At 70.0% G+C, this 55,587-nt stretch carries 52 protein-coding genes, 3 pseudogenes and 3 riboswitches (1 of these 58 only partly in view); of the genes and pseudogenes, 31 read left to right on the forward strand and 24 right to left on the reverse strand.

The features are described from left to right. Window positions 1-286: 286 nt before the first annotated feature. From ACFQVC_RS39725 to ACFQVC_RS39750, 6 genes are all read left to right on the forward strand, one after another. Window positions 287-1,552, forward strand: coding sequence for a L,D-transpeptidase (locus tag ACFQVC_RS39725; RefSeq protein WP_381840646.1), 1,266 nt, complete (start codon window positions 287-289; stop codon window positions 1,550-1,552). Between the two features lie 257 nt (window positions 1,553-1,809). Then, window positions 1,810-3,045: a L,D-transpeptidase gene (locus ACFQVC_RS39730; protein ID WP_381840649.1), complete on the forward strand. Its 1,236-nt coding sequence runs from the start codon at window positions 1,810-1,812 to the stop codon at window positions 3,043-3,045. Between the two features lie 88 nt (window positions 3,046-3,133). Then, a complete protein-coding gene (locus ACFQVC_RS39735) occupies window positions 3,134-3,901 on the forward strand; it encodes an enoyl-CoA hydratase/isomerase family protein (protein ID WP_381840652.1) in 768 nt (255 codons plus the stop codon). 295 nt (window positions 3,902-4,196) lie between these two features. Then, window positions 4,197-4,700, forward strand: a complete 504-nt coding sequence (locus ACFQVC_RS39740) for an ATP-binding protein (RefSeq protein ID WP_381840655.1) — start codon at window positions 4,197-4,199, stop codon at window positions 4,698-4,700. 380 nt (window positions 4,701-5,080) lie between these two features. Further along, window positions 5,081-5,863, forward strand: coding sequence for a polysaccharide deacetylase family protein (locus ACFQVC_RS39745; protein ID WP_381840658.1), 783 nt, complete (start codon window positions 5,081-5,083; stop codon window positions 5,861-5,863). Then, window positions 5,863-7,065: a YncE family protein gene (locus tag ACFQVC_RS39750; protein ID WP_381840661.1), complete on the forward strand. Its 1,203-nt coding sequence runs from the start codon at window positions 5,863-5,865 to the stop codon at window positions 7,063-7,065. The genes ACFQVC_RS39745 and ACFQVC_RS39750 overlap by 1 nt, the downstream gene beginning before the upstream one ends. Window positions 7,066-7,231: 166 nt before the next feature. On the opposite strand, the gene ACFQVC_RS39755 is transcribed toward ACFQVC_RS39750, so the two are convergent. Then, window positions 7,232-8,485, reverse strand: a complete 1,254-nt coding sequence (locus tag ACFQVC_RS39755; protein WP_381840664.1) for a cytochrome P450 — start codon at window positions 8,483-8,485, stop codon at window positions 7,232-7,234. Window positions 8,486-9,048: 563 nt separating this feature from the next. Between ACFQVC_RS39755 and ACFQVC_RS39760 the strand changes: the two genes are divergently transcribed. Beyond that, a complete protein-coding gene (locus tag ACFQVC_RS39760) occupies window positions 9,049-9,264 on the forward strand; it encodes an EF-hand domain-containing protein (RefSeq protein ID WP_381840667.1) in 216 nt (71 codons plus the stop codon). Window positions 9,265-9,353: 89 nt separating this feature from the next. Here the strand turns inward: ACFQVC_RS39760 and ACFQVC_RS39765 are convergent, their stop codons facing one another. Both ACFQVC_RS39765 and leuA read right to left on the reverse strand, forming a co-directional pair. Then, the gene (locus tag ACFQVC_RS39765) at window positions 9,354-10,202 is read right to left on the reverse strand and encodes an ABC transporter ATP-binding protein (RefSeq protein ID WP_381840670.1); all 849 of its coding nucleotides are present in this window, start codon (window positions 10,200-10,202) and stop codon (window positions 9,354-9,356) included. Between the two features lie 11 nt (window positions 10,203-10,213). Then, window positions 10,214-11,908 (reverse strand): 2-isopropylmalate synthase, encoded by a 1,695-nt coding sequence (gene leuA / locus ACFQVC_RS39770; RefSeq protein WP_381840824.1) that lies wholly within the window; start codon window positions 11,906-11,908, stop codon window positions 10,214-10,216. Window positions 11,909-12,175: 267 nt separating this feature from the next. On the opposite strand from leuA, the gene ACFQVC_RS39775 reads away from it, so the two are divergent. Further along, window positions 12,176-12,877 carry a FadR/GntR family transcriptional regulator gene (locus tag ACFQVC_RS39775; RefSeq protein WP_381840673.1) on the forward strand — a complete coding sequence of 234 codons (702 nt, stop codon included), beginning with the start codon at window positions 12,176-12,178 and terminating at the stop codon, window positions 12,875-12,877. A gap of 30 nt (window positions 12,878-12,907) precedes the next feature. Here the strand turns inward: ACFQVC_RS39775 and ACFQVC_RS39780 are convergent, their stop codons facing one another. Further along, window positions 12,908-13,468, reverse strand: a complete 561-nt coding sequence (locus ACFQVC_RS39780; protein ID WP_381840676.1) for a glycoside hydrolase family 25 protein — start codon at window positions 13,466-13,468, stop codon at window positions 12,908-12,910. Between the two features lie 33 nt (window positions 13,469-13,501). After that, window positions 13,502-14,185, reverse strand: a complete 684-nt coding sequence (locus ACFQVC_RS39785) for a TNT domain-containing protein (protein ID WP_381840679.1) — start codon at window positions 14,183-14,185, stop codon at window positions 13,502-13,504. A 245-nt stretch (window positions 14,186-14,430) separates the two neighbouring features. Between ACFQVC_RS39785 and ACFQVC_RS39790 the strand changes: the two genes are divergently transcribed. The 3 genes from ACFQVC_RS39790 (at window position 14,431) to ACFQVC_RS39800 (ending at window position 17,164) form a co-directional block, all read left to right on the forward strand. Continuing rightward, window positions 14,431-14,853 (forward strand): response regulator transcription factor, encoded by a 423-nt coding sequence (locus tag ACFQVC_RS39790; protein WP_381840682.1) that lies wholly within the window; start codon window positions 14,431-14,433, stop codon window positions 14,851-14,853. Window positions 14,854-14,945: 92 nt separating this feature from the next. Next, window positions 14,946-16,151, forward strand: a complete 1,206-nt coding sequence (locus ACFQVC_RS39795) for a hypothetical protein (protein WP_381840685.1) — start codon at window positions 14,946-14,948, stop codon at window positions 16,149-16,151. A 5-nt stretch (window positions 16,152-16,156) separates the two neighbouring features. Further along, the gene (locus tag ACFQVC_RS39800) at window positions 16,157-17,164 is read left to right on the forward strand and encodes a beta-ketoacyl-ACP synthase 3 (protein WP_381840688.1); all 1,008 of its coding nucleotides are present in this window, start codon (window positions 16,157-16,159) and stop codon (window positions 17,162-17,164) included. A gap of 101 nt (window positions 17,165-17,265) precedes the next feature. On the opposite strand, the gene ACFQVC_RS39805 is transcribed toward ACFQVC_RS39800, so the two are convergent. Next, a complete protein-coding gene (locus tag ACFQVC_RS39805; RefSeq protein ID WP_381840691.1) occupies window positions 17,266-18,111 on the reverse strand; it encodes a S1 family serine peptidase in 846 nt (281 codons plus the stop codon). A 395-nt stretch (window positions 18,112-18,506) separates the two neighbouring features. Between ACFQVC_RS39805 and thrS the strand changes: the two genes are divergently transcribed. The 3 genes from thrS to ACFQVC_RS39820 all read left to right on the forward strand — a co-directional run bounded on the left by thrS (window position 18,507) and on the right by ACFQVC_RS39820 (window position 20,706). Beyond that, complete coding sequence (gene thrS, locus ACFQVC_RS39810; protein ID WP_381840694.1) at window positions 18,507-19,826, forward strand: threonine--tRNA ligase; 1,320 nt, start codon at window positions 18,507-18,509, stop codon at window positions 19,824-19,826. A gap of 46 nt (window positions 19,827-19,872) precedes the next feature. Continuing rightward, a riboswitch (guanidine-III (ykkC-III) riboswitch) is annotated at window positions 19,873-19,933 on the forward strand. Between the two features lie 16 nt (window positions 19,934-19,949). Further along, window positions 19,950-20,264 carry a DMT family transporter gene (locus ACFQVC_RS39815; protein WP_381840697.1) on the forward strand — a complete coding sequence of 105 codons (315 nt, stop codon included), beginning with the start codon at window positions 19,950-19,952 and terminating at the stop codon, window positions 20,262-20,264. 109 nt (window positions 20,265-20,373) lie between these two features. Beyond that, window positions 20,374-20,706, forward strand: a complete 333-nt coding sequence (locus ACFQVC_RS39820) for an ArsR/SmtB family transcription factor (protein ID WP_381840700.1) — start codon at window positions 20,374-20,376, stop codon at window positions 20,704-20,706. 96 nt (window positions 20,707-20,802) lie between these two features. Here ACFQVC_RS39820 and ACFQVC_RS39825 read toward each other — a convergent pair whose 3' ends face one another. From ACFQVC_RS39825 to ACFQVC_RS39855, 7 genes and pseudogenes are all read right to left on the reverse strand, one after another. Further along, window positions 20,803-21,255 carry a nucleoside deaminase gene (locus tag ACFQVC_RS39825; protein WP_381840827.1) on the reverse strand — a complete coding sequence of 151 codons (453 nt, stop codon included), beginning with the start codon at window positions 21,253-21,255 and terminating at the stop codon, window positions 20,803-20,805. A gap of 153 nt (window positions 21,256-21,408) precedes the next feature. Further along, window positions 21,409-21,561, reverse strand: a pseudogene (locus ACFQVC_RS39830) (FAD binding domain-containing protein); the annotation flags it as partial. Between the two features lie 307 nt (window positions 21,562-21,868). Beyond that, window positions 21,869-22,531: pseudogene (locus ACFQVC_RS39835) on the reverse strand (histidine phosphatase family protein); the annotation flags it as partial. A gap of 32 nt (window positions 22,532-22,563) precedes the next feature. Beyond that, complete coding sequence (locus ACFQVC_RS39840; RefSeq protein ID WP_381840703.1) at window positions 22,564-24,396, reverse strand: carbamoyltransferase family protein; 1,833 nt, start codon at window positions 24,394-24,396, stop codon at window positions 22,564-22,566. A 9-nt stretch (window positions 24,397-24,405) separates the two neighbouring features. Further along, complete coding sequence (locus ACFQVC_RS39845; RefSeq protein WP_381840706.1) at window positions 24,406-25,521, reverse strand: NAD(P)/FAD-dependent oxidoreductase; 1,116 nt, start codon at window positions 25,519-25,521, stop codon at window positions 24,406-24,408. Further along, window positions 25,518-26,489: a cucumopine synthase-related protein gene (locus ACFQVC_RS39850; RefSeq protein WP_381840709.1), complete on the reverse strand. Its 972-nt coding sequence runs from the start codon at window positions 26,487-26,489 to the stop codon at window positions 25,518-25,520. Before ACFQVC_RS39850 ends, ACFQVC_RS39845 begins: the two co-directional genes overlap by 4 nt. Before the next feature lie 204 nt (window positions 26,490-26,693). Continuing rightward, window positions 26,694-27,164 carry an SRPBCC family protein gene (locus ACFQVC_RS39855; RefSeq protein WP_381840712.1) on the reverse strand — a complete coding sequence of 157 codons (471 nt, stop codon included), beginning with the start codon at window positions 27,162-27,164 and terminating at the stop codon, window positions 26,694-26,696. A gap of 314 nt (window positions 27,165-27,478) precedes the next feature. On the opposite strand from ACFQVC_RS39855, the gene ACFQVC_RS39860 reads away from it, so the two are divergent. Then, window positions 27,479-27,826 (forward strand): hypothetical protein, encoded by a 348-nt coding sequence (locus ACFQVC_RS39860; RefSeq protein ID WP_381840715.1) that lies wholly within the window; start codon window positions 27,479-27,481, stop codon window positions 27,824-27,826. Between the two features lie 46 nt (window positions 27,827-27,872). On the opposite strand, the gene ACFQVC_RS39865 is transcribed toward ACFQVC_RS39860, so the two are convergent. The 5 genes from ACFQVC_RS39865 to gcvT all read right to left on the reverse strand — a co-directional run bounded on the left by ACFQVC_RS39865 (window position 27,873) and on the right by gcvT (window position 34,235). Continuing rightward, entirely contained in the window at window positions 27,873-29,255 is a 1,383-nt protein-coding gene (locus ACFQVC_RS39865; RefSeq protein WP_381840717.1) for an L-serine ammonia-lyase, read from the reverse strand. Window positions 29,256-29,516: 261 nt separating this feature from the next. Beyond that, entirely contained in the window at window positions 29,517-31,166 is a 1,650-nt protein-coding gene (locus ACFQVC_RS39870; protein ID WP_381840720.1) for an APC family permease, read from the reverse strand. A 206-nt stretch (window positions 31,167-31,372) separates the two neighbouring features. Then, window positions 31,373-32,632, reverse strand: coding sequence for a serine hydroxymethyltransferase (gene glyA / locus ACFQVC_RS39875; protein ID WP_381840723.1), 1,260 nt, complete (start codon window positions 32,630-32,632; stop codon window positions 31,373-31,375). Window positions 32,633-32,647: 15 nt separating this feature from the next. Next, window positions 32,648-33,025, reverse strand: coding sequence for a glycine cleavage system protein GcvH (gene gcvH, locus ACFQVC_RS39880; RefSeq protein ID WP_381840726.1), 378 nt, complete (start codon window positions 33,023-33,025; stop codon window positions 32,648-32,650). A gap of 67 nt (window positions 33,026-33,092) precedes the next feature. Continuing rightward, window positions 33,093-34,235, reverse strand: a complete 1,143-nt coding sequence (gene gcvT, locus ACFQVC_RS39885; RefSeq protein WP_381840729.1) for a glycine cleavage system aminomethyltransferase GcvT — start codon at window positions 34,233-34,235, stop codon at window positions 33,093-33,095. 34 nt (window positions 34,236-34,269) lie between these two features. Continuing rightward, window positions 34,270-34,379: riboswitch (glycine riboswitch) on the reverse strand. Continuing rightward, window positions 34,380-34,475, reverse strand: a riboswitch (glycine riboswitch). Window positions 34,476-34,600: 125 nt separating this feature from the next. On the opposite strand from gcvT, the gene ACFQVC_RS39890 reads away from it, so the two are divergent. Next, window positions 34,601-35,278, forward strand: a complete 678-nt coding sequence (locus ACFQVC_RS39890; RefSeq protein WP_381840830.1) for an AAA family ATPase — start codon at window positions 34,601-34,603, stop codon at window positions 35,276-35,278. A 138-nt stretch (window positions 35,279-35,416) separates the two neighbouring features. On the opposite strand, the gene ACFQVC_RS39895 is transcribed toward ACFQVC_RS39890, so the two are convergent. Both ACFQVC_RS39895 and ACFQVC_RS39900 read right to left on the reverse strand, forming a co-directional pair. Then, window positions 35,417-36,073 carry a hypothetical protein gene (locus ACFQVC_RS39895; protein WP_381840732.1) on the reverse strand — a complete coding sequence of 219 codons (657 nt, stop codon included), beginning with the start codon at window positions 36,071-36,073 and terminating at the stop codon, window positions 35,417-35,419. A 170-nt stretch (window positions 36,074-36,243) separates the two neighbouring features. After that, window positions 36,244-36,786: a hypothetical protein gene (locus ACFQVC_RS39900; RefSeq protein ID WP_381840735.1), complete on the reverse strand. Its 543-nt coding sequence runs from the start codon at window positions 36,784-36,786 to the stop codon at window positions 36,244-36,246. Between the two features lie 189 nt (window positions 36,787-36,975). Between ACFQVC_RS39900 and ACFQVC_RS39905 the strand changes: the two genes are divergently transcribed. From ACFQVC_RS39905 to ACFQVC_RS39950, 10 genes and pseudogenes are all read left to right on the forward strand, one after another. Beyond that, on the forward strand, window positions 36,976-37,764 hold the full coding sequence (locus tag ACFQVC_RS39905; protein WP_381840738.1) for an enhanced serine sensitivity protein SseB: 789 nt from the start codon (window positions 36,976-36,978) through the stop codon (window positions 37,762-37,764). 139 nt (window positions 37,765-37,903) lie between these two features. Then, on the forward strand, window positions 37,904-38,680 hold the full coding sequence (locus ACFQVC_RS39910) for an enhanced serine sensitivity protein SseB C-terminal domain-containing protein (RefSeq protein ID WP_381840741.1): 777 nt from the start codon (window positions 37,904-37,906) through the stop codon (window positions 38,678-38,680). Between the two features lie 507 nt (window positions 38,681-39,187). Beyond that, on the forward strand, window positions 39,188-40,192 hold the full coding sequence (locus ACFQVC_RS39915; RefSeq protein WP_381840744.1) for an ABC transporter permease: 1,005 nt from the start codon (window positions 39,188-39,190) through the stop codon (window positions 40,190-40,192). 102 nt (window positions 40,193-40,294) lie between these two features. Beyond that, window positions 40,295-42,058, forward strand: coding sequence for an ABC transporter substrate-binding protein (locus ACFQVC_RS39920; RefSeq protein ID WP_381840747.1), 1,764 nt, complete (start codon window positions 40,295-40,297; stop codon window positions 42,056-42,058). A 113-nt stretch (window positions 42,059-42,171) separates the two neighbouring features. Continuing rightward, a complete protein-coding gene (locus ACFQVC_RS39925) occupies window positions 42,172-43,173 on the forward strand; it encodes an ABC transporter permease (RefSeq protein WP_381840750.1) in 1,002 nt (333 codons plus the stop codon). Next, the gene (locus ACFQVC_RS39930; protein ID WP_381840753.1) at window positions 43,170-44,279 is read left to right on the forward strand and encodes an ABC transporter ATP-binding protein; all 1,110 of its coding nucleotides are present in this window, start codon (window positions 43,170-43,172) and stop codon (window positions 44,277-44,279) included. The genes ACFQVC_RS39925 and ACFQVC_RS39930 overlap by 4 nt, the downstream gene beginning before the upstream one ends. A gap of 35 nt (window positions 44,280-44,314) precedes the next feature. Then, window positions 44,315-45,493, forward strand: coding sequence for an ABC transporter ATP-binding protein (locus tag ACFQVC_RS39935; RefSeq protein WP_381840757.1), 1,179 nt, complete (start codon window positions 44,315-44,317; stop codon window positions 45,491-45,493). A 105-nt stretch (window positions 45,494-45,598) separates the two neighbouring features. Beyond that, window positions 45,599-46,276 carry a trimeric intracellular cation channel family protein gene (locus tag ACFQVC_RS39940; RefSeq protein ID WP_381840833.1) on the forward strand — a complete coding sequence of 226 codons (678 nt, stop codon included), beginning with the start codon at window positions 45,599-45,601 and terminating at the stop codon, window positions 46,274-46,276. 132 nt (window positions 46,277-46,408) lie between these two features. Then, complete coding sequence (locus ACFQVC_RS39945; RefSeq protein WP_381840760.1) at window positions 46,409-47,266, forward strand: thioesterase family protein; 858 nt, start codon at window positions 46,409-46,411, stop codon at window positions 47,264-47,266. 36 nt (window positions 47,267-47,302) lie between these two features. After that, window positions 47,303-48,331, forward strand: a pseudogene (locus ACFQVC_RS39950) (helix-turn-helix transcriptional regulator); the annotation flags it as partial. A gap of 268 nt (window positions 48,332-48,599) precedes the next feature. Here the strand turns inward: ACFQVC_RS39950 and ACFQVC_RS39955 are convergent. Next, window positions 48,600-49,259, reverse strand: coding sequence for a TetR family transcriptional regulator (locus tag ACFQVC_RS39955; protein ID WP_381840763.1), 660 nt, complete (start codon window positions 49,257-49,259; stop codon window positions 48,600-48,602). A 115-nt stretch (window positions 49,260-49,374) separates the two neighbouring features. Between ACFQVC_RS39955 and ACFQVC_RS39960 the strand changes: the two genes are divergently transcribed. Next, window positions 49,375-49,536: a hypothetical protein gene (locus ACFQVC_RS39960; RefSeq protein WP_381840766.1), complete on the forward strand. Its 162-nt coding sequence runs from the start codon at window positions 49,375-49,377 to the stop codon at window positions 49,534-49,536. Window positions 49,537-49,697: 161 nt separating this feature from the next. Then, a complete protein-coding gene (locus ACFQVC_RS39965) occupies window positions 49,698-50,015 on the forward strand; it encodes a DUF4190 domain-containing protein (RefSeq protein ID WP_381840836.1) in 318 nt (105 codons plus the stop codon). Window positions 50,016-50,021: 6 nt separating this feature from the next. Here ACFQVC_RS39965 and ACFQVC_RS39970 read toward each other — a convergent pair whose 3' ends face one another. Next, a complete protein-coding gene (locus ACFQVC_RS39970) occupies window positions 50,022-50,990 on the reverse strand; it encodes an alpha/beta fold hydrolase (protein WP_381840769.1) in 969 nt (322 codons plus the stop codon). Between the two features lie 134 nt (window positions 50,991-51,124). Here ACFQVC_RS39970 and ACFQVC_RS39975 point away from each other — a divergent pair, with 134 nt between their 5' ends. Further along, window positions 51,125-52,294 (forward strand): cysteine desulfurase family protein, encoded by a 1,170-nt coding sequence (locus tag ACFQVC_RS39975; RefSeq protein WP_381840772.1) that lies wholly within the window; start codon window positions 51,125-51,127, stop codon window positions 52,292-52,294. A 96-nt stretch (window positions 52,295-52,390) separates the two neighbouring features. Here the strand turns inward: ACFQVC_RS39975 and ACFQVC_RS39980 are convergent, their stop codons facing one another. Next, complete coding sequence (locus ACFQVC_RS39980) at window positions 52,391-53,071, reverse strand: N-acetylmuramoyl-L-alanine amidase (RefSeq protein WP_381840775.1); 681 nt, start codon at window positions 53,069-53,071, stop codon at window positions 52,391-52,393. A 175-nt stretch (window positions 53,072-53,246) separates the two neighbouring features. Here ACFQVC_RS39980 and mnmA point away from each other — a divergent pair, with 175 nt between their 5' ends. After that, on the forward strand, window positions 53,247-54,380 hold the full coding sequence (gene mnmA, locus ACFQVC_RS39985; protein ID WP_381840778.1) for a tRNA 2-thiouridine(34) synthase MnmA: 1,134 nt from the start codon (window positions 53,247-53,249) through the stop codon (window positions 54,378-54,380). A gap of 87 nt (window positions 54,381-54,467) precedes the next feature. Here mnmA and ACFQVC_RS39990 read toward each other — a convergent pair whose 3' ends face one another. After that, window positions 54,468-54,815, reverse strand: a complete 348-nt coding sequence (locus ACFQVC_RS39990; RefSeq protein ID WP_381840781.1) for a DUF427 domain-containing protein — start codon at window positions 54,813-54,815, stop codon at window positions 54,468-54,470. A gap of 126 nt (window positions 54,816-54,941) precedes the next feature. On the opposite strand from ACFQVC_RS39990, the gene ACFQVC_RS39995 reads away from it, so the two are divergent. Then, window positions 54,942-55,587: the 5' portion of a class I SAM-dependent DNA methyltransferase gene (locus ACFQVC_RS39995; RefSeq protein WP_381840784.1), read on the forward strand. It continues 275 nt past the right edge of the window; the window shows 646 of its 921 coding nt (coding positions 1-646); it begins with the start codon at window positions 54,942-54,944; its stop codon lies off the right edge, out of view.

The following is a 55,587-nucleotide window of genomic DNA, read 5'->3' on the forward strand; positions in this document are numbered from 1 at the left end:
GCATCGGCCGCACCGGCCGCGCGGGCCCCGCGGCCGCGGCGGGTCTGCGCGCCTCGGGGACGAGCGGCCGCGCCCGGCCGTTGCCCGCGCGCCGTCCCTCGTGAACTGCCTCCTGCTCGGGTGCCCTCGACACCTGTCAGCCTCCCGCGGCTCGACTGGGACCGGCGTCCTGAGGGCGTACGGCGTCCCGGCCGCGGCTCCCTGCGCAGTGGTCCTCCCCATGGTTCTGCCCGGCACTCGGGCCGCACTCACGTTTCCCCCGACCCGCTCCCGTCGTTGGGCAGGTGTGAGACAGGTTGCAAGACGCGCTCGGCGCGCAGGGGCGGCCATCGCCGCCGTACTGACATGGGCAGGACTGGCCGCCGTACTGGCCGGACTCACCGGGTGCTCCGGCACCGGTGTGGACGGTATCGACGCGGTGTTCGGCAAGGGTTCGGCCGAGGATGCGATCCGGATCAGCCCGGGCCACGGCGAGCGCAGCGTCCGGGCCGGCCAGGGGCTCGAGGTGGAAGTGCCGGACGGCCGCCTCGAATCCGTGAAGGTGGTCAAGTTCCAGGACGCGCAGGACTCCGTGGTGCCGGGCCGGATCTCCGACGACGGCCTCCGCTGGGAGCCCGCCGACCCCCGGCTCGCGCTCGCCGCCAAGTACACGGTGGACGCGGTCGCCCTCGACGGCCACGGCCGCCGCCATGCCCGCCACACCAACTTCACCACGTTCGTGCCCGATGAGCGGTTCGTGGCCTATGTGAAGCCGGAGAACCGGTCCACGGTCGGCACCGGCATGATCGTGTCCCTGGAGTTCAACCGCGAGATCGAGAACCGGGCCGCCGTGGAGCGCGCCGTGCGGGTATCCGCGCAGCCGGCCACCGAGGTCGTGGGCCACTGGTTCGGCAACACCCGCCTGGACTTCCGGCCCAAGGACTACTGGAAGCCCGACACCAAGGTCACCGTCGACCTGAATCTGCGCGATGTGGAGGCGGCGAAGGGCGTCTTCGGCCTGCAGCAGAAGAAGTTCGGCTTCACGGTCGGCCGCAGCCAGGTCTCCAGGGTCGACGCCGCTGACCACACCATGGAGGTACGCAAGGACGGCGAGCTGGTCTCCACCGTGCCGATCACCGCGGGCGGCGGCAAGAACACCACGTACAACGGCAAAATGGTGATCACCGAGATGCTCGACGTGACCCGGATGAACGGCGCCACGGTCGGCTTCACGGACAGCGACGGCAAGGGCGAGTACGACATCCCCGACGTCCCGCACGCCATCCGCCTCACCACCTCCGGCACCTTCCTGCACGGCAACTACTGGGCACCGTCCTCGACCTTCGGGCAGACCAACGTCAGCCATGGCTGTGTCGGCCTGCGCGATGTGAAGGGCGGCAGCGGCGAGACACCGGCGGGCTGGTTCTTCGACCGCAGCCTGATCGGCGATGTCGTCGAGGTCGTCAACTCCAAGGACAAAACGGTCGACGCGGACAACGGCCTGGGCGGCTGGAACCTCGACTGGAACGCCTGGCGGGCGGGCTCGGCGCTGCATGTGAAGCCGGGGAAGTGACCGGTGCGGAGCGGGCGAAGTGACGGCCCGGCGTCGCGGACGTGACGTCGCGGTGAGCCCCAACGGGCCGCCGGGCCAACGCACTTGGCGCCCGTCCTGACCGGAAAGCCCCGCACCCCGGCGCCACTTGGGACTGAACGGTGACAATCCGGGGGAGTCATCGTCCCAGGTGGTGTGGTTATCTAACGCAATGCGCGGGACGCGCAGGGGTGCGGGCCCGGCCAGTCGGCCGCCGGCCTGGCGAGGGGAGAGACATCGTGAACGGGCGACCGATATCGGGGGCATCGGTTGGCGCGCGGCGCCGCCGCGCGAGGGGACCGCTGGCCGTACTGGCGACCGCGGCGCTGTTCGCCGTGGCGGCGTGCGGGGGCGGCGGCGGCTCCGACGAGAAGGACGAGGGCGGCTCCGGCAAGGCCGGGGCCAACGAGCCCTCGCAGGCGGTCGTGACGATCGCGCCCAAGGACGGCGCGAAGTCCGTGGCCACCAGCGGCGCCCTGAAGATATCCGCGGACAAGGGCAAGCTGACCGAGGTCCGGGTCGAGGACACCAAGGGCAATGAGATACCCGGCGAGATAGCCGGGGACGGCGCCGCCTGGAAGCCCGAGCACCACCTCGCCGCCTCTACCAAGTACAAGGTCCACGCCCTCGCGAAGGACTCCGAGGGGCGTACGTCCGCCAAGGACACCACCTTCACCACGCTCACCCCGCAGAACACCTTCATCGGCCACTTCACGCCCGAGGACGGTTCGAAGGTAGGCGTGGGCATGCCGTTCTCGGTGAACTTCACCCGGGGCATCACCGACCCGGAGGCCGTCGAGGACGCCATCGAGGTCAGCGCCGAGCCCAAGGTCGAGATCCGGCACAAGTGGTACGGCAACGACCGGATCGACTTCCGCCCCGAGAAGTACTGGAAGTCCGGCACCAAGGTCACCGTGAAGCTCAATCTCGACGGCGTCGAGGGCCGGCCCGGCGTCTACGGCGAGCAGGCCAAGACGGTCACGTTCACCGTCGGCCGCAGCCAGGTCTCCACCGTCGACGCCAAGTCCAAGAAGATGACGGTCGTACGGGACGGCAAGACCCTCAAGACCATCCCCATCACTTCGGGCGCCCCCGGCACCACCACCTACAACGGCCAGATGGTGATCACCGAGAAGCACAAGGTGACCCGGATGAACGGCGAGACGGTCGGCTTCGGCGGCGAGTACGACATCAAGGACGTACCGAACGCGATGCGTCTGTCCACCTCCGGCACGTTCATCCACGGCAACTACTGGGCGCCGTCCTCCACCTTCGGCCGCGACAACGTCAGCCACGGCTGCGTGGGACTGCGCGACCAGCGCGGCGGCGGAGACAAGAAGACCCCGGCCGCCTGGTTCTACGGCCAGTCGATGATCGGCGACGTGGTGATCGTGAAGAACTCCAAGGACAAGAAGATCCAGTGGTGGAACGGCCTCAACGCCTGGAACCTGGCGTGGGACAAGTGGGAGAGGTAAGCCTCCCGTAGAAGTCTGCGTACGGGCCCTGTGCGGTGTGACGGACCGCACGGGGCCCGTGTGCGTGAACGCCCCTTAACCTGCCCCCATGACCGTGAACCTCGAAGTCTCCGAAGGCATCGGCACCCTCCGTCTTGACCGCCCGCCGATGAACGCCCTGGACATCGCCACACAGGACCGGCTCAAGGAGCTCGCCGACGAGGCGACCCGCCGCGACGATGTCCGCGCCGTGATCATCTATGGCGGCGAAAAGGTGTTCGCGGCGGGCGCGGACATCAAGGAGATGCAGGCCATGGATCACGCGGCGATGGTCGGCCGCTCCAGGGCCCTGCAGGACTCCTTCACCGCCGTCGCCCGTATCCCCAAGCCCGTGGTCGCCGCCGTCACCGGCTACGCCCTGGGCGGCGGCTGCGAGTTGGCCCTGTGTGCCGATTACCGCATCGCCGCCGACAACGCCAAGCTCGGCCAGCCGGAGATCCTGCTCGGCCTGATCCCCGGCGCCGGCGGCACCCAGCGTCTGTCCCGTCTGGTGGGCCCCTCCAAGGCCAAGGACCTGATCTTCACCGGCCGCATGGTGAAGGCCGAAGAGGCGCTCACCCTCGGCCTGGTGGATCGCGTGGTGCCCGCCGCCGAGGTGTACGAGCGGGCGCACGCCTGGGCCGCGCAGCTCGCCCAGGGCCCGGCGCTCGCCCTGCGCGCGGCGAAGGAGTCGATCGACGCGGGTCTGGAGACGGATCTCGACACGGGCCTCACCATCGAACGCAACTGGTTCGCCGGACTGTTCGCGACGGAGGACCGGGAGCGGGGCATGCGCAGCTTCGTCGAAGAGGGCCCCGGCAAGGCCAAGTTCCTCTGACCTCTGGCCAAAGGTGTCGCTCAACTTCCGTACCCAGGAGGTGAGTTGACGCGATTCACGCCTTGGTGCGGTCTCCGTGTACCTTATCAAGGCCTTAAGGCAGCCTTAAGCACAGCTTGTCACGGACCGTGCGTGATCATCCGTGAACGGGCGGTCATCGCAGGTCACTTGGGTTGCTGAGGCGCCTTAAGTGCCTTAGGCATATGCACACCCCACCCTCCGGAACCGTTGGTTCCGGGGGGCGTATTCCGCCGGAACGGCCCCAAGCGCCGCTCCGGGCAGCCATGATGGGGGCATGGCGGGGCTTGAGGGCAGTGAACAACCGCGGCGGCGCAGCGCAGTGACCGCCATGCGGTGGACGCCGGCCGTGGAGGACGAACAGGCCCTCAAAGCCCTGGAGTTGTTCGGCAATCCCACCGAGTCCGAGGTCCCGCTGCCGTCGCGTCCCGAGTCCGCCGGTGCCGCCCGCCGCCTCGCCCAGGTCGTGGTCCTGCGCAAATGGGGCCTCGGTCCGCAGGTCGCCGAGGTGGCCGTGCTCCTCGTCTCCGAGCTGGTGGGCAACGCGGTGCGGCACACCGGTGCCCGGGTCTTCGGCCTGAAGATGGTGCGCAGGCCCGGCTGGATCCGGATCGAGGTCCGTGACCCCTCGCGGGGTCTGCCCTGTCTGATGCCGGTCCATGAGATGGACACCAGCGGCCGTGGGCTGTTCCTGGTCGACAAGCTCTCCGACCGCTGGGGTGTCGATCTGCTGCCGCGCGGCAAGACGACCTGGTTCGAGATGCGCATCGTGGACCGCTGACGCGCGGGTCGCGGAAGCCGTACCCGCGGGGCCCCCGCAGGCCACGCACAGAAGCCCCCGGTCGCCGTCGTGCGGTGACGTGGGGGCTTCTGTGTAGTGCGCCGGGGATCTTCGGGGGTGTGATCCACCGGCCGCCAAGACGACCTGGCCCGGGTCAATGGGGGTCGTTGCATTCGACTATGGCAGATGTATCGCTCTCAACCAAATGAATCCATGGTGATGTGCGGCACCCGCCTTGTAAACAGCGATTAAGTGGCGGCTGTGAGGGACGGTGAGGGGGGTGGGCGGCCGTGCGCGGCGGCCGCGGGTGGTGCGACCCGTAAACGTCCTAATTTGGGTCAATCATTACCTTTTACGGTTATTGGCCCTTAAATAGCCGGGTGACCTCAACCGACCGCCGTGGCGCGCTCCGTACCGCCGCCCTGCTCGCGCTCACGGGCGCGGGCGCCGCCGGCTGTGCGCAGCAGAAGCAGGCACAGGAGCACACCCGGCAGGAGCACGCGCCGCAGCGGCAGGGGTCCGCGCCGCCGCCCCCGGCCCCGGGCCCGCGCCGCTTCCCCGGCCTCCCCGAGCAGATCGCGCACGGCCCCCGCGACCGCGCCCGTGTCGCCCTCACCTTCCACGGCCAGGGCGACCCGAAGACCGCGAAGGCGCTGCTCACCCAGGCCGAGCGGGCCGGTGCCCGGGTCACCGTCCTGATCGTCGGGCGCTGGCTCGACGAGCACCCCGATATGGCCCGCCGGATCCTCGACGGCGGTCATGAACTCGGCAATCACACCCTGCGCCACCTGGACATCAACTCCATGGCGGAGCAGGAGGCCTACGCCGAGATCACCGGCTGCGCCGACCGGCTTCGCCGGCTCACCGGCTCCATCGGCAGCTGGTTCCGTCCCTCGCGCGCCCAGGACGCCAGCCCTCTGGTGCGCAAGCTCGCACACCGTGCGGGCTACCCGCATGTCCTGTCGTACGACACCGACTCCCTGGACTTCACCTCGCCGGGCGCCGCGACCGTGGTGCGCACCGTCACCGGCCAGGCCCGGAACGGGTCCGTGGTGAGCCTGCACTTCGGGTACGCGGACACGGTCGCCGCGCTGCCCGCCGTCCTGGAAGAACTCGACCGCCGCGGTTTGAGCGCGGTGACCACCACGGAGCTGCTGACCTGATGAAGCCCCCACGTATGCACCTCACCCGGCGCACCCGCACCCTGATGTGCGGGGCCCTGCTCGCCACGGGCGCCGCCCTGGCCGGCTGCGCCACCCCCGCCGACCAGTCGACGGACACGGCGCTCGGCACGAAGGCGCCGGTCAAACCCGCCAAGCAGAAGGCCGTCCAGGGCCTGCCCGGGATGCCTCCCGTCCTCGACCCCAAGGACCTCTACGCCGCCGACCGGCCGAACCAACTCTCGCCGGTGGTCAAGGACTTCAAGCAGCGGGTGTACGTCCCCAACACCAACTCCAACACCGTCTCGGTGATCGACCCCAAGACGTACAAGGTCGTCGACACCATCGACGTGGGCACCCAGCCGCAGCACGTGGTGCCGTCCTGGGACATGAAGACCCTGTGGGTCAACAACAACCGTGGGCACACGCTCACGCCCCTCGACCCGCGCACCGCCGAGCGGCGCGGGCCCGACGTCGAGGTGCACGACCCGTACAACCTCTACTTCACGCCCAACGGCAAGCACGCCGTCGTGATGGCCTCACTCGACCGTGAGCTGGTCTTCCGCGATCCGCACACCATGAAGCGCAAGCACACCGAGCCGGTCAGCTGCTACGGCGTGAACCACGCGGACTTCTCCCGCGACGGGCGGTACTTCATCGTCTCCTGCGAGTTCTCCGCCGAACTGCTCAAGGTCGACACCGAGAAGATGAAGGTGGTCGGCCAGCAGAAGCTGCCCTTCGAGGGCGCCATGCCGCAGGACGTGAAGATCTCCCCGGACGGCAAGACCTTCTACATCGCCGACATGATGGCGCACGGTGTGTGGGTCCTGGACGGCGAGAAGTTCACGACGCCGAGGCTGATGCCCACCGGCAAGGGCGCGCACGGGCTCTACGTCAGCCGTGACTCCAAGGAGATGTACATCCCCAACCGCGGCGAGGGCTCGGTGTCCGTCTTCGACTTTCCGAAGAACAGGCTCACCAAGAAGTGGTGGCTGCCCGACGGCGGCAGCCCCGACATGGGCGGTGTCTCCGCTGACGGCAACGTCCTGTGGCTGTCCGGGCGTTACGACTCCGAGGTGTACGCCATCGACACCCGCTCGGGTGAGCAGCTGGCCCGTATCCCGGTCGGTGGCGGACCCCACGGGCTCGCCGTGTACCCGCAGCCGGGCCGCTACTCGCTCGGCCACACCGGCGTCTTCCGCTGAGGTGAGCCGCTGACGCAGCCGCGCAGACGTATGGCGAAAGCGCCCTGGGCACCGTCTCCCAGGGCGCTTTCGCGTTCAGGGGGCGATTCTTCTGGTGAGGGCGTACGCCACCAGGTGGGGGCATACGCCACCTCGTGAGGCGGTCATCACCTCGTGAGGGCGTACGTCACCAGGCCACCGGCAGCCGCTCGGGCAGGCGCTTCATGAAGCCGGTGCGCCACACCAGCTGCTCGGCGGGGACCGCGAGGCGTAGCTGCGGAAGGCGTTCCACCAGGACCGACAGGGCCGTACGCGCGAAGGTGCGGGCCAGGGCCGTGGCCGGGCAGCCGTGCCGCCCTGCGCCGAACGCGAGATGCGGATTGTGCTCGCGCTGCGGGTCGAGCAGGCGTGGATCGCCGAAGACCGCCGGGTCGAAGTTGGCGCCCTCGACCAGGACGAGCACCAACTCACCCCTCTTGACCAGGACTTCGCCCACCTGGACGTCGGTCGTGGCGATCCGGGGCAGGGCGTCGCCGATCGACAGGTTCCAGCGCAGGAGCTCCTCCACCGCGAGGTCCATGCGATCGGGCCGCTCGTGCAGAAAGGCCAGGAGCCCGGGGTGCTCGGCCAGCGCGAGAGCCGCGTTGACCAGGAAGGCGGAGCTGGACACCGCGCCCGCGCCGAACAGTGACACCGCGACACCGGCCAGCATCTCGTCGGTCAGATGCGCCGACTCGGCGTCCTCGCGCAGCGCGGCGAGCCGGCCGATGAGCCCGGAGCGCTGGCCCGCGGGCGCGTTCAGCTGCTCGACCATGTAGCCGAGGTCCTTGTACCAGTTGAGGGCGGCGTCCTCGAAGGGCTCCGGGCTGGTGATGAACGCCAGGTCGAGGCTGGCCATGAGGCGCCGCCGGTCCGCGTAGGGCACCCCGACGACCTTGCAGTGCAGGGCCGCCGCGAGGGCGTCGGCGTATCCGGCGCGCAGATCGACCGGCGGGCCCTCGGTCATCAGCTCGTCGATCAGTTCGTGGGCGGTGGCACGCAGCCAGTCCTGGAGGCCGTCGGCGTCCGGGTCGAGGGCGGCCGCGACGGCACCGCGCAGGCCCGCGCTGTCGGTGTTCCCCATGTGGCTGACGACTTCGGGCGGGATGGTGAGCGCGTACTGGCGCGGCGCCCCGGGGTGAGCGGTGTCCTTGAGGCCGAAGCGGTCGTCCTCCAGGACCTGCCGGGCCAGGGCGTGCGAGCTGACCAGCCAGGCGTGGTCGCCGGTGAGAGTGCGGACCTTGGCGACCGGACGCTTCTCGCGCAGCCAGGCGGCCTCCGGCGGCAGCCGGTCGCCGCGCCGCGCGAGCGGCAGGTCGAGTACGGGTGGTTCATCGCGGACCGGTGCGTCGTGGGCGAAGGGGCACCCGGTCACGGTGTCCTCGTCCTGTACGGCGGTCATGGTGACGGGTTCCTTCCGGTCGTACGGGGGTCGTACGGGGGTGTGGCGCCGTCGTGCGTGCGGCCCCCCGGCCGCGCGCACCGAACGGACTGCGGATGCGAGGGGAGGGCGGGCCCGGACGGATGGCTGCCGGCACTGCGGCCTCGGCGGTGATCGTCACGGTGTAACGCCCTCAGGCGCCGCTATTCCCATGGGAGCCCAGCGCTCCCGGTACGGCGGCGACACCAGAACGTTAGTGCGCGAGGGCGGAGAGTGACGTAGGGGGTAACCGGGTTATGGCTGGTTCTTGTCCATGTCTGACCGGAACTGAATAACGAATTCCATTTCGTGGGGCGGGAGTTGAGGCCCTGGCCAGAGTGGATGTGCGGGGCGCGCCCCCGGAGCGGCACTTACCGAGCCACGAACAGCGCCTCGGAGCCCACTGGCTGAAAACCTGCCGCCCGGACCATCCGCGGCCTCCGCGCGCCGCCCGCGGCCACCCGCACCCACTCCGGCGCGTTGCGCCGCGAACGGGCCCGTTAATCTGACTTCCGTCAGAAACGCACCAAGAAGGGGTGGAGCCAGTGGCGGACATCGAGACCGCGCGCAAGGAATTCCAGCGGATCGACACGGACGGCGACGGGTACATCACCGCGGCCGAGTTCAAGAAGGCCCTTGCGCAGGGCGGGGACTGGAACGTCACCGAGTCCGTCGCCGAGGCCGTCATTGCCGCTCAGGACACCAACAAGGACAAGCTCCTCTCCTTCGACGAGTTCTGGGCCCACATCAGCAAGGCCTGAACCCCGGGGGCCGATCCCCGAGGCCCGCCCCCGGCGGAACGCCGCGGGCCCGATCCCCTCAGGACCGGGCCCGCACCGCGCCGTGCCCGTCACACCACCGGCGTCCGCCGCCGGGCCCTGACCTGCCAGCGGCCCGCCGTACGCGTCACTTCCACCGGGTGGTCGAAGCACTCACTGACCAGCTCACCGGTCAGCACCCGCGCCACCGGGCCCGCCGCGAGCGCCCGGCCCCCGCGCAGCAGCAGCGCATGCGACGTACCCTCGGGCAACTCCTCCAAGTGATGGGTGACCAGGACCGTCGCAAGGCCCGGCCGTGCCACCCGCAGCGCGTCAAGACTCTCCAGAAGCTGTTCGCGCCCCGGCACATCAAGGCCTGTGGCCGGCTCGTCGAGCAGCAGTAGCCGCGGACTCGGCAGCAGCGCCCGCGCGATCAGCACCCGGCCCCGCTCGCCCTGCGACAACTGCGGCCACCGCTCTCCGGCACGCCCCGCCATCCCGAGCAGCGCCAGCAACTCCCCGGCACGCTCCCGCTGTTCGGCCGTCGGTGACCAGCGCGGCACCGGCTCCACACTGTTCGTGAGCCCCGTCAGAACCACCTCGCCGACCCGCAGCGGCGAGCGCAGCGGATGCCGCGGATCCACATGCCCCACCAGAGCCCGCAACTCCCGCAGATCCACCCGGCCGAGCCGCCGCCCGAGCACCTCCACCGCGCCCCGCGTGGGATGGGCGAGCGCACCGAGCAGCTTCAGGAGCGTCGTCTTGCCCGCGCCGTTGGCGCCGAGCAGCGCCCAGTGCTCACCGCCGCGCACCGTCAGGGAGAGCGAGTCGAGGAGGGTGCGGCCCTCGCGTACGACGGACGCGTCCGTCACTTCGAGCACCGGCTCACCGGGCACTTGCTCACCGAGCGCCGGCTCGCTGATTGCGGAACCTGTAGGCATCAACTCACCCATCACAGCACCCGGTTGACCGCGGCCAGCACGGCCCGCACCGACGCCGCCACGCTCGACGCGTCCAGGCCCGCGCCCCATGCGGAACGCCCGCCGACCCGGCACTTCGCAAACGCCGCCACCGGCGCGGACGCCCCCGGCTCCGTCGCATGCTCCGCGTAGTCCACCACCGTCACCTCGACTCCGGCCGCCGCCAGGGCCCGCGTGAACGCCGCCACCGGGCCCGTACCCGTGCCCTCGTAGTCACCCTCGCGGTCGTGCACCCGCAGCGTGCACACGAACCGGTGCTCGCCCTCGGGGCTGCGGTCGGTCGTCCAGGACGTCAGCCGCACCGGCTCACCGTCCCGGCCCGGCACCAGATACGTCCCCTCGAACAGCCGCCACAGTTCCTCGGCGCCGGCCTCGGCGCCGGAGTCGTCCGTCGCCGCCTGCACCACGCGCGAGAACTCCGCCCGCAGCTCGCGGGGCAGGTCGACACCTCGGTGCGCCCGCAGCAGATGCGCGATCCCGCCCTTGCCCGACTGGCTGTTGACCCGGATCACGGCCTCGTACGAACGCCCCAGGTCGGCCGGGTCCACCGGCAGATACGGCACCTCCCACGGCGCGAGACGCTCGGGCACCCCCAACTCCCGCGCCCGGCGCGCATGGTGGGCCATTCCCTTGCTGATGGCGTCCTGGTGGGTGCCGGAGAACGCGGTGTGCACCAGGTCGCCGCCGTAAGGGTGGCGCGGATGCACCGGCAGCCGGTTGCAGTGCTCGACGGTACGGCGGACCGCGTCGATGTCGGAGAAGTCCACCATCGGGTCGACGCCCTGCGTGTACAGGTTCAGGGCCAGGGTCACCAGGTCGACGTTGCCGGTGCGCTCGCCGTTTCCGAACAGACAGCCCTCCACGCGCTGGGCACCCGCCAGGACGGCCAGTTCGGCACAGGCAACCCCCGTGCCCCGGTCGTTGTGCGGATGCACGGACAGGATCACCGACGAGCGCCGGGCCAGATGGCGGTGCATGTACTCGATCTGGTCCGCGTAGACATTCGGTGTCGCGACCTCCACCGTGGCGGGCAGATTGAGCGTCACCGGCCGGTCGGGCGAGGCGTCCCACAGCGCGGTCACCCCGTCGCACAGCTCCAGGACGAAGTCCGGCTCGGTGAGGTTGAAGACCTCGGGCGAGAACTGGAACCGCAGCCCCGGACGGTCACCGCCCAGCTTCGCGACACAGGCCGCCGCGTCCTCCACGAGGTCCCGCACCTCGCCGCGGTCACGGCCGAGCACGACGTCACGCCAGACCGGTGCGGTCGCCGCGTACAGATGCACGACCGCGCGGGGGAGCCCCTCGATCGCCTCGAAGGTGCGCTCGATCAGATCACGCCGGGCCGGGGTGAAGACGACGACCGTCACATCGTCCGGCACCTCGCCGTTCCTCGTGGCGTCCACGAGATGCCGTACGAAGTCGAAGTCCGTGCGGCTCGCGGACGGGTAGGCGACCTCGATCTCCTTGAAGCCCATGGCCACCTGCAGATCGAAGAGCCGCCGCTTGCGGTCGGTGCCCATCGGCTCGGCGAGCGCCTGGTTGCCGTCGCGCAGATCGACCGGCACCCACAGCGGGGCCCTTTCGATCCGTGCGGACGGCCAGGCGCGCGGCTCGGGGCCGGGGAGTGCGACGCGCTCGTGGGCGGGGCGGTAGCGGTGGTGCGGCATACCGCTGGGTCGCTGCGGATTCCAGTCGTACGGTGCGGAGTTCGCGGGGGCGTTCACGGTGATCGGATCCCTCGGTCGTCGTTCCGGGTGGCGACCGGCAGCACGGCACTCCGCGGCGGGGTGCCGGCCGTGTCAGACCCCGCCGCGGCAGCCGAGAAGAAGAACGCCGCAGAAGAACATGGCGGCTACACTAACCACACCTCAGCTCCTCAGACAAGCAGTCAACTGCCCGCAACCGGACCGTTACTCGCCCTGGAAGACAGGTGCATGAAGATGTCGACGCCGCCGCTCGGACCGCTGCGCCCGAGCCCCCTGGTCGAGCAGGCCACCGAGCGCCTGCGCGGGCAGATCGCCGCGGGGCACTGGCCCGTCGGCACCCGTCTGCCCGGTGAGACCACCCTCGCCAAGGACCTCGGCGTCGGCCGCTCCACGGTCCGTGAGGCGCTGCGGGCCCTGGCGGGCGCCGGACTCGTCCAGGCGCGACAGGGCGCGGGTGTCTTCGTCACCGCACTCGAACCGCTCGCCGACTGGCCGACACGCCTGCGCAGGGCGGCGGTCGCCGACGTCTACGAGGTCCGCATGCTCATGGAGGTGGAGGCCGCACGCCTGGCCGCCACCCGCCGCACGCCCGCGGACATCCGGGCCCTGACCGCCGCCCTGACGGCCCGCCGCGAAGCCGCCGGGCTCGACGACGCGGCCTTCGTCGACGCGGACATCGACCTGCACACGGCCCTCGTGGCCGCCGCCCACAACCCCGTACTCACCGATCTCTTCACCGAGTTCACCCCCGCACTCCGCCAGGCCCTCATCGACCTGGTATCCCTCCTCACCCTCCGCACCCCCGACCCCAACCCGGGCGACCACAGCCACACCACCCTCGTCGAGGCGGTGCAACGGGGAGACGCACAGGCAGCGGCGAGCGCGCTGAGGGAGGAACTGGGGGAGACGCTCGAGCGGTTGCGGGGGTAGGCACCGCGGGGCGTCGCGGGACGCCGGCGCTCACTCCGTGTCGATCACGGCCCATTCCTTCATGGCGTTCCTGCTGGAGAAGTCCGCCAGGTTCTTGTCGATGGGCGTCGAAGTGTATTGGTGGATTCGCCACTTGGCTTTGATGCGGGGCTTTCCGGCCGTCACGTAATCGGCGATCCAGAGTCCGTCGCCGGCGTAGGACGTCGTGTCGATATTGAGCCAGAAGTTCCTGTTCGCGTAGAGCATGACCCTATGTGAGGGTCGGAGTCTCTTGACTTCCTTGATGAACTGGTCCTTCTGCGCATTGCTCGCGTGCGTCCCCTCCCCGGTCGACTCCCAGTCGCAGGCGAGGATGTCGCCCTTCTTCTCGGATGCCTTGGAGACGAAGTACTCCGCCTGGGCCTTGATGTTGCCCGGCCACAGGAAGTGGTAGAAGCCGACGACGCAGCCCGCGTCCCGGGCCTTTTTCGCCTGGGCGTTCATGCGGGGGTTGACGTAGGAGCGGCCCTCGGTGGCTTTGACGATGACGAAGTCGATGCCCTCCGTGCTGAAAGAGGACTGGTGCGAACTGACGTCTATGCCACGGAGCATGAGGGCCGCCTCCCGGGGGGTCGCTGGGCCCCGTTACGGCTGTGCCGGGGCGAGATAGCCGTGTTCGAGCAGCCATTTCACGTTCAGCCGCTGACCCGCACCGGGGTCGAGGAACACGGAGTCGAGCTTGATTTGTTGCCCGCCGCCGGGCTGTTCAAACCACGGCGCGATGCTGCCCTGCCAGACCCAGAAGGGCTTGCTCACTTTGTACACACGGTAATCACAAGTGAAAGCGGGCTCTTTGGTGTTGAGGTTGGTCGGGGGCAGCGCCCGCTCCGCGTACGGATCGCCCGCGGGGGCGAGGAAGGCGCCGTACTCGGAGCCGAAGCGGTCGAGGCGCTGGCCGGGCCGCAGCTTGGCGGGCTCCTTGTCGATCTCGCCGTTGACCTCGGCGAAGCCGTCGTTGGGCGGGTACTTCCAGCTGCCGCCCTCCGCCGGGCCCTCCCAGTACTTCTTCAGGAAGGCCGAGGGGGCGAGCTTCCCCGTGCGCTTCCAGTCCTTGAGGAGCGGCCCCACGGGCGCCTGCCACTTCTTGGGCAGCCACTTGGGGCCGAGGCGGGCGTCGCCCTGGTACTCGCCGGTGCAGGGCGCGGGGCGTGCGGGTGAAGCGGGCCCGCGGTCATCGGCCGGTGCGGCGGCGCTCGCGGCGGGGGCGGTGGCCGTGGCCATCGCCGCGGCGACGCCGAGAGCGGCGAGTGCGGTGCGTATTCGGTTCAAGTCCGGGTCTCCTTGGGAGAGTTACGGAGGGTCCATACGCAAGGTAGCCAATCGGGTCCGGCCCGCTCCCGGGAATTGCCGGGTGTGGCCGGTAAGCGCCGTCGTATGGCCGCGAGGCGTTCTTCTTCGGAAAACTCATCGTTTCCCTCGCTCATTCGGATGAGATTCGTCCACGCGGTGGCTGAGTATGAATCTGATTGAGTGATGCCTACGGCTTGCACAGACGCGTGACGGAGGGGGGTTTCATGGCCAAGGGAGCAGGCGGCGATGTGCCGGAGAATCTGACGGATGTACTGCTCGGCATGCTTGCGGCAGTGCAGTCGCAGCTGGCGGCGGTGGAGATCCTGCTGCGGCAGGCCCAGCTCGGGGAGGCGCCGCGGACGGAACTGCCCGCGGGCGCAGACGCGACCCCGCTGACCCCGCGTGAGCTGGAGGTTCTCCGGCTGCTCGGGCGGGGTGCCTCGAACCGGATCATCGGCAGGGAGCTGGGAATTTCGGATCACACGGTACGCAGTCATCTGCAGGCCGTGTTCCGGAAGTTGGGCGTCGCCCATCGCACGCAGGCGGTGACGGCCGCTTTGCAGTACGGCCTCATCGATCCGTACTCGGACGCCGCCGAAGAGAGTGGGCAGGGCGGTGCGTCCGATTCGGCTATGCCGAAGTACTGATACCGGTGCGGTACTCCCCGTTGCTTCCATGAGGTGGTCCCCGTGGGCCCTTTCGGGTCCGCCTCGGTCCGCTGGAATCGGAGAGTCACCGCATGCCCGCATTTCCCTATGCCCTCACCGGAATTGCCGCTCAGCTCGGCGACATCGTGTCCATGGAGGAATGGGCGCGGCAGCTGCGTATTCCGCACTGGCGCAAGCCCGGTGAGCCCGTGGACGGCGCTCTCGTACGCCGCACCCTCGGCGTGGAGTCGAAGAGCTGGGACGCCGAACGGTTCGGGTCGAGGAAGACCGTCGTGGAGGTGGCGGAGCAGGCGCTGCTCTCGGCGCGGGTGCCCGCCGCGGACCTCGACGCGGTGATCGTGCTGACCTGCACGCCCTTCGAAGTGATGCTGGACCAGGACGCGTTCGCGATGCTGCGCACCCTCGGTGTGCGCGACGAGGTGCTGCCGGTGGTGCAGGGCGCGGGCTGCGGCGGCCTGGCCCGTGCGGTGGCGTCGATCGCGCGGGCACGGGCCGAGCGGGCGCTCGTGGTGTCGTACAACTGCTCAAGTCCGGTGGGCGTGGACGCGAACGGCGTGCTGCCGCACTACACACCGGGCAACGGCAGCCATCCGTACGCGCAGACGCTGTGGATGTCGGGCGGTCTCTTCTCGGACGGCTGCTCGGCGGTGGTGTTCGAGCGCGACGGCAACACGGAGGGCCGGTATCTGTACTCGCGTGACGCGCAGCGCTTCGGTGACGCGGAGGGGTTCGCGGACGCGCTGGTGCACTATCCCGGCGGCGGGGTCAACCATCCGGCGGGTCATCCGGGTTCGACGGAACTGTCCGCGTTCGGGATGAACAGCGAGGCGATCAAGGCGTACTACCGGGGCGGCATGCTGCTCAACCACCAGGAGCTGAGCGAGGAACGCCCCGGCTACGAGGAGCGGGTCGCGCGGATCTATACACATCAGGCGAGCCCGGCGCTCGTGGAGGGGTTCTGGGCGAGCTCGGGCCTGCCGGTGGCCAAGATGCCCACGCACGCACGGCAGTTGGGGAATCTCGTGACGAGTGCGACGCCGGTGCTTTGCTTCACGGATGTCCTGGACGGCGTGGTCGGTTCGGGCGAGCCGGTGTGCTTCTCGGTGGTGGGCGCGGGGCCCGAGCGTGGCGCCTTTCTCGTACGGGTACGGGTGCCGGGCCCGGTCACGGAGACCGCGCCGCGGCCGCGCAGTACGACCGGGGCGGGGGTGCCCGGGGCGTCCGGTGCGGCTGGTGCGTCCGGGGTGTTCACCTCGGCCGCTCCGGCAGCGCGGTGAGCGCGGTGGATCCGCGGGCGGACGAGGACCGGCCGCCGCGCCATGCCCGTATTCGCTCGGTCGCCGCGTACCGTCCGCGGCGTGCGGTGTCCAACCGTGAACTCGTCGCCGCGGGAGGGCTTTCCACGTCCGACGCATGGATCCGGCAGCGCACGGGGATACGTTCGCGGGGCATCGCGGGCAGCCGCGAGACCCTCGCCTACATGGGCGCGCGGGCGGGCCGGCTCGCCGTGACCCGGGCGGGGCTCGCCGCCGGGGAGATCGACTGTGTGCTCGCGGCGACGATGAGCCATCTCGACGCGGGGACCTCCCTGGCCCGTGCGATCGCCGACCGGCTGCCGGGCCGGCCGCGGGCCGCCATGGATGTCAACGCGGCCTGCGCGGGCTTCTGCACCGGCCTCGAACTGGCCCGCTGTCTGATCTCCGGGCGGGTCTACCGGCGGGTGCTGCTCGTGGGCGCGGAGCGGATGTCGGACATCGTGGACCCGGGCGACCGTACGACGGGTGCGATCTTCGCTGACGGCGCGGGTGCCGCCGTGATCGCCGCCGCCGACGAGCCCGGGGTGGGGGTGGCGGCCTGGGGCAGCTCGGGCGAGGGGCAGGAACTGCTGATGCGGGCCGCGGGGCCGCCGGGGCGTGCGGGCGCCGGGGGCAGGCCCGCGTATCTGCGGATGCAGGGGCCCGAGCTGTACCGCTGGGTGATGGCGAATGTCCCGGAGGTGGCGCGTACCGCGGCCCGGCGTGCGGGGGTGGGTCTGGACGAGCTGCGGGCGTTCATCCCGCACCAGGCCAACGACCGTATGATCACGGGCCTTTCGGTGGCGCTCGGGCTGCCCGACTCGGTGGTGGTGGCCCGTGATGTGATCCGCTCCGGCAATACGTCGGCGGCGTCGGTGCCGCTGGCGATGGACGGACTCCTTGCGCAACACCCGGAACTGTCCGGTGAGCTGGCGTTGCTCGTCGGCTTCGGTGCGGGGGTGTCCTACGCGGGCCAGGTGGTGCGGCTGCCGTGAGCGAGCTGAGCGAGCTGAGCCAGCCGCACCACCCGCGGCGGGGTGCGCGGGCGGACGGGGTGCCGCCCGCGCACGCCGGGTGCTCCCCGGCTCAGCCGCGGTTACAGGGCGCGGGCCGCCTTGGCGATCTGCTTGGCGAAGGTGGACACCTCGGTGTACACACCCGGCTTGCCGGGCCGCGCGCAGCCGTCGCCCCAGCTGACGATGCCGACCTGCAGCCACTTGCCCTTGTTGTCCTTGCGGAACATGGGGCCGCCGGAGTCACCCTGGCAGGTGTCGACGCCACCGGCCTGGAGGTTCCCGGCGCAGATCTCCTCCTTGGGGAAGAAGTGGACCCCGGGGGAGGTGGGGTACGCGCGCTTGCAGGCGGCGTCGGTCACGAACGGCACCTTGGCCTTGCGCAGATGGCGCTGCTGCTGGCCCGCGCCCTCCTTGACGTCACCCCAGCCGGCCACGCCGAACGTGCCCTTGTCGTACGCCTTGGTGGTGGTGATGGGCAGCAGGGCGGTCCTGCCCTTGATCAGCTTGACCGGCTTGGCGAGCTTGATCAGCGCCCAGTCCTTGGACTGGCCCGCGTAACCCGGGGCCACCACGACCTTCTTGGACTTGACCTTGATGGCCTTGGGGTCCTTGAGGTCGGTGGCGCCCGCGGTGACGGTGATGGACTTGTCCGGGCCCGAGCCGCCGACGCAGTGGGCGGCGGTGATCACTATGTCCTTGGCGTACAGCGAACCGCCGCAGCCCATGGAGAGCCGCACCATGAACGGGAATTCACCCTGCTTGGCCTTCTCGCCGCCGACGACACGCGGCGTCGGTCCGGGTGTCGGATCCGAATCCGTGGGCGCGGCGTGTGCCGAGAACGACGAGAGACTCAGCGCCATGAGGGCGGCGGCCCCTGTGGCGGTGAGTCTCCTGGCCGTGGTGGAACTCCTGAGCGTTCTGAGCATCGATGTCCCCTCGAAGTGCTCGGGTAGCAGAAGACTCATACGCTTCCAGGCGAACACCGGCGAGGACATGGCAACTGGGCCACAACATCACGGAAGTTGGGTAACGCGGGCGTAACGGGTCGGGTCGGGCCGGGAGGGGGCGGGACGGGGCACTCCCCGGAAGCCGTCGTTCCGGAGGGAAAACCGCTTGCGCCCGCCGCGGGTACGGCTGTTACGTTGCCCGGTATGAAGCGCGCCCCGATGCACCCGATGCACGTCCTGCATCCGATGCACCTGACGACGACGCCGGAGAGTGTCCCGGCGCGCTGACTGCTGACTTGAGTCCGAAGCCCCGGGGCGAGTGCCCCGGGGCTTCGCCGTGCGGTCACTCGCTCCCGTCATGCGAGGAGATCCCGATGAACGACCACTGCAGCGACCACCGCAGCGCGGAGAGCCGGAGCCACCTGGCCGACCACCGCCGGCTCGGCCGTGAACTGGACCTGTTCGACACCGATCCGCTGATGGGCGCGGGCCTGCCGTACTGGCTGCCCGACGGCGCCGCGGTGCGGCACGCCCTGGAGGAGTACATCCGCGGGATGGAGCGCGCGGCGGGCTACCGGCATGTGTACTCGCCGGTGCTCGGCAAACGGGAGCTGTACGAGATCTCCGGGCACTGGTCGCACTACAGCGAGGACATGTTCCCGCCGATGCGGCTCGGCGGCGAGGGCGCTGGGGGCGACGAGAGCGGCGGAGGCGACGAGAGCGGCGGAGGCGGCGAGGAGGTGGTGCTGCGCCCGAGCCTGTGTCCCCATCACGCCCTGATCTACCGTTCCCGCTCCCACAGCTATCGCGAACTGCCCCTGAGAATCGCCGAGTTGGGCGGCATGTACCGCTCGGAGCTGTCCGGCGTACTCGGCGGGCTGACCCGCGTACGCGCCATCCAGCTCAACGACGCGCATATCTTCTGCACCCTTGAGCAGGCCGCCGACGAAGCCGCTGCGGCCCTCGGCCTGATCCGCCGCGCCTACGCGGACCTGGGCATCGAAGCCGCCCGTTACCGCCTCTCGCTGCCCAGCGCCGGCGGCAAGTACGTGGCGGGCGCCGCGATGTGGGAGCGCGCCGCCGCCCTGCTCACCGAGGTCCTCGACGCCTCGGGCGTCGCCTATGAGGCCGCCGAGGGCGAAGCGGCCTTCTACGGCCCGAAGATCGATGTGCAGATCGCCGACGGCGCGGGCCGCGAGGCCACCCTGTCCACCGTGCAGATCGACTTCCATCAGCCCGAGCGCTTCGGTCTGCACTACATCGGCGCGGACGGCGCGAAGCACCGGCCCGTGATGGTGCACCGCAGCATCATCGGCAGCGTCGAGCGGGCCGTCGCGCACCTCATCGAGCAGCACGGCGGCGCGTTCCCTGCCTGGCTCGCGCCGGTCCAGGTGGCCGTCCTGCCGGTGAGCGGCGCCGAGGGGGAGCGCGCCGCCGACTTCGCCCGGCGCTGCGTGGAGCAGGGCCTTCGCGCCGAGGTGGCGGATGCGGAGCACGGCAGTCTGGGTGCCCGTATCAGGGAGGTCAGGCGCGTGCCGTACCAAGCGGTGATCGGCCCGAAGGAGGCCGCCGACGACCGGGTGGCGCTGCGGCTGCGCGACGGCCGCCGGCTCGATCCGCTGCCCGCGGCCGAGGCGCTCGCGCGGATCTCGGCCCTGACCGCCGCGCACAGCACCGCCCTGTGGCCGATCTGACATAGCCGGACATATGGCCCGTGGATGCCGGTGTGAGAACCTGATCGCAGAGCCACAACCGGCTCCCGGACGAGGTGCGCCGTACCCGGAATCGACGACGGCGCCGAAGGGAGCCGTTCCGTCATGGCCTGGATCGTTCTTGTTCTCTCCGGTGTTCTCGAGGCCGTCTGGGCGACCGCGCTCGGCAAGTCCGAGGGCTTCAGCCGCCTGTGGCCCACCGTCGTCTTCGGCCTCGGCCTCACCCTGAGCATGGCAGGCCTCGCCTTCGCCCTGCGCACCCTGCCGGTGGGCACCGGATACGCGGTGTGGGTGGGCATCGGTGCCGTACTGACCGTGACCTACGCGATGGCCTTCGGCGGCGAGCCCGTCTCCGTGCTGAAGCTGGCGCTGCTCGCGGGCATCGTGGGCTGCGTGGTGGGCCTGAAGGTGCTGCACTGAGCCGGTCCTTCCCCCGCCTGCTGAGCCGACCCTTGGCCGGTCCTGCCCCCGCTGAGGCGACCCTGGCCGATCAGGCCCGCATTGATTCGACGTATGCCAAAATAGCTGCATGTCGACAGTGACGCCGTGCTGCCCCCCGCTGACCGAACGGCCCTTCACCGCAGAGGAGGCCGAGCGCACCGCGAGGATGTTCAAGGCGCTCGGTGACCCGGTCAGGCTGCGGCTGTTCTCCCTGGTGGCCTCGCACGAGGGCGGCGAGGCCTGCGTCTGCGACATCTCCGACGTAGGGGTGTCGCAGCCGACGGTCTCCCACCACCTGAAGAAGCTCAAGGAGGCCGGTCTGCTCACCTCCGAGCGCCGCGGCACCTGGGTCTACTACCGCGTCGAGCCCGGTGTGCTCGCGGGCATGGGGCAGTTGTTGGGGACGCCTTCGGGGGCATGACGCACGACGGGCCTTCCGCCGCGTGAGCGGCAGAAGGCCCGTTCGTGGTTCCGCGTGGTTCCGCGTGGTTCGGTGTGGAGCCGCGAGATCCGTACGTCAGTAGTCGATACGGTCCGACTTGGCCAGCCACGCGTCGAACGGCGCCGTACGGTTCGGCAGGTCGATGCGCTCGATCGCCGCCGGCCACAGCTCCGCGGCCTTCTTCTCGAACAGGTCGTAGAACTTGCGGTCGTCGAAGCCGGCCACCGCGGCGTCGTCACGGTCGGCGGCGAAGACGATCCGGTCGACGCGCGCCCACAGTGCGGAGGAAAGACACATCGGGCACGGCTCGCACGAGGTGATCAGGACACAGCCCTCGAGCGAGAAGGTGTCCAGCTTCTTGCAGGCGACACGGATCGCGCTCACCTCGGCGTGCGCGGTCGGGTCCAGGTTCTCGGTGACGTGGTTGTTCTCGCTCGCCACCACCACCCCGTCCTTGACGATCAGGGCGCCGAACGGACCGCCGCCGTTGGCCACGCTGTTGGTGGCCAGCTTGATGGCCTCGTCCATCCAGGCGCGCTCTAGGTCCTGGAGGCTCGTGTCTTGGGTCTGCGCGGTCACAGTCACAGTCACTTCTTTCGGAGACGGTGGGGGGGCGGTGGGGAGGAGCTGACGGGATCAGCGCGGCTCGACGCCGGCGATGTGTTCCGTTGCGGCCGGGCTGATTCGGTTGAGGTCCAGGAGGTACTCGGGGCGCCGGTGGTCGAAGTCGGTCTCGGTCATCACATCGGCGCCACCCGCGATCGGCGCAGCGCCGGGGTGCTCGGCCTTGGCGGCGAGCGCTTCCTCCCGGGCTGCGGGGCGAAAGAAGTCCATGGTGGCCCTCTTCGTTCGGATCGGGTCGTTCGTTTCGAGCCAGAGGACCGAAGTCCCTCGACCGACTCGTTCACGTGCTGTTAACGCGGAATGCCGTAAGTACACCCGCCATCCGCAGGCCGTGGTCAGTCACCGAAAACATGAAGGAATTGGCTGGCCGATCGGGTGGTCTCGTAGATTCGTATGAAAGGCGGGGCTCAGTAACCCCATGGGTTTCCTGCCGCAACCGGAGCGCAGGGGAGATGGCCGAGACCCGCCGGTCCCGGCGGGGCAGGGCCGAGGGCGGTCCGGCCCTGCCCCGCCGGGCTCAGGGCAGGTGCGAGGTGTCGTTGAGCGAGCGCACCGAGGCGTTGCCCTGCGGGTGGTACGCCACCGTCGACAGCGAGGCCGCCGCGATCTCCATCCGGAACAGCGACTCCGGCGGTGCCCCGAGCGCCAGGCGGATCAGCTGCCGTACCGGCACCACATGCGAGACGACCAGGACGGTCTGCCCGGTGTGGCGCGCGAGCAGCTCGTCCCGCGCCTGTGCCACCCGCCGCGCCACGTCGTCGAGGGACTCACCGCCCGACGGCGCGGCCGTGGGGGAGCGCAGCCAGGCCGCCAGCTCGTCCGGACGGCGTTCCCGCACCTCGGCGTACGTCAGGCCTTCCCAGGCCCCGAAGTCGGCCTCTCGCAGCTCCTCGTCGACCTGTACGTCGAGCCCGAGGCGCCCGGCCACCGCGTCGGCGGTCTCCCGGCAGCGCCGCAGCGGTGAGGTCACGACGGCCTGCGCCGTGCCGCGCGCGGCGAGCGCCGTCGCCGCCGCCTCGGCCTGGCGCCGCCCGGCCGCCGACAGGGACGGGTCGGCGCCGCTGCCGGAGAACCGCTTCTCCGGTGTCAGCGCCGTCTCGCCGTGCCGCACCAGGACGAGGGTGGTGGGCGTGCCCGGATCGGCGAGCCCGGCCGGGGCGGCAGCGGACGGCGCCGGAGCGGGCCCGGACGGGGCGGGCGGGGGCTTTTCCGTCATGCGGAAGAGCCGGAAGAGCCGGAAGAGCCGGTCTTGGTGACCAGGTAATTGCCGAGCACGAGGTAGTCGATCTCGGTGCCGAGGAAGCAGTTCAGCGCGTCGGCCGGGGTGCACACGATCGGCTCGCCCGCCACGTTGAACGAGGTGTTGATCAGGCAGGGGACATCGGTCAGCGCGGTGAACCGGCGCAGCAGGGCGGCAAGCCGCGGGGTGTCCTGATCCGTGATCGTCTGCACCCTGGACGTGCCGTCCACATGGGTCGCGCCCGGGATGACGTCATGGAACTCCGGCCGCACCGGGAACACGAACGTCATATACGGAGAGCGGGTCTTGCGGCCCATTTCGAAGACCTTCGGCGCCTCCGACTCGATGACGAGCGGTGCGAACGGGCGGAAGGGTTCGCGGTGCTTGACCTTCGTGTTGATGATGTCCTTGATATCGGGGAAATGCGGGTTCGCCAGGATGCTGCGGTGCCCAAGTGCCCGCGGGCCGTGCTCGATCCGGCCCTCGAAGTAGCCGATGACGACCTTCTCGGTGAGCAGTTTCGCTACCTGGTCGACGACCTCGTCGTCGTCGAGCCTGCGCCATTCCACCCGGTCGCCGAATTCCCGCAGGGCCTGCTCGGCTGTCGCTTCGTCGTATTCCGGTCCGAGATACGGAGTGATCCGCGGCGCGGGCTTCTTCTCCGGCCCGCCCAACTCCCCCGCGTTATCGGGATGGTTGAGCCAGGCGTGGACCGCGGCGCCGATGACGATGCCCGTGTCGCTCGCGCCGAAGCTGACATCCATGTCGTCGAACCGTGACGCCTCGAACAGCGGGGTGTTGTTGAGGCAGTTCAGCGCCACACCGCCTTCGAAGAGCAGATGGTCCAGATCCGTCTTGGCCTCAAGGGCGCGGAGCTGGTGGTTCGTGACGACGTTCAGCATCTCCTGGGCCGCGGCGGCCACCCGGGCCTGGTATTCGAGGGTGTCCTGGCGGGGGCCGAAGAGCTCCTCGAACCAGGGCTCCAGGCTGCGGGGGTTGTCCGTCTCCAGGGGCCTGCGGAAGGAGTACCGCCCTTCCTCGTGCAGTTCGACGACGTGCTCCAGGAACGGATTCGGCACCGGCGGCCCGGCGTACCCGGCGAGCCCCATGACCTTGTACTCGTCGTTGTTGGGCACGAAGCCGAGATAACGCGTGATCGCGGCGAACAGCAGCCCCATCGAATACTCCGAGCCGATGGTCGACTCGTCGAAGACCTGGATCCGGCCGTCGCGGATTTCGCCCATCAGTGCCGAGAACCGCTCGGCGCGGCCGTCGCTGACGAGGAACGCGCTGTCCTTCATGCCCGCCATGTAATAGCCGGTCATCGCGTGGGCGAGGTGGTGGGGAACGAACACCACCTTGTCCGGGTCGGGGGTGAAGCCGGTGCGGGCGGCGAAGTCGGCGAGGATCGCCTCGTGGCTGACGACCTCGGTGTAGAGCCTGCCGATACCGCCCGCGAGACCCTGCTTCGCCGCGTCCGGCATCGGTGCGGACCCGATATCGGACAGGATCTGGTCCTGCACCTCTGCGGACCAATTCCAGGGGATGGCAAGGAGGTCGACGTCGGAGAACTCCAACCCCGCATGTTCGAGGCACCACTTCACCGAACCGGCCGGGAAGTCGGTGGTCTTCTTCTCCCGGTTGAGCCGCTCTTCCTCGACGGCCGCGACAAGCTCGCCGTCCACAAGCAGTGACGCACCCGCGTCGTGTCCGAGGAGGTAGTGCTTCTCGGTGCCGACCGCGCCGAAGTTCTCGGCGAAGAACTCCGAGACGCGGGTGAATCCGTTCCACGCCAAGACAATCATGAGGATTCCTTACGAAGTCATCGGTGGCTGTGCGGCCGGTGAGCAGCGGTCGGTGGAGAGACCGGCCGTGTCGGTCCAGGACGGCTTGCCGAGCAGCAGATCGCGGACGATCTCGCCGGCCGCCGGCGCCTGGCACAGCCCCTGGCCGGAGAAGCCCGCCGCGTAGACGAAGGGACGGGAGGGATCCCGGCCGATGAAGGCGCTCCCGTCCGGGCTGGCATCCAGGGAGCCGCTCCAGCCACGGTGCAGACGGATGCCGGCGAGGGCCGGGTAGGTGGCGCCGAGCTGCTCGGACACCCGCCGTAGCCAGGCCTCTCGCGACTCGTCCGGCCTCGGGCGCCCCATGCCGACGAGGATGCGGTCCCTCCAGGTACGGATACGCAGGCTGGAGGGGTGCAGGGTCATCGGCAGGGTGGTGACCGGCTCGGCCGGGGGATCGGTGAGGAGCAGCTCGATGGGCTCCGGGGCCACCGGGAGGCGGACGCCGGCCAGGGCGGCCACCGTCCCCGACCAGGGTCCTGCCGCGCAGATGACGGTGCCGGCGAGGATGCTGCCGGAGGGGGTGTGGACCCGACCGTCGGGATCGATGCCGGTGACGGGTGTTTCCGTGCGTACGACGGCGCCGGCCTCCTGGGCGGCCGCGGCGTAGCCGCGCACGATCGCGGCCGGGTCGCAGGAGTAGGCCTCGGGCGACCAGGCCGCCGCCACGATGGAGCGCTCGTCGAGCAGGGGGTTGAGCCGCGCCGCTTCCGCCGCGGTCACGAGGCGTACGTCGACACCGGCGGCCTCCTGGGCGGCCTGGTCGCGCCGGAACTCCGCCACCTGGTGCTCTTCGGTGAACAGCACCATGAAGCCGACTCGCTCCAGGCCCAGGGGAGTTCCGGTCCGGTCGGTGAAGGCGTGGTACGCCTGCGTGCTGCGGACGGCGAGGGCGCCGGTGCGGGCATCGCCGGGGAAGTAGGTGCGCACCACGTTCGCGGTGGACCCGGACGCTCCCGATCCGAGGGTGCCGCGCTCGAGCAGGACGGTGCCGACGCCGGCCTCGGCGAGCTGGGCGGCGACGGAGGTGCCGATCACTCCGCCGCCGATGACGAGGGCTTCGGTGCTTTCGGGCAGCGCGCTCATACCTGCCGGCCCGCCCCGGCGGTGCGCTGCTGGCGCAGGGTGTCCGTGGCGTCCCACGGGAACAGGTGCAGGTTCCAGGCACCCAGGAGGTTGATGTAGAGCGCCATCTGGCTGACCACGGCCAGGAAGTCGTCGCGGTCGAGGTTGTCGAGGCAGGCAAGGAAGCGCTGGGTGAAGTCCCACAGCTTGTCCAGGCCGCAGTAGCCGAGGAACTCGGCCGGGATACCGACGAGGAGGCGCGCCATCTCGCGCAGCGACTCGATCGGCATGTCCGTGTTGACCGCGCCCCTGACCAGGCCGCCGTAGGAGGCGTAACCCAGCGGACGGGTCTCGCCGTTGACGAAAAGGAGGGTGGGGAGGACCGTCTCGAAGCTTCCGGCCCCGGACGGTATCCACCCCTGGTGCATATCGGCGAGCTCGGCCGGTGCGGACAGCCAGTGCCGCTCGGTCTCCGCGTACACGTCCTGGAGCAGCCGGTCCGCGTCGGGGTCGGCGGCGGTCAGCCGGGGGATGCTGTGGCCGCCGGCCGTGCCCGCCTTGCGGACCTCGACCAGGATTTCCTTCTTCGTCGAGTAGACCGCGTCCCACACCGCCTGCCCGGCCTCCAGCAGCGCCGGCATGTCCTCGGCCCTGACCTGGCCCACCGGGGCCGCGCCCATCGGTTCGGTCAACGTGCCGTATTTGATGCCCAGATGCTGCAGCGCGGAGCAGAACACCGTTCCGTCGGGTGCGTCGCGCCGGTCGGCGATGCGGTCGTCTCCGTGCAGATGCAGCAGCTTGGGGATCGGTACGTGGTGGTACAGATGCTCTCCCGCCACCAGAGCGTGTCCCTGCAGGCTCTGGTACGGCAGCGCCTCCCACAGTGCGTCGGCCAACTCGGGGTTGCGTCCGTCGAGTTCAGCGGTGACGGTGATGCCCAGGTCGGGCCAGACGATCTCGATGTGCCGACCGGTCGACGTCTCAGTCAAGGCTTTTCCTTCGTTCGGCGGGAAATCAGGAGGCGGTGCGGACGCGGTGCGGCACGGAAAGCACACCCCTGCTCTTGCGACGTGCGTGAGTGATCCCCGTACAAAAAGGGGGAATTGAGGGGCTGAGGGGGACTCGAAGCCTTGAGGGACTAAGGGGTCCTTGAGGGCCTTGAAGGGCTTAGAGGGCCTTGAAGGCTGCCGCGGCTACTTCTCCGGGGACGCGAAGTGGTCCCGCACGGAGTCCGTCTGCTTCTCCATCATGGCGATGATCGCCCCGACGACCTCGGGGTCGGCGTCATCGGCGATCTCCAGCTCGCGCGCCCACTCGAAGTAGCTGCGGTTCGGGTCGTTGGTGATCGGCCGGACGCGAATGGTGGCGGCGTAGTTCTCGACGCCCATCGTCGGCGCGATGGCCCGGTAGGTCTGCGACCGGTCCACTTCGTTGCGTCCGGCGACCTCCTGCTGGACGAGGCCGTCGTTGAACACCAGCGTGAAGTCGTAGCGCGACGGCACCTGTTCGACCGAGCCGCCCTCGGCCCAGTGCACGTCCTTCGCCGCGGGACCGGACACGATCTTCACGACCTGCATGGCGTCACGGACCACGGCCCAGACGGCGTCAGGACCGGCGTCGACGATGGTCGAGTGGAACATCGTGTGCTTCCGCTGGATCGCCACATGAACTCCTTGTCGGGCAAGGGAGATCCCCCCCCGGGGGGAGCCCTCGCTTCGCTGCAACATGTGTGAGGAGTACACAGGCGACCGAGCCGCCCCAGCCAGGGACGGAAGACATGAACCCATCCGCAGGCTGAGACGGCTCTTCGTAGACTTCTACAACAACCGGTCCGCGTGTAATGCGGCCCCTGATCAGGGGACTTGAGCCCGCTGCCGGACGGCCGGCAGCGGTTGTCCGGGGCGCGGGGCCCGGGCACGGGTCACGCGTTCGGCCCACCTGCCGTGCCCGGTCGCTCCACCTTGGCGAGGGTGTCGGTATGAGTGACGATCGCTGGCAGGGGTGGGCCTCCGCCGACCACGGGAACGTGCCGCTACCGGAGGTCCCCACCGAGCCTGTGCCGGAGGGGGAGCGAGCGGCGGCACTGGACCGGGCGGTGAACGAACTGGTCTCCGTCGGCTGGCGCGTCGAGTCCCGCACCCAGACGCAGGCCGTGCTGGCCAGGGGGCACCGGCCGAACCACGTGCTGCACGCGATCCTGACCATTTTCACGTGCCTGCTGTGGGGCATCGTGTGGTTGATCATCGGACTCACGCAGAAGGAAGAGCGACAGTCCCTCACCGTGGACCCGTACGGGCGTGTCCTGCGGACGGCGAGCCGCACCTAGGAACCATCGCTTCCAGGTGCGGCATACGCCGCGGGGCGCCGGATGCTCAGCACTCGATGACGTTCACCGCGAGCCCGCCGCGGGCCGTCTCCTTGTACTTGACCTTCATATCGGCGCCGGTCTCCTTCATGGTCTTGATGACCTTGTCGAGGGAGACCTTGTGCGAGCCGTCGCCGCGCATCGCCATCTTCGCGGCGGTGACGGCCTTGACCGCGGCCATGCCGTTGCGCTCGATGCACGGGATCTGGACCAGGCCGCCGACCGGGTCGCAGGTGAGGCCGAGGTTGTGCTCCATGCCGATCTCGGCGGCGTTCTCGACCTGCTCGGGGGTGCCGCCGAGGACCTCGGCGAGCGCGCCGGCGGCCATCGAGCAGGCGGAGCCGACCTCGCCCTGGCAGCCGACCTCGGCGCCGGAGATGGAGGCGTTCTCCTTGAACAGCATGCCGATGGCGCCCGCGGCAAGCAGGAAGCGGACGATGCCGTCGTCGTCGGCGTTCGGCACGAAGTGCATGTAGTAGTGCAGGACGGCGGGAAGGACTCCGGCCGCGCCGTTCGTCGGGGCCGTGACGACGCGGCCGCCCGCCGCGTTCTCCTCGTTCACCGCCATCGCGTAGATCGTCGTCCACTCGCTGCGGTGCAGCATCGGGTCGCCCTCGGCGCGCAGCTGGCGGGCGGAGGAGGCGGCGCGGCGGCGGACCTTCAGGCCGCCGGGCAGGATGCCCTCGCGGGACATACCGCGCGAGACGCAGGCCTGCATGACGCGCCAGATCTCCAGGAGGCCCTCGCGGATCTCCTCCTCGGTGCGCCAGGCCTTCTCGTTCTCCAGCATCATCGAGGAGACGGACAGACCGGTCTCACGGGCCAGGCGGAGCAGCTCGTCGCCGGTGCGGAAGGGGTACTTGAGGACCGTGTCGTCGAGCTTGATCCGGTCCTCGCCGACGGCGTCCTCGTCGACGACGAAGCCGCCGCCCACGGAGTAGTACGTCTTCTCCAGGAGCGGGGCGCCCGCGCTGTCGTAGGCGGCGAGCGTCATGCCGTTGGCGTGGTACGGCAGCGAGCGGCGCCGGTGCAGGATCAGCTGGTTGGGCTCGTCGAAGTCGATCTCGTGGATGGCGCCTATCTCGGCGTTCAGGAGCCGCAGCCTGCCGGTGGTGCGGATGCGCTCCACCTCGTCGTCGGCGCTCTCCACGTCGACGGTGCGCGGGGAGTGGCCCTCGAGGCCGAGGAGTACGGCCTTGGGGGTGCCGTGGCCGTGGCCGGTGGCGCCGAGCGAGCCGAAGAGCTCCGCGCGCACGGAGGTGGTCTGGGCGAGCAGACCGTCCTTCTTCAGGCGGCCGACGAACATCCGGGCCGCGCGCATCGGTCCGACCGTGTGCGAGGAGGACGGGCCGATGCCGATGGAGAAGAGGTCGAAGACGGAGATGGCCACGGTGGCGGACTCCCTTGTCTGCTCGTGGGTGTGCGGGCGGGGCAGAGGGGCCGATCGGCAGGAGCGATCATGGCCTGGATTCACTGGTCCGTACGCCGGTCCATGGGCGGGACCGGGGCGCGATCAGTTGTGCGGATTTTGTCCGGTGTCCGAGCCTAACGCGACGGGTGCGGGGCTCGTCCACCGAAGGGGTTTCCGCGCGGTCTCGGTGCGGTCTCGGTGCGTACTCGGTCCGTTCCCGGCCCGCTCCCGGACCCGCGCTCAGACCGTGCTGAGCTCACGTTCGCGCAGGTCGGTCGGCTCGGGCTCGGGCGTCGCCTGATCCAGTACGGGATCGGGGCCCGGCAGCCCCGCGGCGTGCGCCCGCACCCCGGACCGTACGGCCCAGAAGTAGAAGCCCAGAGCCGAGAGGCCGACGACCGTGATGTCCACGCCGCCCGGGATCACCCCGTGGCCGCCGAACTCCTCGCTGCCGAGCGCCGACAGCGTGCCGAGCCAGAGCAGGAAGGCGATCAGCCACCAGGCCGGTGCGAACTGCCGCAGCAGATTCCGCTCTCCCTTGCGCCGGAGCACCACCGCCGCGATCGGGGCGGCGGCCAGGGTGAGCAGCACGACCTTCCCGGTGTCCGGCCACTTCGACCAGTACAGGGCGCAGGCGGCGAAGGCGAAGGTGATGGGGCACAGAATCCTCGCCGCCGGCAGGCGGAACGGACGGGGCAGCTCCGGCTTGGTCCTGCGGAACACCCCGACCGCGATCGGCCCGATCAGATACGAGACGACCATGGCGGCGGAGACGACGCTGGCGAGCGCCTCCCAGCTGTGTCCGACGGTGACGAGCAGCAGCACCGAGAAGCCCAGATTCAGCCACATCGCGGGCCGGGCGGTGCCGTACTTGGGGTGCGTCTCGCGGATCTTCTTCGGGAAGAAGCCGGTCTCGGCGAGGTTCTGCGCCATGTACGAGGCGGAGGCGACATTGCCGATGTTGGCGCCGGACGGCGAGATGAAGGCGCCGAACTGCAGCATCGTGACGACCCAGTGCAGCATCAGCATCTTGGCCAGGTCGGCGAAGGGCGAGGAGAAGTTGATCCCCTGCCAGCCGCCGGCCTCGGCGAGCTTCTCCGGGGGCACGGCGCCGAGGAAGGCGATCTGCAGGGCCAGATAGATGACCAGACCGAGGGAGAGCGCGCCGATCAGGGCGAGCGGGATGGCGCGGCCCGGGTTCTTGGCGGCGCCGCCGAGGTTGACGACGGCCTGGAAGCCGTTGAAGGCGAAGACGACACCGGAGGTGGTGACGGCGGTCATCACCGCGGGCCAGCCGTTGGGTGCGAAGCCGCCGTGGTCGGTGAAGTTCCCGGTGTGGAAGCCGGAGGCGATCAGGGCGATCACGGCGAGCACCGGGATGGCGAACTTGACCAGGGTGAGCAGGTTGTTCGCCTTGGCGAGCACGCCCACCGACCAGTAGCAGGCCAGCCAGAGCGCGACGGTGAGGAAGAGCGCCATCGCCATGCCGGAGGCCGTGAGCCCGCCGTCCTCGACGAGTCCGCGCGCCCAGCCGAAGTTCCAGGACGACATGTACTGCGTACCGGCGATCGACTCGATCGGGATCAGCGCGGCGATGGCGATCCACACCGCCCAGCCGGTGATGAAGCCGAGTACCGGGCCGTGCGAGATGGTGCCGAAGCGGGCCATGGACCCGGGCAGCGGGTAGGCGGCCCCGACCTCCGCGTACGACATCGCGATCATGCCGATGAAGACGGCGCCGATCACCCAGGCGACGATCGCGGCGGGCCCGGCGACGGCGGCCGCCTGCCCGGCCCCGAACAGCCAGCCGGAGCCGAAGATCGAGCCGAGGCCGATCATGATCAGCGCGAAGAGGCTGAGCCCCTTGCGGTTCGCCGCACTCATATCCATGGGTGGTCGCCGTCCTTGGTCCTGTGCAGTCCTTTGAAACGAAGGCTTACGTAAACCGTATTTGCCGTTTCTTTGGACCAGATCGGCTATTCGGACAGGAAGTGGGGGCCCTTGGTCATGGCAAAGGGCCCGCCCTGTGGACAACCACAGAGCGGACCCTGCCTCGCGGCTGAGCCCCGTGACGCCGGCCCCGCCGCCGGACGCTCTTAGAGCGAGGGGTACAGCGGGTGCTTCGCGGCCAGGGCGGAAACCCGGGCCTTCAAGGACTCCGCGTCGTAGGAGGGCTTCAGCGCCTCCGCGATGACATCCGCCACCTCCCGGAAGTCCTCCGCCTGGAAGCCGCGCGTGGCCAGCGCCGGCGTACCGATACGCAGACCGGAGGTCACCATCGGCGGCCGCGGGTCGTTCGGGACGGCGTTGCGGTTGACCGTGATGCCGACCTCGTGGAGGCGGTCCTCGGCCTGCTGCCCGTCGAGCTCGGAGTTGCGCAGGTCGACCAGGACGAGGTGCACGTCCGTGCCGCCGGACAGCACGTCCACGCCCACGGCCTTCGCGTCGTCCTGGACGAGCCGCTCGGCGAGGATCCGGGCGCCGTCCACCGTGCGCTGCTGGCGCTCCTTGAACTCCTCGGATGCCGCCACCTTGAAGGAGACCGCCTTGGCCGCGATCACATGCTCCAGGGGGCCGCCCTGCTGCCCGGGGAAGACCGCAGAGTTGATCTTCTTGGCGAGCTCCTGCGTCGACAGGATCACACCGCCGCGCGGTCCGCCGAGGGTCTTGTGCGTGGTCGTGGTGACGACATGCGCGTGCGGTACGGGGGACGGGTGCAGACCCGCCGCCACCAGACCGGCGAAGTGCGCCATGTCGACCATCAGATACGCGCCCACCTCGTCGGCGATCCGCCGGAACGCGGCGAAGTCCAGCTGACGCGGGTACGCGGACCAGCCGGCCACGATCAGCTTCGGCTGCGATTCCTTGGCCAGGCGCTCGACCTGGTCCATGTCGACCTCACCGGTCTTCTCGTCGACGTGGTACGCGACCACGTTGTAGAGCTTGCCGGAGAAGTTGATCTTCATGCCGTGGGTCAGATGCCCGCCGTGCGCGAGATTCAGGCCCATGATCGTGTCGCCCGGCTTGAGCAGCGCGAACATCGCGGCCGCGTTCGCCTGCGCACCGGAGTGCGGCTGGACGTTGGCGGCCTCGGCGCCGAACAGCTCCTTGATGCGGTCGATGGCGATCTGCTCGACGACATCGACGTGCTCACAGCCGCCGTAGTAGCGGCGGCCCGGGTAACCCTCGGCGTACTTGTTGGTGAGGACCGAGCCCTGGGCCTCCATGACCGCGACCGGAGCGAAGTTCTCCGAGGCGATCATCTCGAGGGTGGACTGCTGGCGGTGCAGCTCGGCGTCGACCGCGGCGGCCACGTCCGGGTCGAGCTCGTGCAGCGGGGTGTTGAGCAGAGACATGGGTTGCGGCGCCCCTCAGCTTCCGGAGAACTCGGTGTACTCGGCGGCGGTGAGCAGGTCACCCGGCTCCTCCGAGACCTTGACCTTGAACAGCCAACCGTCCGTGAACGGGGCCGAGTTGACCAGGGCCGGGTCGTCCACGACGTCCTGGTTGGTCTCGGTGACCTCACCGGAGACCGGCGAGTAGAGCTCGCTCACCGACTTTGTCGACTCCAGCTCGCCGCAGGTCTCGCCCGCGGTCACCGTGTCGCCGACCTCGGGAAGCTGCACGAAGACCACATCGCCGAGGGCGTTGGCCGCGTGCTCCGTGATGCCGACCGTCGAGACGCCGTCCGCGGCGGCCGACAGCCACTCGTGTTCCTTGCTGTAGCGCAGTTCCTGTGGGTTGCTCATGAGCTGAATTCTCCTGTACGCGGGGGAGTGGTGAGGAACAAGAAAGACGCGGGGCCGACCGTAAGGGTCACTTCTGCCGCTTGTAGAACGGCAGGGCGACGACCTCGTAGGGCTCGTGGGTGCCGCGGATGTCCACGCCGACGCCCTTGGTGCCCGGCTCGGCGTGCGCGGCGTCCACGTACGCCATCGCGATCGGCTTGCCCAGGGTCGGCGACGGGGCGCCGGAGGTCACCGCGCCGATGACCGCGCCGTCCGCGACCACGTTCATCTCGGCGCGCGGCACCCGGCGGCCCTCGGCGATCAGGCCGACCAGCTTGCGCGGCGGGTTCTGCTCCGCGCGCTCGGCGGCCCGCTCAAGGGCGGCACGGCCCACGAAGGCACCGTCGTTGGTGGTCTTCTCGAACTTCACGACCCGGCCGAGTCCGGCGTCGAAGGGCGTGAGCGAGGTGGACAGCTCGTGCCCGTACAGCGGCATGCCCGCCTCGAGGCGCAGGGTGTCGCGGCAGGAGAGCCCGCACGGCGTCAGGCCGTACTCCGCGCCCGCCTCGGTGATCCGCTGCCAGACCTGCTCGGCGTGCTCGGGCTTGAGGAACAGCTCGAAGCCGTCCTCGCCGGTGTAGCCGGTGCGGGCGATCAGGGCCTGGACACCCGCCACCGTGCCGGGCAGACCCGCGTAGTACTTCAGCCCGTCGAGGTCGGCGTCCGTCAACGCCTTGACGATCTCCGGGGAGTTGGGGCCCTGCACGGCGAGCAGCGCGTAGGCGTCACGGTCGTCGCGCACCTGCGCGTCGAAGCCGGCCGCGCGCTCGGTCAGCGCGTCCAGGACCACCTGCGCGTTGGAGGCGTTGGCGACGACCATGTACTCGGGGGTCTCGTCGTCGCCGAGGCGGTAGACGATCAGGTCGTCCAGGATCCCGCCGTCCTCCCGGCAGATCATGGTGTAGCGGGCACGGCCGGTCTTGACCGAGCCGATGTTGCCGACGAGGGCGTAGTCGAGCAGATCGGCGGCGCCGCGGCCGGTCACCGTGATCTCGCCCATGTGCGAGAGGTCGAAGAGACCGGCCTTGGTGCGTACGGCGTTGTGCTCGTCGCGCTCACTTCCGTACCGCAGCGGCATGTCCCAGCCCGCGAAGTCGGTCATGGTCGCGCCGAGCGAACGGTGCACCGCGTCGAGTGCGGTCAGGCGCGGCGCTTGAGGGGAATGGCTCATGTGTCTGGCTCCCAGGGCATGACTGGCGAGGGCGTCCTCCCCATCTGTCATCGGAACCCGGGGGTTCAACCTGAGAGGTTCGCCGGGATGCCGGCTTGCACCTTGGGTGGAGCCACTGCGGCGCGGCTCGCTTTTCAGATCTGCCTCGCCCGCGCGGTAACTGGGCCTGAGAGATTCAAGGGAGGGACTTGCTCCTTCGGCGCCCCAGTGCATCACTGGGAGCTCTCCCGCGCGGATTCAAGCGGCCGGTATGGAGTTGGCCCGCACATCATTGCACGAGCCGTCAGAGGGGTAATCCGCTTGTGCCGCATTACCGTCTCTTTACAGTGGGCGGGGAAGAGTCGCGTGACCGAACGGGGAGGACGATCACGGTGCACAAGGCCAGCGCGTATCCGGCGATGACCACGGCGAGTGGTGTCACGGTGCCGGAACAGCCGGGGGCTCCGGCCGGGGAGGCGCTGGGTCCTGCGCCGGTGGTCCGCGATCTCAGGGCCCGCGAGGGGCGCACACCGCGCCGGCTCCGCTTCGGCGCGGGCGACCTGGTCGTCGTCTCCGGGCTGCCCGGCAGCGGCAAGACCACCCTGATCAAGCGGGCCGTCGCCGCCCCCCGCCTGGACTCCCAGGACGCAAGGGACCGCTGGGCCCGGCGCATGCCGCGCTTCTTGCCGTACGCCGTCTACCGCCCCCTGGTCCGTATCGCGCACTACGCCGCACTGCGCCGCGCCCTGCGCTCAGGCGAGAGCGTCGTCGTGCACGACTGCGGAACGCAGGCCTGGGTGCGCCGCTGGCTGGCCCGAGAGGCCAGGCGCCGCGGCCGCGGACTGCATCTGCTGCTGCTCGACGTCGATCCGCGCACCGCGCTCGCCGGCCAGCGGGAGCGCGGCCGCGGAGTCTCGCGCTACGCCTTCACCCGGCACCGCGGAGCGGTCGGAAGCCTGGTGCGCGACGCGGAGAACGGCCGCGTCCCCGCGGGCTGCGCCTCCGCCGTCCTGCTCGACCGCTCGGCGGCGGACGGCCTGCAGGTCCTGGGCTTCGAGGACTGAGGCGGCCCCGTGGGCGGCGCCCCGCGGGGAGCGTACGACTGCGGACCTGACTGCGGACACGACCAGCGGACCTGACTGCGGACATGAAGGAACCCCGCGCCCTGCACCGGCGCGGGGTTCCCGTTCACAGGGCGGGGCTCACATGCCCGGCAGCTTGGGCAGGCCGGGGACCGGCAGGCCCGGGATGGCCGGGGGCTGCGGGAGCCCGGGGATGGCCGGGGGCTGCGGAAGGCCCGGCACCTTCGGCGCCTCGGGGAGCTTGGCCGCGTCGGCCGGGTTCGGCAGCTTCGGCGCGTCCGGCAGGCCTTCCGTGAGCTTGCCGAGTCCGACATTGATCAGCAGGTCGACGGCGAGCTTCGGGATGGCCTGCAGGGAGATCACCAGCTTGCCGAGGTCCAGGGACGTGGCGGCCTTGATCAGCGTGTCCGCCTGGGCCTTCAGATCGGCCTTGATCTTCTTCGTCGGGTCGTCCTTCTTCTTCGCCGCCTCGCCCTCCGGCTCCGGGTCGGCGGCCTCGGTCGCGGCGAGCACTTCCTGGACGGCGGCGTTGAGCGCGGCGCGGTCGGTGTCGTCGTACGTGCCGTTCACGCCGTTCGCGGCCAGCTCGTCCAGGACGGAGTACAGGGTGTCGAAGCTGCGCTCCACACGCAGGGCGCGGTCGTCGTCGACCGGAACGGAGACGGCCGCCTGACGGGCGTTCTCGACGGCGACGGCAGGTGCGGCGCTGAGGGCGACCGTGCCGGCCGACAAGGCAACGGAGACGGCGAGAGCGGTGAGGGTTCGGCTGACGCGCATGGCGGGGGTTCCCTTTCTTACGGATGTACGCGGCCCTGCGGGCCAGGGGGACGGTTCAAGCGGTCAAGCAGGTGGAGCGGGTCAAGCAGGTGGAGCGGGTCAAGCAGGTGGAGCGGGTGGAGCGGGTGGAGCAGGTGGAGCGGGTGGTGAAGCGGAGGGGGAGTCACGGGTCACTGGGGAGGCGTGGGGAGCCACGGCAGGCCCGGCGGCGGTGTCGTCGGAGCGGGCAGTTCGGGCAGCGAGCTGAGGAAGTTGGTCAGGCCCACCGCGTTGAGGAGGTCCTTGGCGAGCTTGTCCACGGCCGGCAGGGAGCCCATCACCCCGAGCCAGTTGCCATCGGACGCGGCCTGCACCAGGTTGTTGATCTCCTTCTTCAGGGCGATCCGGGCCGGGCCCACGGGCCAGTCGTCCGGGCCCTGGCCCTCGGGCGTCTCGGGCCCGAGCACGTTGTCCATCTCGTGGCGGATCTTCTCGAGAGCGCCCTCGTCCACGACGCCGAGCGCGGTCAGCGGCGACTTCCACAGCCCGTCGACCGCCACCATCAGGTCTTCCAGGTCCTGCACGGTCTCGGGAACGACGGGCCGCCCCGCCGCACCACTGCCGCCGGGGGCCAGCCGGGGCGAGGCAGCGGTGGCCGCTCCCGACGCGCCGAGCACCAGCGCGCCGCAGAGGGACGCGGTGATGACGAGCGAGGCGGCCTTGCGCGGAGCCATGTGGGAGTCCTTTCTGCGGTTCCTACTACGGCCACCCTCGAAGCGGTGACCACACTCCGCAACCAGACGGATGCGGAGCGTGTCCATTTGGGTGCACGCCGCCATCTGTCGGGTGCACGCCGTCGCCGGGAGTTAGGGTCTTTGGCGCAAGTCAGAGCGGTCGGTGAGCAGGGCGGCAGAGGGTAAGAGATGGACATTCCGGAGCAGGGCGGACAGGGAGCGCACGGGCACCCCTACGAGGGCTGGCCCGCGAACGAACTCGAAGAGGTGCTCGCGGCCTCCGTCGCCGAGGGCGCCACGCCCTCGGCCGCCGGCCGCATCCTGCAGGTGCTCGGCCGCAGCAAGGTGTGGGTGCCGCTGCCCAACGGGGGCGGCAACGACAGCCCGAACCTCGATCTGCCCACCATGGACATCCACGGCGCGGCCTTCGTCCCCGTCTTCAGCTCCGAGCAGCAGTTCCTGCGGGTCGTCGGCGGGCACATGGCGTACACGGTGGCGCCCGCCGTGGAGTTCGCCCGCGGCCTGCCGCCGCAGCTCGGCATCGCCGTGAACCCGGACGGCACCGTCGGCGTCCCGCTGCCGCCGCCCGCCGTGGCGGAGCTGTGCCGGGTCGGGCGCACCCCGCTCGACGGCCCGGCGACCGGCGGCCGCGTACGCCTCTTCGAGCCCGACTGGCAGGACGACCCGGTGGACTTCCTGGCCGCGGCGGGCGAGGAGTTCGAGGCGGCGGGGGTCGTCCTGACCGCGCGCCGCTGCCTGGCCAGCATCGAGGGGGACAGCCCTGTGATGTTCGTCGGCGTGGAGGTCTCGCACTGGGAGGGCGCGGAGCGGAATCTCCCGATGGACGCCCTCGGCCGTGCGCTCGGCCGGATCCCGGTGGCCTGGCCGGTGAACCTGGTGCTGCTCGATGTCACACAGGACCCGGTGGCCGACTGGATGCGCGGGAAGGTGCGGCCCTTCTACACCCGCGGGCACTGAGTCCGGCCGTGGAGCGCCGCTGTGGGGAGCGCCGCATAAGCTGGTTTCATAGCCCGGGAGTCCCCATGGCGGCCCGGGTGTCCGGGGCGGGGGAGAACGACCAATGCGTACGGGTACGGGGCGAAGGGGCGGTCCACTAGTGAGTGCGTCGGGCACGGCTGCGGCCGGGCAGATCGAGCACATGCTGCGCCAGGTGACACCCGGGCGGTACGACGCGTATGAAGCGCTGCTCGGCGCGCTCGCCGAGGACCAGGTCTGGATGCTGCTCTGGCACGGCCAGGCCGGATCGCCGGCGGCGCAGTACGGAAACATGGAGGTCGACGGCCTCGGCTACGCACCGTGCGTGACCTCGGCCCAGGAGCTCGCCGCCTCCGGCTGGAACCGGGCCCACGAAGTCGTCTCGGGCACCGATGTGGCCCGCACCCTCTATCCCGACCACTACGGCCTGTGGCTGAACCCGCACGCGCCGGGCGGCGGCGTCGGCATCCCCTGGCTCGATCTGCGGCGGATCGCCACCGGCCTGGACAAACTGCCCGCGGGGCCGCTGCGCCTCGCCGAACCGGCCATCGAGATCCCGCAGTTCTACGCCCAGCTCACCCAGAACGCGCACCGCACCCCGGCGGTGCGCTCGCTGCGCAGGGCCTGGGTGCAGCCCGCCCTCGGGGCGCCCTATCTGGCCATCGGCCTGGATGTGTACGCCACCGACCCCGCGTCGGTGGACGCCGTGCGGGCGATGATGCAGCAGTCGATCTCCGTGGTGCCGGAGGGGCTGCCGGTCTCGACGGTCGCGATGTCGGACGAGTACGACCCGGTGGCGATGTGGCTCCGCGCCAATGCCCGCCCGTTCTACGACCGCGAGTCCCACGCGTCCCCCGCCGGCGGCGGCTACGGCTACCCCCAGCCCCGCGCGTACTGACGTCTTCTTCCGGTTCTTCCGGTTCTTCCGGTGAACCAGCGGCCCCGCCACGCGCCCGGTGCCGGGAAGGGGCGGGACTGGGGAAAATCGCCGTCAACCGGGCAAGTTGGGCACCCTTCGTCCGCCGAACCCCCCAACCCCCGTACGCTCAAAGCGAGTTGATCACCGCCGCCCCCGCCCAAAGAGTGGGACGCACCGCAACTTAAGTCCGAATACGGCAAGTTGCCCCCCATTCGCGCCCCCGCGGGGACGATCACGGCGTTCGCATAGCGGAAGCCTCCTGGCCACATCACGGTTGCGCATCCATTCCCTGCCAGGGCTGGCGGGTGATCGCGGCCACATTGAAGACTCCCCGCATGTACGGCCCTTCGGGCCTGTGTGCGAGCTGCCTGACCGAGCCGGCCGGTGTCGTCGGTGCCGCTTGTGCCACGCATCGCATGACGAACCAGCCGCTACCAGCGGCAAGTGTGGGCCGGTCACCACCGGTTGAGAGGGGTCCCTGCCACGATGACGGCGCCAATGCATGACACACCCACGGACGTGGCGACGGCCGCGCCCGTCGATGCCGCAACCGAGGCCGGGAGCAAGAAGGTTGAAGGGCGTTCTCTCAAGCAGATCGCCTGGCACCGTCTGAAGCAGGACAAGGTGGCCCTCGCGGGCGGCGTCGTCGTGGTGCTCCTGGTGCTGGTGAGTGTGTTCGCACCGGTGCTCGTCAGCCTCTTCGGCCACCCGCCGAACGAAGGCAACCTGGACCAGCTCGAGGACCTCACGAATCTGCCCAAGGGTGCGTTCGGCGGCATGAGCGGGGACTTCCTGTTCGGCGTCGAGCCCAACACCGGCCGGGACGTGTTCAGCCGCATCGTCTACGGCGCCCGGATCTCCATGCTCGTCGCCGTGCTCGCCGCGGTGGTCGCGGTGGTCCTCGGCACCCTGTTCGGCATCATCGCCGGCTACTTCGGCGGCTGGGTGGACGCCCTGATCAGCCGCGTGATGGACGTGCTGCTCTCGTTCCCGCAGCTGCTCTTCATCATCTCCCTGGTCTCCGTGCTCCCGGACGATCTGCTCGGGCTCACCGGCAGCAACGTGCGGATCGCGATGCTGGTCCTGGTGATCGGCCTCTTCGGCTGGCCCTACATCGGCCGCATCGTGCGCGGACAGACGCTCTCCCTCAGGGAGCGGGAGTACGTGGAGGCGGCGCGGAGCCTGGGCGGCGGCTCGCGGCACATTCTCTTCCGGGAACTGCTGCCGAACCTGGTGGCGCCGATCACCGTCTACACCACGCTCATGATCCCGACCAACATCCTCACCGAAGCCGCGCTGAGCTTCCTCGGCGCGGGTGTGCGGCCGCCGACCGCCTCGTGGGGCGGCATGCTGCGGGACGCGCTCAACGTGTATGAGCACGACCCGATGTTCATGGTCTTCCCCGGTCTGGCGATCTTCGTGACCGTACTGGCCTTCAACCTCTTCGGTGACGGGCTGCGCGACGCCCTGGACCCCAAGGGAACCCGATAGACGGCCCAACTGACTTGCCCCTGCCGCACCGTCAGGTGGCTTCTTCCCATGGTTCCTAGGCAGTCAAAGCCAAGGACCGAGAATCTCGGAGGATGCGAGAAAATGCCCACAGCTTCCACGAAACGAAGGCTCACCGCCGGTGCAGCCCTCGTCGTTGCGGCGCTGATGACCACCACAGCCTGCGGTGGCGGCGACGACGGCGACAGCGACAGCAAGGGTGCCGGCTACAACGCGGGCATCGGCAAGGTCGCGAACAAGTCGGACAAGAAGGGCGGCACGCTGCGGTTCATCGCCAAGCAGCCGCTCGACTCGGCCGACCCGCAGCGTGCGTACTACGGCATGTCCTGGGACTTCATGCGCTACTACACGCGCACCCTGGTCACCTATGACACCAAGCCGGGTGAGGCGTCCAACAAGCTGGTCCCGGACCTGGCCAAGGACAACGCCGAGATCTCCGAGGACGGCAAGACCTACACGTACAAGCTGCGTGACGGCCTGACGTGGGAGGACGGCTCCAAGCTGACCTCCAAGGACATCAAGTACGGCATCGAGCGCATCTGGGCGACCGAGGTCATCACCGGTGGTCCCGCGTACCTGAAGCAGGTTCTCGACCCCAAGGGTGAGTACAAGGGCCCGTACAAGGACAAGTCGGCCGACAAGCTGGGTCTGAAGGCGATCGAGACGCCGGACGACCAGACCATCACCTTCAAGCTCCCGAAGCCCAACAGCGACTTCGAGAACATGCTGGCCATGCCCTCCGGCTCCCCCGTGAAGCAGGAGAAGGACACCAAGGCCAAGTACGCCAACGAGCCGTTCTCGTCCGGCCCGTACAAGTTCGAGTCGTACCGCCCCGGCAAGTCCATCTCGCTGGTGCGCAACACGAAGTGGAAGAAGTCCTCCGACCCGGTCCGTCCCGCCCTGCCGGACAAGATCACGGTCACGTTCTCCTCCAACAAGGAAGAGAACGACAAGAAGTTGATGGAGGGCGAGTACGACATCGACATGAATGGCACCGGTATGACCCAGTCGGGCCGTATCACCGCCATTCAGGACCACAAGGGCAACGTCGACAACATGGAGACGGACTTCATCCGGTACGTCGCCCTGGTGACCAAGACGAAGCCGCTGGACAACGTCGAGTGCCGCAAGGCGGTCTTCTACGGCACGGACTTCTCCGCCCTGCAGAAGACCCGCGGCGGCCCGCTCGCGGCCGGTGAGATCGCCACCAGCCCGCTGCCCAAGTCCATCCCGGGCTCGGACGACTACGACCCGTACGGCGTCGGCGAGCGCAAGGGCAAGCCGGATGTGGCCAAGGCCAAGGACGCGCTGAAGAAGTGCGGCAAGCCGAACGGCTTCTCCACCAAGGTCACCGCGCGCACCGACCAGCCCAACGAGAAGGAAGCGGCCACGCAGCTGCAGCAGGACCTGGGCAAGGTCGGCATCAAGCTCGAGGTCGACACCATCGTCGGTTCCGAGTCCTCCAGCATCACCGGTTCGCCCGCGGTCACCAAGAAGCGCGGCTACGGCCTGATCATGAGCGGCTGGGGCCCGGACTTCCCGTCCGGCCAGGGCTTCGGCCAGCCGCTGTGGGACAGCCGCTTCATCGCCGAGAACGGCAACTACAACGAGGCGCAGGTCAGCGACCCGAAGATCGACAAGATGTTTGACGACGCCCTCGCCGCCGGTTCGCCGGAAGAGGCCGCGAAGATCTACACCGACCTGAGCCACGAAGTGATGGACCAGGCCGTGTGGATGCCGTTCCTCCAGGAGAAGAACATCACCTGGCGCGGTCCGCGGGTGACCAACGTCTACTCCTCCGCCGCCTATAGCGGCCGCTACGACTACATCTCGCTCGGCGTGAAGTAGTAGCAGGGCCGTCCCAACCGCCGAAACCCGCCAGTCCGAAGGGCAGGTGATGGCCCCGGTCGGCGGCCGGTACCCCGTGATCCGGGGGACCGGCCGCCGACGGGCCGCGCACAGTGCTTGCTTATCTCATCCGGCGCCTGGGCGCCGTCATCGTGATGGTGCTGGTCGTCCTCCTGACGACCTTCGTCATCTTCTACATGCTGCCCAAGTGGTCGGGCCAGGACATCGCCGTGCTGTTCGCCGGTAAGAACTCCGGTGCCGAACAGCTCGAGGGCATCCGTCAGAAGCTGGGCCTGAGCGATCCGCTCCTCGTTCAGTTCTGGGACTTCATCAAGGGGATCCCGCTGGGCCGTGACTACGGCAACGGCGACGATGTGACGCACTGCGCCGCGCCGTGCCTCGGCTACTCGTTCCGCTCCGAAGTGCCGGTCTGGACGACCCTCAAGGACGCCCTGCCCGTCACCGGCGCGCTGGCCGGCGGTGCCGCTGTCCTGTGGCTGGTCGGCGGTGTCACCAGCGGTGTCGTCTCCGCGCTCAAGCGGGGCACGATCTGGGACCGGGGCGCCATGATCACCGCGCTCTCCGGCGTCTCCATGCCGATCTTCTTCACCGGCATGATCATGATGGGCGTCTTCGTCCACAGCCTCGACCTGGTCCACATCGACGACGAACTCACCACCGGCGACTCGCTCGGCACCTGGGTGGAGACCCTGATCCTGCCCTGGATCGTGCTCGCCTTCCTGCATGCCGCCATGTACACCAGGCTCACCCGGGCCACCATGCTCGAAGTGCTCGGCGAGGACTACATCCGCACCGCCCGCGCCAAGGGCGTGACCGAGCCCGTGGTCATCAGGCGCCATGCCCTGCGCTCCACCATGACGCCGATCCTCACGGTCTTCGGCCTCGACCTGGGCGTGCTTCTCGGCGGTGCCATCCTCACCGAAGTCACCTTCAACCTGCCGGGTCTCGGCAACGAGGCGGTCAAGGCGATCGACGGCAAGGACCTGCCGGTGATCCTCGGGGTGACGCTGTGCGCGGCGCTCGCCATCGCCATCGCCAACCTCCTCGTAGACCTGCTCTACGCCGTCATCGACCCGCGAGTGAGGCTCGGATGAGCGACCTGAACAAGACCGGCGCCGCCGTGGGCGCCCCCGGTGAGGTCACCGCGGCCGGCTCGTCCGCTCCCAGCGCCTTCCTCGAAGTGCGCGATCTGAAGGTGCACTTCCCGACCGACGACGGCGTGGTGAAGTCCGTCGACGGGCTCAGCTTCCAGCTGGAGAAGGGCAAGACCCTCGGCATCGTGGGCGAGTCCGGCTCCGGCAAGTCCGTCACCTCGCTCGGCATCATGGGCCTGCACACCGCCGGCCAGTACGGCAAGCGCAAGGCGCAGATCTCCGGCGAAATCTGGCTGGACGGCCGGGAGTTGCTCTCCGCCGACCCGGCCGAGGTGCGGCGGCTGCGCGGCCGCGAGATGGCGATGATCTTCCAGGACCCGCTGTCGGCCCTGCACCCGTACTACACGATCGGCAAGCAGATCGTGGAGGCGTACCGCGTCCACCACGACGTGGACAAGAAGACCGCACGCAAGCGGGCGATCGAGATGCTCGACCGGGTCGGCATCCCGCAGCCCGACAAGCGCGTGGACGCCTATCCGCACGAGTTCTCCGGCGGTATGCGCCAGCGCGCGATGATCGCCATGTCGCTCGTCAACAACCCCGAACTGCTGATCGCCGACGAGCCGACCACCGCGCTCGACGTGACGGTGCAGGCACAGATCCTGGACCTGATCCGCGATCTGCAGAAGGAGTTCGGCTCCGCGGTCATCATCATCACCCACGACCTGGGCGTCGTCGCCGAGCTCGCCGACGACATCCTGGTGATGTACGGCGGCCGCTGTGTGGAGCGCGGTCCGGCCGAGAAGGTCTTCTACGAGCCCCAGCACCCCTACACCTGGGGACTGCTCGGCTCGATGCCGCGGATCGACAAGGACCAGACCGAGCGTCTGATCCCGGTCAAGGGCTCACCGCCCTCGCTGATCAACGTCCCGTCCGGGTGTGCCTTCAACCCGCGTTGCCCGTACGCCGATGTCCCCAAGGGCGACATCACCCGCACCGTGCGGCCTGAGCTGGCCGAGACCGAGGCCGGCCACTGGAGCGCCTGCCATCTCTCGGCGGAGCAGCGGGAACGTATCTGGACCGAAGAGATTGCGCCCAAGCTGTGAGCGAAGAACGTAGCGAAGAGCGTCAGGACACTCCTGTGACGATTCCCGCGCAGAGCAACGAGTCGGGCTCGGCGACCCTCTCCAAGGACCCCGCGCCCAGCGAGACCCTGCTCAGGGTCAGCGGTCTGCAGAAGCACTTCCCGATCCGCAAGGGCGTCCTCAAGCGGCAGGTCGGCTCGGTCAAGGCCGTCGACGGCATCGACTTCGATGTCCGCTCGGGCGAGACCCTGGGCGTCGTGGGCGAGTCCGGCTGCGGCAAGTCCACGATGGGCCGGCTGATCACACGGCTGCTCGAACCCACCGCGGGCACCGTGGAGTTCGAGGGCCGCGACATCACGCACCTGGGTGTGCGCGGTATGCGCCCGATGCGCCGCGACGTCCAGATGATCTTCCAGGACCCGTACTCGTCCCTGAATCCGCGGCACACCGTGGGCGCCATCGTCTCGGCACCCTTCAAGCTGCAGGGCGTACGGCCCGAGGGCGGGGTGAAGAAGGAGGTCCAGCGCCTCCTGGAGGTCGTGGGCCTCAACCCCGAGCACTACAACCGCTATCCGCACGAGTTCTCCGGCGGCCAGCGCCAACGTATCGGCATCGCGCGGGCGTTGGCCCTCAAGCCCAAGCTCGTGGTCGCCGACGAGCCGGTCTCGGCGCTCGACGTCTCCATCCAGGCCCAGGTGGTCAACCTCCTGGACGACCTGCAGGACGAGCTCGGCCTGACGTACGTGATCATCGCCCACGACCTCTCGGTCATCCGGCATGTCTCGGACCGGATCGCGGTCATGTACCTCGGCAAGATCGTCGAGTTGGCGGACCGCAAGTCGCTCTACGAGACGCCGATGCACCCGTACACCAAGGCCCTCCTTTCGGCCGTCCCGGTGCCCGACCCGCGCCGCCGCGCCGCCAAGAGCGAGCGCATCCTGCTGCGCGGCGACGTGCCCTCGCCGATCGCCCCGCCCAGCGGCTGCCGCTTCCACACCCGGTGCTGGAAGGCGACGGAGGTCTGCAAGACGCTCGAGCCCCCGCTGGTGCCGCTGGCCACGGGACACCAGGTGGCCTGCCACCACCCGGAGAACGCCGAGGACCAGGCCCCCCAGGACACCGTCCTCCTGTCCGCCGCCGTGGCGGCGGCGGAGGCCGCGGGGGTGGAGGTGCCGGCGGAGTCGGTGCCGGAGAAGTCGGTGCCGGAGAAGTCGGCTCCGGAGGACAAGGAGTAGTCGTCGCTCGCCGGAGGGGCTGATCTCTCAGCCCGTCCGGCGTTCGAGGGCGAGCCCGGAGGGTGATCAACGGTGCGCCCGGCGGCGGGGCACAATCGTCCGGTGATCCAGGATCTCAGCGACCTCGTGACCCCTTCCGTCCAGCACGGCCTGGACCTCGCCGGCATCTTCGTCTTCGCCATCTCCGGCGCCCTCCTCGCCGTACGCAAGAACTTCGACGTCTTCGGCATCGCCGTCCTCGCGTCGGTGACGGCGCTCGGCGGCGGGATCTTCCGTGACGTGATGATCGGCGCCGTGCCCCCGGCCGCGTTCACGGAACTCGGCTACTTCGTCACACCCCTGTTCGCCGCGGCCCTGGTGTTCTTCCTGCACCCCGAGGTGGAGCGGATCAACGGCGCGGTGAATGTCTTCGACGCCGCGGGGCTCGGCCTGTTCTGTGTCACCGGCACGGTCAAGGCGTACGAGTACGGCCTCGGCCTCACCGCGTCCGCGGCCCTCGGCCTGGCAACCGCCGTCGGCGGCGGCGTACTGCGCGACGTGCTGGCCAACGAGGTGCCGTCGCTGCTCCGCTGGGACCGTGACCTGTATGCCGTGCCGGCCATGGTGGGGGCCGGGATCGTGGTCCTGTGCATCCGCTTCGACGCCCTGAGCCCGCTCACCAGCGGGCTCGCCGTCATCACGGCCTTCGCGCTGCGGCTGCTCGCCATCGGCCGCCACTGGCGGGCGCCCCGCGCCTGGAACCGCAGGTCGGCGGTGTCGGAGAGGCCGGAGGGGCAGATGTAGGCCGCGGTGGGCGGGAGAGGGGCGGGGAGAGGAGTCACAGAAGGGGCGAGAGAAGGAGCGGGTGAAGGAGTGAGAGAAGGGGCAGGCAGGAAAAGCTACCGCTTAGTAGTTTCCTGTTGTAGCGTGCAGAGCATGACTCAGGGCACCGTACGGGCCGCCATCGGCGACAGTGAATTCGACCGCGACACCGCGGTCACGCGCCGCGCTCCCGGTATCTACGACACCGAGCTCTCGGCCGGCTGGACCATCATCAACGCCGTCAACGGCGGCTATCTGCTCGCCGTACTCGGCCGCGCCCTCGCGGACGCCCTGCCGCACCCCGACCCGTTCACGGTCTCCGCGCACTACCTCACCGCGTCACAGCCGGGGCCCGCCGTGGTCCGCACCGATGTCGTGCGCACCGGCCGCACCCTGTCCACCGGGCAGGCCTCGCTCTTCCAGCAGGACGAGCAGGGGCGCGAGGTCGAACGGATCCGGGTCCTCGCCTCGTACGGCGATCTCGACGCGCTCCCCGACGACGTCCGCACCTCGGCCGAACCCCCGCCCATCCCGCCGGTCGAGGAGTGCTTCGGGCCGCAGGACGCACCCGGGCAGTCCCCGGTGCAGGGCAGTACGGCGATCACCGAGCGGCTCTGGCTGAAGCTGGATCCGGCCACCCTCGGCTGGGCGCTCGGGGCGCCGTCGGGCAAGGGCGAGATGCGCTCCTGGTTCGGGCTCGCCGACGGCCGTGACGCCGACCCGCTGTCGCTGCTGCTCGCCGTGGACGCGCTGCCGCCCACCGCCTTCGAGCTCGGCCTCTCCGGCTGGGTGCCGACCGTGGAGCTCAGCGTGCATGTGCGCTGCCGCCCCGCGCCCGGGCCGCTGCGGGTCGCCATCGCCACCCGTAACCTCGCCGGCGGCTTCCTTGAGGAGGATGCCGAGGTCTGGGACAGCGCGGACCGACTGGTCGCCCAGTCACGGCAGTTGGCGAGAACCGCACTCGGGCGCTGAGGCCCCCGGGGCCGGACGTGGGGGATCCTGTCCACCGTGAAATCCGACCGGCTGCTCTCCATCCTGCTGCTGCTCCAGACCCGTGGGCGGGTCCCGGCGCATGAACTCGCCGAGCGGCTCGAGGTCTCGGTGCGCACCATCTACCGCGATGTCGAGGCGCTGTCCGCGACCGGGGTGCCGGTGTACGCGGAGCGTGGCCGGCACGGCGGGATCGCGCTTCTGCCCGGCTTCCGCACCGATGTCACGGGGCTGACCTCCGACGAGTCGCGCGCCCTTTTCGTCCTGGCCGCCGAGGGCGCCCATGCCGCGCTCGGCCTGGACGCGGCGCTCGGCTCCGCGCTGCGCAAGGTGATGGCCGCGCTGCCCGAACCGCACCGCCCCGCCGCCGAGTTGGCCGCACGGCGGATCCTGGTCGACCCGGCGCGCTGGCTCGGCGGTCCCCAGGCGGCCGTCGACCTGGAGGTGCTGCAGGACGCCGTGTTCAGCGACCGGCGGCTCAGGCTGCGCTACCGGCACAGCGGGCAGTCCACGCCCCGCGGTTACACCGTCGACCCCTACGGGCTCGTGTCGAAGGCCGGCACCTGGTATCTCGTCGCCGACCGGCGCGGCCGTCCGCAGCTGTTCCGCGCCGACCGCATCAGGTCGGCCGAGGTGACCGGGGACCCGGTGCGCAGACGGCCGGGTGTCGAACTTGCCGATGCCTGGGACGTCCTGCGGCGACAGGTCGAGGACCGCTCGGGGGCCATCGCCGTGGAGGCGCGGGTGCGGCGGCCGTGGCTGGACATGTTCGTGCGGATGAACGGGGCGTTCATGACGGAGGCGCCTGGTGCTTCGGAGACGCCTGGTCCTTCAGCGGCGCCTGGTCCTTCGGGGGCGACGGGATCGTCCGGGGTGGCGGCGGTGACGGGGGCGACGGGGGAGTGGGTGACGGTGCGGCTCGCTTTCGGTGATGTGCGCGAAGTGCGCCAGTTGCTCTCGTTCTCCGACCGCGCGGAGATCGTCTCACCGCCGGAGGCACGCCAGGAGCTGGCCCGGGCGGCGGCTTCGATCGTGGCGCTGTACCGGGACCCGGACGGCACGCCGCCCGGCGGTGCGGGGGGCGTGGGCGGTGCCGGTGGTGCGGGTGACCGGGGCGGTAGCGGTGCCGGTGGTGCGGGTGACCGGGGCGGTAGTGGTGCCGGTGGTGCGGGTGACCGGGGCGGTAGTGGTGCCGGTGGTGCGGGTGACCGGGGCGGTAGTGGTGCCGGTGGTGCGGGTGACCGGGGCGGTAGTGGTGCCGGTGGTGCGGGTGACCGGGGCGGTAGTGGTGCCGGTGGACCGGGTGGTGCCGCCGTCAGTCCAGCCAGTGGCGGCGCCCGACCGTGACCAGGCGCAGTCGGCGGACGGCGATACGGGCGGCGGTCCGGACGGCGCTCCGCGGGCTCCCGGGGTCCTGTTCCATCGCCTCCAGGAGGTCCGCCGCGGTCATCACCATGTGACCGACGTACACCCCGCCGAGCATCCGCAGATCCTCTTCGCTCCAGCCCTTCGACGCCTCCTCGGCGGCGAGGGCGGTGCCCACCTCATCGGCGAACCGGCGCAGTTGGGCGGCGATGGCCTCGCGCACCGGTGCCACGCCGCCGTGCCGCTCGCGCACGATGAAGCGGAAGTGCGCGGGCTGTGCCTGCACATGGCGGGCGATGAGACCGACCGTCCGCTCGATGCGCTCCTCGCTGTCGCCGGTGTCGGCCAGAATCGCGCCGATCATTCCGTGCAGGCTGCCCAGGGTCTCCTCGACCAGGGCGACGCCCAGGTCCGCGATGTCCGAGAAGTGCCGGTAGAACGCGGCCGGTGAGATGCCCGCGGCCCGGGTGACCTCACGCAGGCCGAGGCTGCTCAGACTCTGCCGCTCAAGCAGCTCCAGGCTTGCGGACATCAGCAATTGACGGGTCCTCAGCTTCTGGGCCTGCCGGGAACCCGGGGCGCCGAGGGTGCCGTCGACGGTGTGACTCATGCCATTCAGTAAACAACTGTTCTCCGGGATTCGGGAGGGGTGGGGCCGTTTAGACTGAGCAGTCAGTGAACACTCGTACGCTGACATCTGCAGCCGGAGCCCTGAGAGGCACATCGTGATCGCACTTGTCGCCGCACTACTGCTTCTGGGCGTCGTACTCGGCGCCGTCACCCAACTCCCGCTCTCCGTCACCTTCGTGGCGGCCGTCGCCATCGCCGGCTGGCTGACCGCCTTCGCGGTGCGCGAGCAGCTGGCCCGCCACCGGCGCTCCCAGTGAGCCGCGCCGACCACGCCGACCACGCCGAGCGTGCCGACCGCGTCGACCACGTCCATCGTGCCGACCACGCCGACCGCGTCCATCGTGCCGACCGCGTCGATCGTGCCGACCACGCCGACCGTATCGATCGTGCCGACCACGCCGACAAAAGAGACGAGATCATGCAACTCACTCTTCCCGCCCTTTCCACTCTTCCTGCCCGTACCGCCCGTACCGCTCGTCCCGCCCGGCCCGCGCGCAAGTTCGCCGGTCCCCGGGATGCCGACGGCATGGCCGTCGCCTCGTTCGTCCTCGGTCTGGTGAGCCTGCTCGTGATGAACCTGATCCTCGGTCCCGTCGCCATCGCGTTCGGGCTGCTCGCCCTGCGCCGAGGAACCGCGCGCCGTGGCCGCGCCCTGCTCGGACTCGGTCTCGGCGTGGCGGGCCTCGTGGTGTTCGGCGTGCTGGTGACCATGAACGGGACGGTGTCCTGGGTCTAGTCCCCGCTAGCCCCGCTGGTCGAGGAACGGCGCCAGCGCCGCCGTCAGTTCCGCGGGCGCGTCCTCCTGTACGAGATGTCCCGCGCCCTCGATCAGACGTAGCCCGGCGCCGGGGATCGCCGCCGCCAGCTCGCTCGCCTTCGCCACCGGGATCCATGTGTCCTCGGTGCCCCAGCAGATCAGCACCGGCAGCTCCAACTCCCCGTACCGGCCCTGGATTTCATCGGTGTAGCGCTGGTCGTTCTGGGCGATCTGCCGGTAGAAGGCGGGCTGCCCCTCCTGTGTGCACCATGGCTCCGCGACCCGGTCGAGCGCGGCCGGATGCAGCCCGCGATGGCTCGCGGAGCTCACGTACTCGCGCACCAGCGCCCGGTGCAGCGGGCCCGGCAGCCGGCCGAAGACCTCCGCGTTCGCGCCGAGCAGGCGGTACGTCGGCGAACCCCACGGGGCGAGCGCCACCGGGTCGACCAGGGCGAGACGTTCGTAGCGCGCGCCGTGCAGCAGGTGGGCGCGCAGCGCGATACAGCCCCCGAAGTCATGGGCGACGACGGCCGGCCGGTCGAGGCCCCAGTGGTCGAGGAGTTCGGCGAAGACCCGGCCCTGGGCGGCGAGCGAGACATCCTGGCCGTCGTACATCTCCGAAGTGCCGTACCCCGGCAGGTCCCAGACGTGGACGTGGTGGGTGGGGGCGAGGGCGCGGGCCACCGCGCGCCAGACGTACGACGAGAAGGGTGTGCCGTGGACGAGCACCGCGGGCGGGAGGTCGGGCGAGCCCAGGGTGGCCCATCGCACCTCGCCGGAAGAGCTGCGGAATGTGCGGTCGAGCTTCCAATCGTCTGTGCCGCCAGCGCCGCCCGTGCCGCCCGTGCCGCCCGTGCCGCCCGTGCTGTCAGTGTTGCCTGTGCCGCTTGTGCTTCCTGTGCCGTATGCGTTGTTTGCGTCGGTCGTGTGCATGGCACTCGGGTCGACTGTCATGACCGTAAGGTTAGTAGCTCCTGACAGGGGAGGGCCAGTGCATGGACTGGGGCAGTGCGTGAATCGCGGGGCGTGGTCGTGCCCCCCTGTGCCGGGCATGCCTCCGTCCCGCGGCTCGTAGAATCGACCGCACCATGGCCTATCTCGACCACGCCGCGACCACTCCGATGCTCCCGGAGGCCGTCGAGGCGATGACCGCCCAGCTCACCGTCGTCGGTAACGCCTCCTCGCTGCACGCTGCGGGGCGGCAGGCCCGGCGCACCGTCGAGGAGGCCCGCGAGGTCCTCGCCGAGTCGCTCGGCGCGCGCCCCAGCGAGGTGGTCTTCACCTCCGGCGGCACCGAGGCCGACAACCTCGCGGTGAAGGGCCTCTTCTGGTCCCGCCGGGACGCGGAACCGGCCCGCACCCGGATTCTCGCGAGCCCTGTCGAGCACCACGCCGTCCTGGACGCCGTGCACTGGCTCGGTGAGCACGAGGGCGCGACCGTCGAGTATCTGCCCGTCGACCACCACGGCCGGGTGCACCCCGAGGCGCTGCGCACCGCCATCGCCCGCAACCCCGACGACGTGGCCCTGGCCACCGTGATGTGGGCCAACAACGAGATCGGCACCGTCATGCCGGTGCGTGAACTCGCCGATGTCGCGGCCGAGTTCGGCGTCCCGCTGCATGCCGACGCCGTGCAGGCCGTGGGCCAGCTGCCCGTCGACTTCGGGGCGTCCGGGCTCGCCGCGATGACCATCAGCGGCCACAAGGTCGGCGGCCCCTACGGCATCGGCGCGCTGCTCCTGGGCCGTGAGTACACCCCGGTGCCCGTTCTGCACGGCGGCGGGCAGGAGCGGCATGTGCGCTCCGGCACGCTCGACGTGCCCGCGATCGCCGCCTTCGCCGTGGCCGGGCGGATCGCCGCCGAGCGCCGCGAGTGGTTCGCGCGGGAGATCGGCGGTCTGCGGGACGAGCTCGTCCGTGCGGTGCTCGCCGCCGCTCCGGACGCGATCCTCGGCGGCGACCCGGACCCGGAGCACCGGCTTCCGGCCAATGCGCACTTCACCTTCCCCGGCTGTGAGGGCGACTCCCTGCTGCTCCTCCTGGACGCCCAGGGGATCGAGTGCTCCACCGGCTCGGCCTGCACCGCGGGCATCGCCCAGCCCAGCCACGTCCTGCTCGCCACCGGCACCGACCCGGACCTGGCCCGCGGCACCCTGCGCTTCTCACTCGGTCATACGTCGACGAAGGCGGATGTCGACGCGGTGGCCCAGGCGATCGGCCCGGCGGTGGAACGGGCGCGGTCGGCGGGGCTCAGCTGACCGCTCCGCAAGATTCCCGGGTGCCCCCGGAGAGCGCCCGGACTTCTGGCGTCTCTATGGCACCCGGACTCCAGGCATCTCTGCAGCTCCCGGACTTCAGGCGTCCCTGCGGGTGACCACCGCCTTGCGCACCAGGCGTATGTACCGGTCCCAGTCCCAGTGCCTGCCGGGGTCGGTGTGGGTCGCGCCCGGCACTTCGTGGTGGCCGATGATGTGCTCCCGGTCGACGGGGATCTCGTACCGCGCGCAGATGTCGGCGCACAGCCGGGCCGACGAGCGGTACATGACATCGGTGAACGAGGATGGCTTGTCGACGAAGCCCTCGTGCTCGATGCCGACACTGCGTTCGTTGAACTCCCTGTTCCCCGCGTGGAACGCGACGTCCAGCTCACGGGCCATCTGCGCGATATGGCCGTCCCGGGCGCGGATCACATAATGCGCCGCGGCCGCGTGCAGCGGATCGCGGAAGACCCGCACCGCCGTGTCGTAACTGCCCTGCGTGACGTGGATGATCACGCGGTCGATCGGGTAGTCCGCGGGCCGGTCGGCGTAGCGCAGATTGGCACGTGAGGCCGCTATCCACTGGGCGCCGGGCTGGTCCACAGCGCCTTCATTGCGCTGCTTGTCGATGCCCGGCACGCGCCACCACAGGCGGGACAGCTCCTCCTGGTACACGAGCGCGCCCGTGCCGGCGGCGACCGCGACGCCGCCGCCGATGAGCAGCCGCCGTCTGCTGATCTGCTTCTTGTCCGCCGAGCCCCGCTTCGCTCCGGCCACCGCAACCTCCCCGTACTCCCCGTGATCGTGAAAACGCGCAAGGCCCTCCCGATGGTTCCCTCGCCCGTCGCCCGTCGCCCGTCGCCCGTCGCCCGTCGCCCGTCGCCCGTCGCCCGTCGTCCGCCGCGCCCTTCCAGGGAATGCGCCGCTCGCTCTGCCCTACCCTTGAAGGGTTATGACTGTTGAGAACCTTGCCGCTCCTCAGCGCCGCCTCCGTGTCCTCGCCGCCATGTCCGGTGGGGTCGACTCCGCCGTCGCCGCGGCCCGCGCCGCCGAAGCCGGGCACGACGTGACGGGAGTGCATCTGGCGCTCTCGGCGAACCCGCAGTCCTTCCGTACCGGCGCCCGCGGCTGCTGCACCATCGAGGACTCCCGCGACGCCCGCCGTGCGGCCGATGTGATCGGGATCCCGTTCTACGTCTGGGACCTCGCCGACCGCTTCCGCGAGGACGTCGTGGAGGACTTCGTCGCGGAGTACCAGGCCGGCCGCACCCCCAACCCCTGCCTGCGCTGCAACGAGAAGATCAAGTTCGCCGCGCTCCTCGACAAGGCCCTGGCTCTCGGCTTCGACGCCGTCTGCACCGGGCACTACGCCAAGGTCCTGCTCCACGAGGACGGCTCGCGCGAGCTGCACCGCGCCTCCGACATGGCCAAGGACCAGAGCTACGTCCTCGGCGTTCTGGACGAGCGCCAGCTCGCCCACGCCCTGTTCCCGCTCGGCGACACGGTGACGACGAAGGACGAGATCCGCGCGGAGGCAGAGCGCCGCGGGCTCGCCGTCGCGAAGAAGCCCGACTCGCACGACATCTGCTTCATCGCCGACGGCGACACCCAGGGCTTCCTCGCCTCCCGCCTGGGCAAGGCGGAGGGCGACATCGTCGACGAGTCCGGCGCCAAGCTGGGCACGCACGAGGGCGCCTTCGGCTACACCATCGGCCAGCGCAAGGGCCTCAGGATCGGCACCCCCGCACCGGACGGCAAGCCGCGCTACGTCCTGGACATCTCGCCCGTGAACAACACGGTGACCGTCGGCCCGGTGGACGCCCTGGACGTGACCGCGCTCACCGCGATCAAGCCCCGCTGGTGCGGCACCGCTCCCGCGGGCGAGGGCGCGTACACGGCACAGCTGCGGGCCCACGGCGACGAGACGCCGGTCCGCGCGGAGCTGGTCGGCGCTGAGCTGCGGGTCTCCTTCGAGGAGCCGGTACGCGGTGTCGCACCCGGCCAGGCGATCGTGCTGTACGACGGCACGCGCGTGGTGGGCTCGGCGACGATCGCGACGACGAGCCGGGCCACGGCGGCGGCGTAACAGCCCCACCGTCTCCTTCAGAGGGTCTCCCTCAGCGGGCCTCCTACCTCAGGAGGCCTGCATCGGGAGCCTTCCTCGGCGGCTGTCTCAGGAGACTTCTTCCACTTCGAAGAAGCAGAAGTGGTCCTTGATCTCGGCGACTTCGGGCTTCGGGTCCGGATACGCCCACACCAGGTCCTGTCCCTGAGCGTCCTGTCCCTGAGCGTCCGGCAGCGACCAGTACGAAGCGGTGCCCTTGAAGGGGCAGTACGTGTGGGTCTCCGACGGCGTCAACAGGTCGGTGCGGACGTCCTCCTGAGGCAGGTAGTAGCGCGGCGGAAATCCGGTCTCGCGCAGCACCAGGGGGCGGGAGCTCTCCGCGAGCACCTGCCCGCCGTGCACCACGCGTACCCGGCCCGTGCCCTGCTCAACGGTGATCTGGTGTCCCTTGGCCACGGTGCGGCCCCTTTCAGGAGTGCGGTGGACGTCGTCCCGTACAGCGCACTCGGAGCGTGCGTTCTTCCCGCATGTGTCCGTTGCTGTGCGCAGTCGTCCAGTAACCCACAGTTGTGGAGTACGTTCGTGGGAGCTGTGCCCCCGACTCCGGCCGATGCCCTCACCAGAAACCGCAAGAGCCTGCTGCACAAGGTGCGTTACGCGCTGCGCCACCCCGCGCGTGTACCCGCCTATGTGCGCCGCTTCGCGCGGGATGCCGTTCTGCGGGTCAAGTTCCGCCGTGACCATGTCGGGTACTACCGGGCCGTGATGGCCTCCGACGCGGCCCGCAGTGTGGAGGCGGCCGTGGGCGACGGGCCCTCGGTCAAGCGCTGGAACTGGATCGGGCAGATGCAGTTCGACTACCTCAAGGAGCACGGCCTCGTCCCCGAGGACCGGATCCTCGAGATCGGCTGCGGCAACCTCCGCGCGGGCCGCCACTTCATCGCCTGCCTCGACCCCGGCAACTACTACGGCATCGACATCTCGCCGGACATCCTGATCGCCGCCAAGCACACCGTCGTACGCTACGAACTCCAGGAAAAGCTGCCCTACTTGACGGTGGCCGACAGCCTCACCTTCGACTTCCTGCCGGACGGCCACTTCGACGTGGTGCACGCGCACAGCGTGTTCTCGCACTCGCCGCTGCATGTCATCGAGGAGTGCTTCGCCCACGTCGGCCGCATCCTCGCCCCCGGCGGCTTCTTCGACTTCACCTTCGACCGCACCTTGG

This window comes from Streptomyces monticola (assembly GCF_042665355.1).
GTDB classification, from domain to species: Bacteria; Actinomycetota; Actinomycetes; order Streptomycetales; family Streptomycetaceae; genus Streptomyces; species Streptomyces monticola.

What these genes read in the sequence shown, in the direction of transcription:
- ACFQVC_RS39735 (WP_381840652.1), top strand. Translation starts at nt 3,134, where the DNA reads ATGACCGTGAACCTCGAAGTCTCCGAAGGCATCGGCACCCTCCGTCTT.
- ACFQVC_RS39740 (WP_381840655.1), top strand. Translation starts at nt 4,197, where the DNA reads ATGGCGGGGCTTGAGGGCAGTGAACAACCGCGGCGGCGCAGCGCAGTG.
- ACFQVC_RS39750 (WP_381840661.1), top strand. Translation starts at nt 5,863, where the DNA reads ATGAAGCCCCCACGTATGCACCTCACCCGGCGCACCCGCACCCTGATG.
- ACFQVC_RS39755 (WP_381840664.1), bottom strand. Translation starts at nt 8,485, where the DNA reads ATGACCGCCGTACAGGACGAGGACACCGTGACCGGGTGCCCCTTCGCC.
- ACFQVC_RS39765 (WP_381840670.1), bottom strand. Translation starts at nt 10,202, where the DNA reads ATGCCTACAGGTTCCGCAATCAGCGAGCCGGCGCTCGGTGAGCAAGTG.
- leuA (WP_381840824.1), bottom strand. Translation starts at nt 11,908, where the DNA reads ATGCCGCACCACCGCTACCGCCCCGCCCACGAGCGCGTCGCACTCCCC.
- ACFQVC_RS39775 (WP_381840673.1), top strand. Translation starts at nt 12,176, where the DNA reads ATGAAGATGTCGACGCCGCCGCTCGGACCGCTGCGCCCGAGCCCCCTG.
- ACFQVC_RS39780 (WP_381840676.1), bottom strand. Translation starts at nt 13,468, where the DNA reads ATGCTCCGTGGCATAGACGTCAGTTCGCACCAGTCCTCTTTCAGCACG.
- ACFQVC_RS39790 (WP_381840682.1), top strand. Translation starts at nt 14,431, where the DNA reads ATGGCCAAGGGAGCAGGCGGCGATGTGCCGGAGAATCTGACGGATGTA.
- ACFQVC_RS39795 (WP_381840685.1), top strand. Translation starts at nt 14,946, where the DNA reads ATGCCCGCATTTCCCTATGCCCTCACCGGAATTGCCGCTCAGCTCGGC.
- ACFQVC_RS39805 (WP_381840691.1), bottom strand. Translation starts at nt 18,111, where the DNA reads ATGCTCAGAACGCTCAGGAGTTCCACCACGGCCAGGAGACTCACCGCC.
- thrS (WP_381840694.1), top strand. Translation starts at nt 18,507, where the DNA reads ATGAACGACCACTGCAGCGACCACCGCAGCGCGGAGAGCCGGAGCCAC.
- ACFQVC_RS39815 (WP_381840697.1), top strand. Translation starts at nt 19,950, where the DNA reads ATGGCCTGGATCGTTCTTGTTCTCTCCGGTGTTCTCGAGGCCGTCTGG.
- ACFQVC_RS39820 (WP_381840700.1), top strand. Translation starts at nt 20,374, where the DNA reads ATGTCGACAGTGACGCCGTGCTGCCCCCCGCTGACCGAACGGCCCTTC.
- ACFQVC_RS39825 (WP_381840827.1), bottom strand. Translation starts at nt 21,255, where the DNA reads ATGGACGAGGCCATCAAGCTGGCCACCAACAGCGTGGCCAACGGCGGC.
- ACFQVC_RS39840 (WP_381840703.1), bottom strand. Translation starts at nt 24,396, where the DNA reads ATGATTGTCTTGGCGTGGAACGGATTCACCCGCGTCTCGGAGTTCTTC.
- ACFQVC_RS39845 (WP_381840706.1), bottom strand. Translation starts at nt 25,521, where the DNA reads ATGAGCGCGCTGCCCGAAAGCACCGAAGCCCTCGTCATCGGCGGCGGA.
- ACFQVC_RS39860 (WP_381840715.1), top strand. Translation starts at nt 27,479, where the DNA reads ATGAGTGACGATCGCTGGCAGGGGTGGGCCTCCGCCGACCACGGGAAC.
- ACFQVC_RS39870 (WP_381840720.1), bottom strand. Translation starts at nt 31,166, where the DNA reads ATGGATATGAGTGCGGCGAACCGCAAGGGGCTCAGCCTCTTCGCGCTG.
- glyA (WP_381840723.1), bottom strand. Translation starts at nt 32,632, where the DNA reads ATGTCTCTGCTCAACACCCCGCTGCACGAGCTCGACCCGGACGTGGCC.
- gcvH (WP_381840726.1), bottom strand. Translation starts at nt 33,025, where the DNA reads ATGAGCAACCCACAGGAACTGCGCTACAGCAAGGAACACGAGTGGCTG.
- gcvT (WP_381840729.1), bottom strand. Translation starts at nt 34,235, where the DNA reads ATGAGCCATTCCCCTCAAGCGCCGCGCCTGACCGCACTCGACGCGGTG.
- ACFQVC_RS39895 (WP_381840732.1), bottom strand. Translation starts at nt 36,073, where the DNA reads ATGCGCGTCAGCCGAACCCTCACCGCTCTCGCCGTCTCCGTTGCCTTG.
- ACFQVC_RS39900 (WP_381840735.1), bottom strand. Translation starts at nt 36,786, where the DNA reads ATGGCTCCGCGCAAGGCCGCCTCGCTCGTCATCACCGCGTCCCTCTGC.
- ACFQVC_RS39905 (WP_381840738.1), top strand. Translation starts at nt 36,976, where the DNA reads ATGGACATTCCGGAGCAGGGCGGACAGGGAGCGCACGGGCACCCCTAC.
- ACFQVC_RS39915 (WP_381840744.1), top strand. Translation starts at nt 39,188, where the DNA reads ATGACGGCGCCAATGCATGACACACCCACGGACGTGGCGACGGCCGCG.
- ACFQVC_RS39920 (WP_381840747.1), top strand. Translation starts at nt 40,295, where the DNA reads ATGCCCACAGCTTCCACGAAACGAAGGCTCACCGCCGGTGCAGCCCTC.
- ACFQVC_RS39930 (WP_381840753.1), top strand. Translation starts at nt 43,170, where the DNA reads ATGAGCGACCTGAACAAGACCGGCGCCGCCGTGGGCGCCCCCGGTGAG.
- ACFQVC_RS39945 (WP_381840760.1), top strand. Translation starts at nt 46,409, where the DNA reads ATGACTCAGGGCACCGTACGGGCCGCCATCGGCGACAGTGAATTCGAC.
- ACFQVC_RS39955 (WP_381840763.1), bottom strand. Translation starts at nt 49,259, where the DNA reads ATGAGTCACACCGTCGACGGCACCCTCGGCGCCCCGGGTTCCCGGCAG.
- ACFQVC_RS39965 (WP_381840836.1), top strand. Translation starts at nt 49,698, where the DNA reads ATGCAACTCACTCTTCCCGCCCTTTCCACTCTTCCTGCCCGTACCGCC.
- ACFQVC_RS39970 (WP_381840769.1), bottom strand. Translation starts at nt 50,990, where the DNA reads ATGACAGTCGACCCGAGTGCCATGCACACGACCGACGCAAACAACGCA.
- ACFQVC_RS39975 (WP_381840772.1), top strand. Translation starts at nt 51,125, where the DNA reads ATGGCCTATCTCGACCACGCCGCGACCACTCCGATGCTCCCGGAGGCC.
- mnmA (WP_381840778.1), top strand. Translation starts at nt 53,247, where the DNA reads ATGACTGTTGAGAACCTTGCCGCTCCTCAGCGCCGCCTCCGTGTCCTC.